Source organism: Oceanisphaera sp. W20_SRM_FM3 (assembly GCF_052119705.1).
Taxonomy (GTDB): domain Bacteria; phylum Pseudomonadota; class Gammaproteobacteria; order Enterobacterales; family Aeromonadaceae; genus Oceanimonas.
The window spans coordinates 115344-171862 of record NZ_JBGQOP010000002.1; the positions used below are offsets into that span (position 1 = coordinate 115344).

Annotated in this window: 56 protein-coding genes, 1 pseudogene and 1 riboswitch (2 of these 58 cut by a window edge); of the genes and pseudogenes, 40 read left to right on the forward strand and 17 right to left on the reverse strand. The window is 49.9% G+C overall.

Annotation, left to right across the window (positions count from 1 at the left end; genetic code table 11):
* The 9 genes in view from phrB to ACEN2G_RS01885 are tightly spaced (at most 24 nt apart) and all read left to right on the forward strand, a layout consistent with a single transcriptional unit that may run on beyond the window.
* A protein-coding gene (phrB, locus tag ACEN2G_RS01845; protein ID WP_442019894.1) for a deoxyribodipyrimidine photo-lyase crosses the window boundary here: on the forward strand, positions 1–124 show its final stretch. It extends 1373 nt beyond the left edge of the window; 124 of the gene's 1497 nt are visible here — the last part of the coding sequence; its start codon lies off the left edge, out of view; the stop codon is at positions 122–124.
* On the forward strand, positions 121–543 hold the full coding sequence (locus ACEN2G_RS01850; protein ID WP_442019761.1) for a nuclear transport factor 2 family protein: 423 nt from the start codon (positions 121–123) through the stop codon (positions 541–543). Before phrB ends, ACEN2G_RS01850 begins: the two co-directional genes overlap by 4 nt.
* A complete protein-coding gene (locus ACEN2G_RS01855) occupies positions 540–1265 on the forward strand; it encodes an SDR family NAD(P)-dependent oxidoreductase (RefSeq protein WP_442019762.1) in 726 nt (241 codons plus the stop codon). Before ACEN2G_RS01850 ends, ACEN2G_RS01855 begins: the two co-directional genes overlap by 4 nt.
* The gene (locus tag ACEN2G_RS01860) at positions 1262–2512 is read left to right on the forward strand and encodes an NAD(P)/FAD-dependent oxidoreductase (RefSeq protein WP_442019895.1); all 1251 of its coding nucleotides are present in this window, start codon (positions 1262–1264) and stop codon (positions 2510–2512) included. Before ACEN2G_RS01855 ends, ACEN2G_RS01860 begins: the two co-directional genes overlap by 4 nt.
* Positions 2513–2536: 24 nt before the next feature.
* Complete coding sequence (locus ACEN2G_RS01865; RefSeq protein WP_442019763.1) at positions 2537–3280, forward strand: DUF1365 domain-containing protein; 744 nt, start codon at positions 2537–2539, stop codon at positions 3278–3280.
* A gap of 11 nt (positions 3281–3291) precedes the next feature.
* Positions 3292–4542 carry a class I SAM-dependent methyltransferase gene (locus tag ACEN2G_RS01870; protein ID WP_442019764.1) on the forward strand — a complete coding sequence of 417 codons (1251 nt, stop codon included), beginning with the start codon at positions 3292–3294 and terminating at the stop codon, positions 4540–4542.
* Positions 4515–5018, forward strand: a complete 504-nt coding sequence (locus ACEN2G_RS01875) for a DUF2878 domain-containing protein (RefSeq protein ID WP_442019765.1) — start codon at positions 4515–4517, stop codon at positions 5016–5018. The genes ACEN2G_RS01870 and ACEN2G_RS01875 overlap by 28 nt, the downstream gene beginning before the upstream one ends.
* Entirely contained in the window at positions 4999–5529 is a 531-nt protein-coding gene (locus tag ACEN2G_RS01880; RefSeq protein WP_442019766.1) for a chalcone isomerase family protein, read from the forward strand. The genes ACEN2G_RS01875 and ACEN2G_RS01880 overlap by 20 nt, the downstream gene beginning before the upstream one ends.
* 1 nt (position 5530) lies before the next feature.
* Positions 5531–6091: a DUF3833 domain-containing protein gene (locus ACEN2G_RS01885; protein WP_442019767.1), complete on the forward strand. Its 561-nt coding sequence runs from the start codon at positions 5531–5533 to the stop codon at positions 6089–6091.
* 82 nt (positions 6092–6173) lie between these two features.
* Here the strand turns inward: ACEN2G_RS01885 and yfbR are convergent, their stop codons facing one another.
* Positions 6174–6782 (reverse strand): 5'-deoxynucleotidase, encoded by a 609-nt coding sequence (gene yfbR / locus ACEN2G_RS01890; RefSeq protein ID WP_442019768.1) that lies wholly within the window; start codon positions 6780–6782, stop codon positions 6174–6176.
* A gap of 165 nt (positions 6783–6947) precedes the next feature.
* On the opposite strand from yfbR, the gene ACEN2G_RS01895 reads away from it, so the two are divergent.
* A complete protein-coding gene (locus ACEN2G_RS01895; protein ID WP_442019769.1) occupies positions 6948–7238 on the forward strand; it encodes a DUF1244 domain-containing protein in 291 nt (96 codons plus the stop codon).
* Positions 7239–7318: 80 nt separating this feature from the next.
* Here the strand turns inward: ACEN2G_RS01895 and purU are convergent, their stop codons facing one another.
* From purU to ACEN2G_RS01910, 3 genes are all read right to left on the reverse strand, one after another.
* Complete coding sequence (purU, locus tag ACEN2G_RS01900) at positions 7319–8155, reverse strand: formyltetrahydrofolate deformylase (RefSeq protein ID WP_442019770.1); 837 nt, start codon at positions 8153–8155, stop codon at positions 7319–7321.
* A 43-nt stretch (positions 8156–8198) separates the two neighbouring features.
* A complete protein-coding gene (locus tag ACEN2G_RS01905) occupies positions 8199–8684 on the reverse strand; it encodes a YchJ family protein (RefSeq protein WP_442019771.1) in 486 nt (161 codons plus the stop codon).
* A 155-nt stretch (positions 8685–8839) separates the two neighbouring features.
* Positions 8840–9790, reverse strand: coding sequence for an OmpA family protein (locus ACEN2G_RS01910; protein ID WP_442019772.1), 951 nt, complete (start codon positions 9788–9790; stop codon positions 8840–8842).
* Positions 9791–10204: 414 nt separating this feature from the next.
* On the opposite strand from ACEN2G_RS01910, the gene ACEN2G_RS01915 reads away from it, so the two are divergent.
* From ACEN2G_RS01915 to ACEN2G_RS01945, 7 genes are all read left to right on the forward strand, one after another.
* On the forward strand, positions 10205–10465 hold the full coding sequence (locus ACEN2G_RS01915) for a helix-turn-helix domain-containing protein (RefSeq protein ID WP_442019773.1): 261 nt from the start codon (positions 10205–10207) through the stop codon (positions 10463–10465).
* Positions 10466–10754: 289 nt separating this feature from the next.
* Entirely contained in the window at positions 10755–11681 is a 927-nt protein-coding gene (locus tag ACEN2G_RS01920; RefSeq protein ID WP_442019774.1) for an ROK family protein, read from the forward strand.
* Positions 11682–11745: 64 nt separating this feature from the next.
* A complete protein-coding gene (locus ACEN2G_RS01925; protein WP_442019775.1) occupies positions 11746–12357 on the forward strand; it encodes an FKBP-type peptidyl-prolyl cis-trans isomerase in 612 nt (203 codons plus the stop codon).
* Positions 12358–12487: 130 nt separating this feature from the next.
* Positions 12488–13300, forward strand: a complete 813-nt coding sequence (gene dapB / locus ACEN2G_RS01930) for a 4-hydroxy-tetrahydrodipicolinate reductase (protein WP_442019776.1) — start codon at positions 12488–12490, stop codon at positions 13298–13300.
* A 398-nt stretch (positions 13301–13698) separates the two neighbouring features.
* Positions 13699–14835, forward strand: coding sequence for a glutamine-hydrolyzing carbamoyl-phosphate synthase small subunit (carA, locus tag ACEN2G_RS01935; RefSeq protein ID WP_442019777.1), 1137 nt, complete (start codon positions 13699–13701; stop codon positions 14833–14835).
* A 13-nt stretch (positions 14836–14848) separates the two neighbouring features.
* A complete protein-coding gene (gene carB / locus ACEN2G_RS01940; RefSeq protein WP_442019778.1) occupies positions 14849–18112 on the forward strand; it encodes a carbamoyl-phosphate synthase large subunit in 3264 nt (1087 codons plus the stop codon).
* Positions 18113–18490: 378 nt separating this feature from the next.
* On the forward strand, positions 18491–18694 hold the full coding sequence (locus ACEN2G_RS01945; protein WP_087038242.1) for a cold-shock protein: 204 nt from the start codon (positions 18491–18493) through the stop codon (positions 18692–18694).
* Positions 18695–18930: 236 nt separating this feature from the next.
* On the opposite strand, the gene ruvX is transcribed toward ACEN2G_RS01945, so the two are convergent.
* The 7 genes from ruvX to metK form a co-directional block, all read right to left on the reverse strand.
* Positions 18931–19359, reverse strand: a complete 429-nt coding sequence (gene ruvX, locus ACEN2G_RS01950; RefSeq protein WP_442019779.1) for a Holliday junction resolvase RuvX — start codon at positions 19357–19359, stop codon at positions 18931–18933.
* Positions 19356–19913 (reverse strand): YqgE/AlgH family protein, encoded by a 558-nt coding sequence (locus ACEN2G_RS01955; RefSeq protein WP_442019780.1) that lies wholly within the window; start codon positions 19911–19913, stop codon positions 19356–19358. Before ACEN2G_RS01955 ends, ruvX begins: the two co-directional genes overlap by 4 nt.
* Positions 19914–19976: 63 nt before the next feature.
* On the reverse strand, positions 19977–20927 hold the full coding sequence (gshB, locus tag ACEN2G_RS01960) for a glutathione synthase (protein WP_442019781.1): 951 nt from the start codon (positions 20925–20927) through the stop codon (positions 19977–19979).
* Entirely contained in the window at positions 20924–21655 is a 732-nt protein-coding gene (gene rsmE / locus ACEN2G_RS01965; RefSeq protein WP_442019782.1) for a 16S rRNA (uracil(1498)-N(3))-methyltransferase, read from the reverse strand. The genes gshB and rsmE overlap by 4 nt, the downstream gene beginning before the upstream one ends.
* Positions 21656–21864: 209 nt before the next feature.
* Positions 21865–22974 carry a sunset domain-containing protein gene (locus tag ACEN2G_RS01970; RefSeq protein ID WP_442019783.1) on the reverse strand — a complete coding sequence of 370 codons (1110 nt, stop codon included), beginning with the start codon at positions 22972–22974 and terminating at the stop codon, positions 21865–21867.
* A gap of 490 nt (positions 22975–23464) precedes the next feature.
* Positions 23465–23944, reverse strand: coding sequence for a SprT family zinc-dependent metalloprotease (locus ACEN2G_RS01975; protein WP_442019784.1), 480 nt, complete (start codon positions 23942–23944; stop codon positions 23465–23467).
* 127 nt (positions 23945–24071) lie between these two features.
* Positions 24072–25232, reverse strand: coding sequence for a methionine adenosyltransferase (gene metK / locus ACEN2G_RS01980; RefSeq protein WP_442019785.1), 1161 nt, complete (start codon positions 25230–25232; stop codon positions 24072–24074).
* A gap of 306 nt (positions 25233–25538) precedes the next feature.
* On the opposite strand from metK, the gene tkt reads away from it, so the two are divergent.
* The 8 genes and pseudogenes from tkt to ACEN2G_RS02020 all read left to right on the forward strand — a co-directional run bounded on the left by tkt (position 25539) and on the right by ACEN2G_RS02020 (position 34128).
* Positions 25539–27539 carry a transketolase gene (gene tkt / locus ACEN2G_RS01985; protein WP_442019786.1) on the forward strand — a complete coding sequence of 667 codons (2001 nt, stop codon included), beginning with the start codon at positions 25539–25541 and terminating at the stop codon, positions 27537–27539.
* A gap of 703 nt (positions 27540–28242) precedes the next feature.
* Positions 28243–28776 (forward strand): hypothetical protein, encoded by a 534-nt coding sequence (locus tag ACEN2G_RS01990; RefSeq protein WP_442019787.1) that lies wholly within the window; start codon positions 28243–28245, stop codon positions 28774–28776.
* A gap of 77 nt (positions 28777–28853) precedes the next feature.
* A complete protein-coding gene (locus ACEN2G_RS01995; protein ID WP_442019788.1) occupies positions 28854–29822 on the forward strand; it encodes an RCC1 domain-containing protein in 969 nt (322 codons plus the stop codon).
* Between the two features lie 184 nt (positions 29823–30006).
* On the forward strand, positions 30007–30897 hold the full coding sequence (locus ACEN2G_RS02000) for a dienelactone hydrolase family protein (RefSeq protein WP_442019789.1): 891 nt from the start codon (positions 30007–30009) through the stop codon (positions 30895–30897).
* 286 nt (positions 30898–31183) lie between these two features.
* Positions 31184–32422 (forward strand): annotated as a pseudogene (gene yedE, locus ACEN2G_RS02005) (selenium metabolism membrane protein YedE/FdhT); the annotation flags it as partial.
* The gene (gene yedF, locus ACEN2G_RS02010) at positions 32412–32651 is read left to right on the forward strand and encodes a sulfurtransferase-like selenium metabolism protein YedF (protein ID WP_442019790.1); all 240 of its coding nucleotides are present in this window, start codon (positions 32412–32414) and stop codon (positions 32649–32651) included. The pseudogene yedE and the gene yedF, both read left to right, overlap by 11 nt.
* A gap of 604 nt (positions 32652–33255) precedes the next feature.
* Complete coding sequence (locus ACEN2G_RS02015) at positions 33256–33630, forward strand: DUF805 domain-containing protein (RefSeq protein WP_442019791.1); 375 nt, start codon at positions 33256–33258, stop codon at positions 33628–33630.
* A gap of 90 nt (positions 33631–33720) precedes the next feature.
* Entirely contained in the window at positions 33721–34128 is a 408-nt protein-coding gene (locus ACEN2G_RS02020) for a lysozyme inhibitor LprI family protein (RefSeq protein ID WP_442019792.1), read from the forward strand.
* A gap of 160 nt (positions 34129–34288) precedes the next feature.
* Here the strand turns inward: ACEN2G_RS02020 and ACEN2G_RS02025 are convergent, their stop codons facing one another.
* A complete protein-coding gene (locus ACEN2G_RS02025) occupies positions 34289–37261 on the reverse strand; it encodes a sensor domain-containing phosphodiesterase (RefSeq protein ID WP_442019793.1) in 2973 nt (990 codons plus the stop codon).
* Between the two features lie 234 nt (positions 37262–37495).
* Here ACEN2G_RS02025 and ACEN2G_RS02030 point away from each other — a divergent pair, with 234 nt between their 5' ends.
* Both ACEN2G_RS02030 and ACEN2G_RS02035 read left to right on the forward strand, forming a co-directional pair.
* Positions 37496–37930 carry a YeeE/YedE family protein gene (locus ACEN2G_RS02030; protein WP_442019794.1) on the forward strand — a complete coding sequence of 145 codons (435 nt, stop codon included), beginning with the start codon at positions 37496–37498 and terminating at the stop codon, positions 37928–37930.
* 20 nt (positions 37931–37950) lie between these two features.
* Positions 37951–38382: a DUF6691 family protein gene (locus ACEN2G_RS02035; protein WP_442019795.1), complete on the forward strand. Its 432-nt coding sequence runs from the start codon at positions 37951–37953 to the stop codon at positions 38380–38382.
* A 224-nt stretch (positions 38383–38606) separates the two neighbouring features.
* Here the strand turns inward: ACEN2G_RS02035 and bcp are convergent, their stop codons facing one another.
* Positions 38607–39074, reverse strand: coding sequence for a thioredoxin-dependent thiol peroxidase (gene bcp / locus ACEN2G_RS02040; protein WP_442019796.1), 468 nt, complete (start codon positions 39072–39074; stop codon positions 38607–38609).
* A 508-nt stretch (positions 39075–39582) separates the two neighbouring features.
* On the opposite strand from bcp, the gene bamC reads away from it, so the two are divergent.
* Positions 39583–40596, forward strand: a complete 1014-nt coding sequence (gene bamC, locus ACEN2G_RS02045; RefSeq protein WP_442019797.1) for an outer membrane protein assembly factor BamC — start codon at positions 39583–39585, stop codon at positions 40594–40596.
* A gap of 307 nt (positions 40597–40903) precedes the next feature.
* Entirely contained in the window at positions 40904–43318 is a 2415-nt protein-coding gene (locus tag ACEN2G_RS02050) for a DNA polymerase II (protein WP_442019798.1), read from the forward strand.
* A 96-nt stretch (positions 43319–43414) separates the two neighbouring features.
* On the opposite strand, the gene ACEN2G_RS02055 is transcribed toward ACEN2G_RS02050, so the two are convergent.
* From ACEN2G_RS02055 to ACEN2G_RS02065, 3 genes are all read right to left on the reverse strand, one after another.
* Complete coding sequence (locus tag ACEN2G_RS02055; RefSeq protein ID WP_442019799.1) at positions 43415–43786, reverse strand: MGMT family protein; 372 nt, start codon at positions 43784–43786, stop codon at positions 43415–43417.
* A gap of 10 nt (positions 43787–43796) precedes the next feature.
* Complete coding sequence (locus tag ACEN2G_RS02060) at positions 43797–45350, reverse strand: methyl-accepting chemotaxis protein (RefSeq protein WP_442019896.1); 1554 nt, start codon at positions 45348–45350, stop codon at positions 43797–43799.
* Positions 45351–45582: 232 nt separating this feature from the next.
* Positions 45583–46401, reverse strand: a complete 819-nt coding sequence (locus ACEN2G_RS02065) for a DUF1853 family protein (RefSeq protein WP_442019800.1) — start codon at positions 46399–46401, stop codon at positions 45583–45585.
* Positions 46402–46497: 96 nt separating this feature from the next.
* On the opposite strand from ACEN2G_RS02065, the gene ACEN2G_RS02070 reads away from it, so the two are divergent.
* The 10 genes from ACEN2G_RS02070 (at position 46498) to ACEN2G_RS02115 (ending at position 54812) form a co-directional block, all read left to right on the forward strand.
* Entirely contained in the window at positions 46498–47256 is a 759-nt protein-coding gene (locus ACEN2G_RS02070; protein ID WP_442019801.1) for a Nif3-like dinuclear metal center hexameric protein, read from the forward strand.
* 352 nt (positions 47257–47608) lie between these two features.
* Complete coding sequence (locus tag ACEN2G_RS02075; RefSeq protein ID WP_442019802.1) at positions 47609–48991, forward strand: sigma-54-dependent transcriptional regulator; 1383 nt, start codon at positions 47609–47611, stop codon at positions 48989–48991.
* Complete coding sequence (locus ACEN2G_RS02080) at positions 48981–49361, forward strand: Hpt domain-containing protein (protein WP_442019803.1); 381 nt, start codon at positions 48981–48983, stop codon at positions 49359–49361. The genes ACEN2G_RS02075 and ACEN2G_RS02080 overlap by 11 nt, the downstream gene beginning before the upstream one ends.
* Positions 49362–49719: 358 nt before the next feature.
* Positions 49720–49871, forward strand: a riboswitch (molybdenum cofactor riboswitch).
* Positions 49860–50840, forward strand: a complete 981-nt coding sequence (gene moaA / locus ACEN2G_RS02085) for a GTP 3',8-cyclase MoaA (protein ID WP_442019804.1) — start codon at positions 49860–49862, stop codon at positions 50838–50840. (Overlaps the previous riboswitch by 12 nt.)
* A 333-nt stretch (positions 50841–51173) precedes the next feature.
* Positions 51174–51683, forward strand: a complete 510-nt coding sequence (gene moaB, locus ACEN2G_RS02090; protein WP_442019805.1) for a molybdenum cofactor biosynthesis protein B — start codon at positions 51174–51176, stop codon at positions 51681–51683.
* Between the two features lie 11 nt (positions 51684–51694).
* Complete coding sequence (moaC, locus tag ACEN2G_RS02095; protein ID WP_442019806.1) at positions 51695–52180, forward strand: cyclic pyranopterin monophosphate synthase MoaC; 486 nt, start codon at positions 51695–51697, stop codon at positions 52178–52180.
* Positions 52177–52425 (forward strand): molybdopterin synthase sulfur carrier subunit, encoded by a 249-nt coding sequence (moaD, locus tag ACEN2G_RS02100; protein WP_442019807.1) that lies wholly within the window; start codon positions 52177–52179, stop codon positions 52423–52425. The genes moaC and moaD overlap by 4 nt, the downstream gene beginning before the upstream one ends.
* A 1-nt stretch (position 52426) precedes the next feature.
* Complete coding sequence (gene moaE / locus ACEN2G_RS02105) at positions 52427–52900, forward strand: molybdopterin synthase catalytic subunit MoaE (protein WP_442019808.1); 474 nt, start codon at positions 52427–52429, stop codon at positions 52898–52900.
* A gap of 206 nt (positions 52901–53106) precedes the next feature.
* Entirely contained in the window at positions 53107–53925 is an 819-nt protein-coding gene (locus ACEN2G_RS02110; protein ID WP_442019809.1) for a MetQ/NlpA family ABC transporter substrate-binding protein, read from the forward strand.
* On the forward strand, positions 53922–54812 hold the full coding sequence (locus tag ACEN2G_RS02115) for an alpha/beta fold hydrolase (RefSeq protein WP_442019810.1): 891 nt from the start codon (positions 53922–53924) through the stop codon (positions 54810–54812). Before ACEN2G_RS02110 ends, ACEN2G_RS02115 begins: the two co-directional genes overlap by 4 nt.
* Positions 54813–54839: 27 nt before the next feature.
* On the opposite strand, the gene ACEN2G_RS02120 is transcribed toward ACEN2G_RS02115, so the two are convergent.
* Positions 54840–55100 carry a DUF1289 domain-containing protein gene (locus tag ACEN2G_RS02120; RefSeq protein WP_442019811.1) on the reverse strand — a complete coding sequence of 87 codons (261 nt, stop codon included), beginning with the start codon at positions 55098–55100 and terminating at the stop codon, positions 54840–54842.
* Positions 55101–55450: 350 nt separating this feature from the next.
* Here ACEN2G_RS02120 and ald point away from each other — a divergent pair, with 350 nt between their 5' ends.
* Positions 55451–56519 carry the 5' portion of an alanine dehydrogenase gene (ald, locus tag ACEN2G_RS02125; RefSeq protein ID WP_442019812.1) on the forward strand. The gene runs 53 nt beyond the window's last position, so only the first 1069 of its 1122 coding nucleotides appear in the window; the start codon lies at positions 55451–55453; the stop codon falls past the right edge of the window.

The following is a 56519-nucleotide window of genomic DNA, read 5'->3' on the forward strand; positions in this document are numbered from 1 at the left end:
TGCCATGTTTAATGCACTAAAAGAGACCCCTAGCGCTGCAGATAGCCAGCCTTACCTGACCGATGCACTCGCCGATAAACAAAGCGAATTGTGGTTATCGCACCTCGAGCAGGAGGACTTATGAGCCCTGCATTAGCGGTGTTTTGCCGAGAATATCAGAGTTTGTCTGCCGACAACTTAAGCGTGTTGCGCGAAATTTATGCGCCTAATATTCAGTTTCAAGACCCTAGCCATGTGCTAAGCGGTATCGATGATTTAGTAAGCTACTTTGAAAACCTGTTCAGTAATGTGCAGTCTTGCCAGTTTGAAATAGAGCAGGTGATGGAGCAAGAGGGCGAGGCGTTTGTGCGCTGGCAGATGCGTTTTGCCCATCCCAAACTCAATGGCGGGGCTGAGATCTGCGTGCCGGGCGTAAGCCAATTACGCTTTAGTGAGCAAATAGACTTTCATCGTGATTACTTCGATCTTGGTGCCATGCTCTATGAGCATATTCCGATTATGGGCGCCTTGGTTAAAACCCTTAAGCGGAGACTAAGCCAATGAAACGCGTATTAATCACCGGAGCAAATTCTGGGATGGGGCTGCAACTGGCCAAAGATTACGCCGCCGATGGCTGGCAGGTGGTGGCCTGCGCCAGAGATCTCAGCAAGCTACAGCAAGCATTAGCAGGCATCGCCTTTGAAGCCTGTATTTTTGATATGCAGCAGGTGGATGAAATTAACGCTGTGGTGAGCACGCTGGCGCCGCTGGATCTGGTGCTGCTTAATGCCGGAAACTGTGAATATATCGAAGATGTACGCCACTTTGACGCGGCACTGTTTAAGCGTGTGATAAACGTAAACTTGATTGGCACCGCCAACTGCGTGTCGGCGTTAATACCGCATATTAAACACGGCGGTCGTTTAGCAGTCGTCAGTTCATCGGTGAGCTTTTTACCCCTGACCCGCGCCGAAGCCTACGGCGCCTCTAAGGCGGGACTGGATTATTTAGTGCGCACCTTAGCCATAGATCTGGCGCCGCACAATATTGCGGTAAGCCTGATACGCCCAGGCTTTGTCGATACGCCACTGACCCAAAAAAATGACTTTGCTATGCCCGGCCAAGTTAGCCCTGAATTTGCCAGTCGCGCCATTCGCAATGGGCTGGCCAAGGGCAAGTCTGAGATAAGTTTTCCCTTTGGTTTAATCAGTCTGCTACGTGTCTTGTCTTGGTTGCCCCATGGTCTGTGGCGGCGCCTCAGTCAGCGCATGGTAAGGAAAGCATAATGAAGAAAATTGCCATAGTAGGCAGCGGTATTGCCGGACTAACCTCGGCTTGGCTGTTGAGCCAGCAGCATGAGGTCACCCTTTTTGAAGCCAACGATTATTTGGGCGGGCACACGGCCACGGTTGATATTCAGTTAAACGGTAAAACCCTTGCCGTCGATACTGGCTTTATCGTATTTAACGACCGCACCTACCCTAACTTTCAGCGCTTGCTGGCACGCATTGGTGTGGGTGCCAAGCCCACCGAGATGAGCTTTAGCGTCCAGCAACAGCAAACGGGGCTGGAATATAATGGCCATACGCTGGGCTCACTGTTTGCCCAGCGCTCAAACCTCTATAGCTTAAAATTTTACGGATTTTTAGCCCAAATAGTGCGCTTTAATCTGTTGTGTAAGAAGGTGTTGAAAGAGCAGTCGCTGAATAATACGGACAGCTTGGGAGACTTTCTCGACCAATATGGCTTTTCTGAGTTCTTTACTAGCCATTATATTTTGCCCATGGTAGCGGCCATTTGGTCGTCGTCCTTGGCAGACAGCCGCGACTTTCCGTTGGCTTTTTTCCTGCGCTTTTTTAACCATCATGGTCTGCTAAATCTGATAGATAGGCCCCAGTGGTACGTGGTGCAAGGCGGCTCGCGCAGCTATATTCCGGCGCTAACCGCACCGCTCAACGACATCCGCATGAACACGCCCGTATTAGGCATTACTCGTCATGCACAAGGCGTCACCCTCACCACGGCCGCCGGCAGTGAAGAGTTTGATGAGGTGGTGCTGGCCTGCCATTCGGATCAAGCGCTGGGTATGTTAACCGATGCTTCTGAGCGTGAGCGCGCCGTATTAGGCGGGCTGGAGTATCGTGATAACGAGGTCATCTTACACACAGATATCCGCTTGCTGCCTACAGAGCCGCGCGCCTGGGCCAGTTGGAATTACTGGCTAGATGGCAGCGAAGACGCGCTACCCGCCGTCACTTACAACATGAATATCTTGCAGGGCATAACCTCTGAGCAAACGCTGTGCGTGACACTTAATCGCGGCTATGCCATCGCACCCGATAAGATTTTACGCCGCTTTAGTTATGCCCATCCGGTTTACAACCACGCCGCCATTGCCGCCCAAGCCCGCCGCAATGAGATTTGTGGCCAGCAGCACACCCATTTTTGTGGCGCCTACTGGTACAACGGCTTTCATGAAGACGGCGTGAACAGCGCGCTCGATGTGTGCGCCCGATTTGGCATCAGCTTATGAAGGGCCTGATATGACGAGGCACATATGACGAATAATAGCGCCATTTACCAAGGCCAAGTGCGCCATCGGCGTTTTGCGACAGAGGGGCAGAAGGCCCATCACTTTAGCTATGGCCTATATATGCTGGCGCTGGACTTGGACGAGCTTGATGATTTAGCTGCAAGCAGCCGGCTGTTTGCGGTGGAGCGCTTTGCCCCTTTAAGCTTTCGCCGTCGTGATTACTTAGGCTGCCCGCAATTGCCTTTGAAAGCGGCTGTGCTGCAAGAAGTGACGCGCTTAGGCGGTGAAGCTGATGCCATAGACAGCGTCGTGATGCTCGGCCAAGTGCGCTGCTTTGGGCTGTATTTTAGCCCCATTAATGTGTTTTTTTGCTACCAAGGTGAACAGCCGCGCTTCGCCTTAATGGAAGTGCATAACACCCCGTGGAACCAGCGCCATTGCTATTTGGTGGACTTAGCCAAGCAAGATCCTACAGAGAAAGAATTTCACGTATCGCCCTTTATGGGCATGAATATGCAATATCACTGGCGCATTAGCCCGCCCAGCCTAGCTCAATCAGGAAAACGCGTGCTGGTACACATCGAAAACCGTAACCCCGACTTGCTGTTTGATGCCACCTTGAGCTTGCGCCGCCACGTGTTTGAGCGCTCTGTGCTAAAAGCGGCCTTACTGCAATGGCCCTTGATGACGCTAACCATAGTGCGCGGCATTTACTGGCAAGCGCTGCGATTATTTTTAAAACGCATTCCTTACCATTCACCATCTTAAAGGGACTTCTTATGGAAACGACGCTAACCCGCTCGCAACCGCGGCATTTAGACCGTTGGGCTCGCCGCTTGGCTTTTTCGCTACTCAATAGCTTAACCGGTGCCGGTTTGACCATTAAAGAAGGTCAACAGATCTTTGCCTTTGGTGATCGCAATGCCGCCTTACAAGCGCACATTCAAGTGCATGAGCCACGTTTTTATCGCCAACTTATGCTGGGCGGCAGCATAGGCGCGGCCGAAGCTTGGGTAGAAGGTAACTGGCACAGCAGCGATTTATCGGCGGTGGTGCAATTATTTGCCCGCAACATGGCCACCTTAGACAGATTTGAGCGCCGCTTAGCGTGGCTAACGACACCTTGGCATAAGCTGAAGCATAAATTTAATCGCAACTCACTGAGCGGCAGTCGCGCCAATATTGCCGCCCATTACGACTTGGGCAATGAGATGTATCAGCTGTTTCTCGACCCACTAATGCAATATTCATCGGCGGTGTTTCCGAGTGCCGACAGCACCTTAGATGCGGCTCAAACCCATAAGCTGCATTTGATTTGCCAGCAACTGGAGCTAACGCCTGACGATCACTTGCTGGAAATCGGCACAGGTTGGGGCGGTTTGGCCTGTTTCGCCGCCGAGCATTATGGCTGCCAAGTCACCACTACTACCTTGTCGGCGGAGCAGCTTAAACATGCAAAAGTGCGTGTGGAGGCGGCGGGTTTAAGCGATAAGGTGACGCTATTGCTGGAGGATTATCGCGATCTCAAAGGCCAATACGACAAAGTGGTGTCGGTGGAAATGATTGAAGCCGTGGGTCATGAGTATTTGCCGGTCTACTTTAAGGCGCTCAATCGGCTGCTTAAGCCAGAAGGTAAGCTGTTTATTCAAGCCATTACCATAGCGGATCAGCGCTACGACAGTTATCGCAGCGGCGTAGACTTTATTCAGCGCTATATTTTCCCGGGCGGCTGTTTGCCCTCGGTCAGTGAAATGTGTCGGCACTTAAAAGAGCAAACCGACATGACGCTCACCGCACTGCAAGATTATGGCCAGCACTATGCACAGACCTTAAATGTGTGGGCGGCGCGTTTTCAGCAGCTAGAGCCGGCACTCAAAGACTTAGGTTATAGCCGTGACTTTCATCGGCTGTGGGCCTTTTATTTTGCCTACTGCGAGGGCGGATTTCGCGAAGGCAGCATAGGCTTGGCGCACTTCACGGCGGCTAAACCAGGAGCGCGCAGATGTCTAAGTGGCAATGGACGCAACTAGTCGGCTTTTACGGCTTTTGGTTTGTGGCGGTCATGGGTCAAAACAGCCTAGCTTGGGTTTTAGGCTTATTAATTTTGGTGCATTTTATTTTTACCCTGAGCCGAGCGGATGACTTTAAGGTATTAAGCCTAGGCTTGGTGGGCATAGCCGTTGATGCTGTGCTGACTTGGGGTGAGGTGTTCGCCTTTGAACAGTGGCCAATATGGTTGGCGCTATTGTGGCTTGGTTTTGTGCTCACCTTGGGGCACAGCCTGCGCTGGCTAGCGGCGCGGCCCGTTTGGCAACAAGCACTGTTAGGTGCCATCTCAGGACCCAGCTCTTACCTAGGTGGTTGGCGGCTAGGTGCGGTTGATTTACCGTTCGGACCTTGGCTGACGCTCGCTATCTTGGCACCGGTGTGGGCACTATTACTGGTGGCGTTAGTGCGTTTAGATACCTTAATAAGGAGCAAGTCTTATGGCGAAGAAAATAGTTAAGTGCGTGTTTAAGTCGGTTTTTTTAAAACAAGCTTGTCTCTTGCTGCTGTCGAGCTTATTGGCTTTTCAGGTACACGCCAGTGCTCATGCTGGATTACAGCTAGTGGGCAAAGGGCAGATGCGCTGGATGTTGTTCGACTTGTATCAGGCACAACTTTACAGCACAGATGGTCGCTATCAGGCGGGGCGCTATCCCCAAGCGCTGCGCTTGCTTTACCAAAAAAATATCAGCCGCGATGCCTTAATTGAAGCCACGGAGACGGAGTGGCAGCGCTTAGACATTAAAGCGCAGCCCAGCTGGTCCGCACAATTGCGCGCCCTCTGGCCGAATGTCAAAAAAGGCAATGAGCTGGCCATTCGTGTGGAAACTTCAGGTATCAGCCGTTTTTACTTTAACCAAGTGCCCTTGGGGGAGATTACAGATCCCGCCTTTGGACCTGCATTTCTCGCGATTTGGCTATCAAAGAATAGCCTTAACCCGAGTCTCACTCGCCAATTAAAAGGAAATTAATATGCGAAGCTCTCATTCAAGCCAAATTAAACGCTTACTTTTATCCGTGCTCGCCACCCTGACATTGGGCCTAGGTTTAATGTCGTGCAGCACTGATATTAACGACTATGCCAATACCAGCCCGCAGTTTGCGCTCGATGAATACTTTAATGGCGAGCTGAGCGCCCACGGTATAGTGCAAGACAGATCCGGTAAGGTCTTGCGCCGCTTTACGGTGGCCATGGTCGGCACTTGGCAGGGCAATAAAGGCACATTAGAAGAAGACTTCGTCTATGACGATGGCGAGCAACAACGCCGAGTATGGCACCTCGAAAAAACCGCAGACGGCCATTACACGGGTACCGCCAGTGATGTGGTGGTAGCAGCCAAGGGCCAAACCCAAGGTTTTGCGCTGAATTGGCGCTACACCTTAGCTGTGCCGGTAGATGGCAAGGTGTGGAACATTAACTTTAATGACTGGATGTATCTGCTCGACGATAAACGCGTGCTAAATCGAGCCGAAATGACTAAGTTCGGTTTTAAAGTGGGTGAAGTGACGCTGTGGATAGAGCGTAAAAGCTAGCGCCAAGCGCCAAGCGCCGAGCACCAAGCGTAATAACAGCGGTTTTGGGTTAGCTGGGCACTGGTTGCTTGGCGCTCATCAATTAAAACTTAGCGCTGGATATTTCATCCAACGACAGTGAAAAGCTGGGCACAAACACTTCGAGAAAATAACGAATTTCTTGGTTCATGCGCCCATCAAGCATATTGGTTAGGCGCTGCTTGGCGGCGGCAAATTCTTGATTACCGGCGCTCAGCTCTTCGACACACTTTAAATAGGCGCACAGTAAGTCGGCAGACTTTACTAAATGTGTATATTCATCATCGGCGTGAGCACTGAGTAGTGGCGCGTACACAGCTTGCAGGTCATTGGGTAGCATCTTCACTAAGCTTTGCTCGGCGTTAGCCTCTATCTCTTTGTAGGCGCGAGCCATTTGCTCGTTATAGTATTTAACGGGGGTGGGTAAATCGCCGGTCAGCACCTCACTGGCATCATGAAACAGCGCCTGCATGGCGGCTTTAGCGGGGTCAAGTTGCCCCTTATAAAAGGTGTTTTTGATCACTGCCAAGGCGTGGGCTACCATGGCCACTTGTAGACTGTGCTCGGCTACATTTTCTTGTTCTGTGCTGCGCATTAAAGGCCAGCGTTGGATGAGCTTCATGCGCGCCATGTGCGCGAAAAAATGGCTGCGATCGAATGTTGCGTCTTTCATCTGCACCTACCTAACTCAAGGTTCATAAATTATTTACTGCAAACATAGGCTTATCTATTTATCGGCCAACTCATCGCCCAAGCAAGAGAGATTGGTCATCGATAATAGGATGTCGATATAATGGCATCAATTGCCCTTACGTAAACCTCTATCTGGAGAATAATCATGGATAAGCAAACGCAGACCGAATTAGAAGCTGCGGCCTTTCGTGCCTTAGTCGCGCATCTGGATGCCCGCAAAGACGTGCAAAACATCGATCTGATGAACTTGGCAGGCTTTTGCCGCAATTGTTTGAGTAAATGGTATTTAGCGGCGGCCACCGAGCAGGGGGTGGCGCTGGATTACGATCAAGCTCGCGAGCAGGTGTACGGCATGCCCTACGAAGAGTGGAAGACTAAGTATCAACCAGCCGCTAGCCCAGAACAGCTAGCGACCTTTGCGGCAGGTAAAAAATAACTCGCGTAAGACGTAAATAGTGATGAGTGAGGCGCAATACACCTCACTCCTTACGCTTCACCCCTCACACATCACGAGTGTTATTTAAACACTACCGTCTTATTGCCGTACATGAATACTTTTTCTTCCAGCACCAGCGCCAGCGCGCGGCTCAATACCGATCTTTCCACATCGCGGCCGGCTTTGGCCATGTCTTCGGCACTAAACACGTGATTCACGTGGATCACGTCTTGCTCAATGATGGGGCCTTCATCTAGTTCATTGGTCACAAAGTGCGCCGTGGCACCTATCATCTTCACGCCGCGCTCATAGGCTTGGCGATAGGGGCTGGCGCCAATAAAGGCCGGCAAAAATGAGTGATGAATATTGATCAAGCGCTGTTCATAGCGGGCCACGAACTCGGGGCTTAAGATGCGCATATATTTGGCTAAAATCACGTAATCGGGCTGATATTCATCGATAATCTCAGCCATCTTCTGTTCATGCTCAAGACGATTTAAACCTTCGTGAGACACGCAATGAAACGGGATGTCGAACTTGCCGGTTAAGTCCGCTAAAGCCTCGTAGTTACCCACTACGGCGGCAATATCTAGCGTCATAGCACCGGAAAACTGCTTGATCAAAATATCACCCAAACAATGGGCTTCTTTGGTCACCATGATCACCACCCGCTTGTTACCTGCAGGCACCAAACGGCGTTCACTACCCAAAGGCAGGGCATCGTCCAGATCTGCTAGCAAGGTGTGATCGTTAAAGTAGCCTTCCAGCTCGGTGCGCATAAAGAAGTGGCCATTTTCGTAGTCCACAAACTCATCGTTACGCATGATATTTAGCTGATGCTTATAACAGATATTGGTGATTTTAGAGATCAGCCCTTTGGCATCTGGGCAGTGAGTCAGCAGTATTTTTCGTTCCATTATGATGTTCTATCAGCTAGTTAAAGAAGTGGGTGAAAGCGCATTAGCGCTTGGCGCAGCAGTGTTTGTATTTTTTAGGTATATGGTGTTGCGTCACGCCGCAAGGGCAGGGCTGATTAGCGCCAATTTTGGGCGGGTTAATCAGGCCATCACGATACAGCCAGCGGCCGGCCACACGCTCAAAATACGATTGTTCGTGCAATAGTACCACGCGGCCTTGTTCTCGATAACGGACTTTAAACTCTACCACGCCGTGTATGCCATCAGCCTCGATGCGGGTAAAAATAATGTTCAGGCCTAGCCATTGGCAGTTAAGCCCATGCTCGGTGAGCTCCTCACTGGTTAAACTGCCTTGGGTATCTGGATGCCAAGTGGCTAACAGATAATCACCGTTACCCAGCACAAAGGCGCTGTAGCGAGAGCGCATTAAGGCGAGCGGAGTGGGGGCAAGCTGTCCGCTTAACTCTCTGTTTAAATAAGGGGCGCAGCAAGCAGCGAAGGGCTGCAAACTTTGGCAATGGCAAAGCATGAAATATCCTGAGGGCTCTAAAGTGACAAACGTTAGAGTATGCCACTAATAGACGAAATGCAGAACCAAAGACGAGCTATAGAACAAGAGATAAAATAAAAGATGCAATAAAAAACGGCCCCGCAGGGCCGTTGTGATATTTACCTGAGTAAATATTATTCTACGATTTCAACTTCGATGGTCGCTTGTGCTTTGGCATCAACACGACGGTCGCGCTGGCGCTCTTCTTCGGTGATACCTTCGGCTAACTCACTACCATACCAAGCGGTCTGGATGTTTTGAGCTGCAACACCGCGCTGTACCAAGTAGTCTTTCGCAGCCAGTGCACGGCGCTCAGACAACTTACGGTTGTATTCAGCAGTACCTAAACGGTCAGCGTAGCCGGCCAGCTCAACTTGGTAGTTTGGATTCTCTTGTGAGAAACGGGCAACTTCATCTAACGTGGCGCGTGATTCGCCTGACAAGTCAGACTTATCGAACGCAAAGTAGATAGAACCATCAGCGGTTACGCTGCGCGTTTCGTAGGTGGTTTCAGCTTGTGGCTGTTGAACAACAGGAGCCACTGGTGGTGGCGTGCTTTCGCCACGGTTAGGGTGCAGTACCACTTCTAACATGTAGTTGTTCACGTCGGTTTCAAAACCGTTTTTGTTGATATCGCCCATGTCTTCGACACGGCGATAGCGAGCTTGTACATCCACTAAGTCAGACGCTCTATAGGTAATACCACCGCCATAAATAGGTGCAACACCATCGTCGCCTGCACCCGCTTTAATGTCATAACCCAAAGCACCCAGCTCACCGAACAGGCTCACGCGCTCGCTTAATGGCATGCGACCAATGACTGATAAGTTCAGTGCATTAGTGTCTACATCTTGACCAAAACGGTTTAAGCCCAGCTCGGCACCGAAGTAGTCATTAAAGTTATAACCGGTGAACAAGCTAATGGCTTCGCCATCACCGTCCAAGCCGGTATTATTGCGCTCTATGTCGCTAGAATCTGCGTAGCCTGCACCGGCACCTAAGTACCAATCAGCTTGTGCGGTTGCAGACATACCTGCGGCGGCGATCGCCAATGCAATTAAAGTAGGAGCCACTGTCTTTTTCATGTTGTCTTCCTCATTTTATGAGCTTTCGAGTCGAGTCGAAAGGAATGTATCACGGTCGTCAAACTGTAAAAGCACAGCTTATGGCCGTGATGTGTGGGTGTCCCTTGTTGTTGTTTGTCCAAGAAGGAGACCTTAACGGCACTCTCAGTCCTGTTTGAGTATTCCCACACCGATTTAGACTAGCGTTTTTTAAACGTAGTCACAAGATGGAGGCTAGTCTAAAGGGCTAATATTGTCGCAGCTTTTACAATAACCTCCTAGTCTTAAGCCGCTATGTAGCGTTAGTTGAGTCTTTTTGAGATTATTTTGTTTAAAATGAGGCAAGAGCACAACGAGTCTATTTTGTGGTGTTAAACTTAGGTAACCAAGGATGGGTTTTTTGTTATCGATGCATTCGATAGGAGTATAAAAGCTATGAATCCAGATACCAGTTTAGTCGGAAAAAAGATCCGGCAGATACGCGAGTCTTTAGGCCTAAGTCGGCCGAAATTTGCGGAGCTGCTACAAGTCCCTCCCACTACCCTAAAGAACTATGAGTTGGGTTATCGGGAAGTGGGTGGGGCTTTTTTAGTTGCCTTGGCTCAGCATCCTGACTTACATAAGTTTACTCTGTGGTTATTGTCTGACAACACCATAGAAAGCGTTGGGCAAGTTGCACCGGCGCAAGAGCACTGAACCAGATAATAGAGATGCAATAAGTCAAACATAATGGACAAAGTACCAGCAAGCTACCATCGCTTCCTTCCTTGGTGTTAGCAGAGTGAGAGTTTGCTAAGGCTTTGCTCTATGAACGGTTGTCACTCACATGGCCTCGATAAGAGACACCTTATGCCTAAATGGCTAAGGTGCCTTAGTCGTGATTAACGGTAGCTATTACGGCAGGTTAGGGCCGATCAGCAACAGATCGCGGCCACTAACCCTATTTATTTCCCACGATTAAGATAAATACCTGAGAGGCGGGACTATGTATTACGGCATTGATATGGGTGGCAGTAACATGGTGTGGGCGGTGTTTGATGAGCAAGGCTGTGAAGTCACGCGGCGCGTGAGTGCTACGCCCGCTTCTTATACGGACGTTCGCCGGCTTATTCATGCTTGGGTGCAAGAGGCAGACGCTCATTGGCAAGTTAAAGGAAAATTGGGCATCGGCTTTCCCGGTGTGCGTGATGCTAGCGGACGAGTGCTCGCCGCGAATGTGCCCGCTATTCACGGTCAGTATTTAACGCAAGATCTCACTCAAGACTTAAACCGAGCCGTATTCGCAGACAATGATGCCAATTGTTTCTTGCTCTCGGAGGCCTTGGGCGGGGCGGCGGATGGCGCCGAGTTGGCGCTGGCCTTGACCTTAGGCACAGGCGTGGGGGGGGCCTTAATCCATCAAGGCCGCTTGGTGAATAGTCGGCGCGGCAGTGGTAGCGAATTTGGCCACGGCAGCATTCAGGCCAGCCTACTAGCCCGATATCCGAGCTTGCCGCTGTTTAGCTGCGGTTGTGGCCGCGTTGGCTGCGTAGAAACCTATGTCTCGGGTACCGGTTTAGCCAATCTTTATCGGCATCTGGCGAGTCATGACCCGTCAGCCGCTAACCAGCAGCTGATTGGGCCCGCTATTATTGCCGCTTGGCAGCAGGGTGAGGCGCTGGCAAAGCAGTGTGTCGACCTATATGTGGACATCTTAGCCTCGGCACTCGCAAACTTAATGACACAGCTGGATCCAGATGTAGTGGTGCTGGGCGGCGGAGTGAGCGAGCAGCCATGGTTATATGAGCGACTAGCCATACGCATCCCGCATTATTTAATTCGTCAAGTCAGTGCTGCCCCCGTGCTAGCGAGCCATTTTGGCGGCAGTGGTGGGGTACGCGGTGCTGCATTATTGGCCAAGTGCGGTGCTTGACCATTTAGCTGGCCGCCGTAATTTGTTAGCATGCCTTTTTTAGCCAACTATTATGGGAAGTGTTATGTCGTCATATGAGACAGTAGAACAAAAAGCCAGCTACGGTGTGGGTCGTCAAATTGGTGATCAACTGACCCAGCAGTCATTTGATGGCCTTGAAGTGTCTGCCGTTCAACAAGGCTTGGCTGATGCCATTGCTGGTGTAGAATTCGCCGTGTCTCGCGAAGACATCAACAGCGCCTTTCAGGTGATCACCGAGCGCATGCAAGAAAAGCAAGCTGCCGAGTCTTCTAAAGCGAAAGAAGCCGAAGCCGAATTTTTGAACGCCAACGGTGCCCGTGCCGAAATTTCTCAAACTGACTCTGGTCTGCAGTACGAAGTCATGACTAAGGGCGAGGGTACTATTCCTGCGGCCACCGATACCGTACGCGTGCACTACCACGGTACTTTTATCGACGGTTCTGTATTTGACAGCTCTGTGATGCGCGGCGATCCGGCTGAGTTCCCAGTAACAGGCGTGATCAAGGGGTGGGTTGAAGCACTGCAACTGATGCCGGTAGGCTCTAAGTGGAAGCTGTATATCCCGCATAACCTGGCTTACGGCGAGCAGGGTGCCGGTGCCATTCCTCCGTGTGCCACTCTGGTATTCGAAGTTGAGCTACTAGAAATTCTGTAAGTTATTAACAATGATTAAAAACCGGCACTCGCCGGTTTTTTTATGCCTGTAAATTTCGTGTTAAAACACCCACTTATCTGGCAAACTTTAGCCTTATCTGTGACGAATATTGAGAGAAAGGAAGAACAGCATGACAAATCCGGTTCGCATTGCCGTAGCAGGTTGTAATGGCCGTATGGGTAAGGTGTTGATTGAGTCAGTAAGCCAAACGGCCGGCGTGGTGTTAACCGCCGCCATCGAGCACGCCGGCTCTTCAGTATTAGGTGCCGATGCGGGTGAGTTGGCAAACGTCGGTCGCTTAGGCGTCTTAGTCAGCGCTGATCTTGCTGGCGTGATTGATAACGTGGATGTGATCATCGACTTCACGCGCCCAGACGTCACCTTGGCCAATATTGCCCTTGCGCAATTACACGGCAAACGACTGGTGATAGGTACCACCGGCTTTGATGAGGCAGAAAAAGCTCAAATTCAAGCCGCCATCAGTAATACCGGCATCGTCATGGCCTCAAATTTCAGTGTGGGTGTGAACTTAGTGTTTAAGTTGCTCGAACAAGCCGCCAAGGTGATGGGCGATTACACCGACATCGAAATTATCGAAGCGCATCATCGTCATAAGGTTGATGCACCGTCCGGCACGGCGTTGAGCATGGGCGAAGTGATCGCCAACACCCTAGGTCGCGATCTAAAAACTTGTGCCGTGTATGGCCGCGAAGGCATTACCGGTGAGCGCGACCCTAACACCATCGGCTTTGCCACAGTGCGTGCCGGCGATATTGTGGGTGAGCATACGGTGATGTTTGCCGATATTGGCGAGCGGGTCGAGATCACCCATAAAGCTTCTAACCGCCTGACCTTTGCCAACGGTGCCGTACGTGCCGCCGCTTGGGTAGCCCACAAAGACTCTGGCTTATACGACATGCAGGATGTATTGGGTCTTAAGTAACGCTAACGCCTAATAAAGAGACCTAAAGTTGATTTGTTATACGCTTTAGGTCTTTTTTATGTTTTTAACTTTTTGCTCTATTTGTTTTTTTATCGTTGATCAGGCTTTGTATCTAGTCCATGAGTCGTTCTGATCCAAATGGGTATTTTTACCTAACGGTGGTTTTCAACCCAGCCGCCATAGTCTTTTTTCTCTCTTGTATCTTAATTATTGCACTTTTTGTGAGCTAAAACCCAGTCGAACGCATTTCTTATAAAACAGTTTGTCGAAAATGGCGCTGCTATATATGGTAATGAGAATTTGCCCCGTATTTGCGAGAAGACATGACTGTTTTATGGTTAGCTTCTCGGGACAACCAGGTAAATTGTTGATTTATAATAATTAACTCGGAGGTTGTCTTGACTCACTCAGCACTACTCGTACTCGAAGACGGTTCAGTCTTTCCGGGAACCGCCATAGGGGCCCAGGGTTGCACCGTGGGCGAAGTGGTATTCAATACCGCCATGACGGGCTATCAAGAAATTTTGACCGATCCGTCTTATTCCCAGCAACTCGTCACCCTTACTTATCCTCATATTGGCAATACCGGCACCAATACCGAAGATGAAGAATCTGACCGCATTCATGCCCAAGGTCTGATTGTTCGCGACATGCCACTTAGCACCTCAAACTTTCGCAGCCAGCAATCCTTATCTGACTACCTCAAAGCCCAACATATAGTGGCCATTGCCGACATAGATACCCGTAAGCTCACCCGTATGTTGCGGGAAAAAGGCGCCCAAGCCGGCTGTATTATGGCAGGTACCGATCTAGATGCTGCGCAAGCCTTGGCTAAAGCTCAGGCATTTCCTGGACTAAAAGGCATGGACTTAGCCAAAGTGGTGTCTACCAAAACGCCTTATCCCTGGCAGCAGGGCAGCTGGCACTTAGGCACGGTTTTCTATGAGCCGGACATTAGCGATTTGCCTTATCACGTGGTCGCCTATGACTATGGCGTGAAGCGCAATATTTTGCGCATGTTGGTCGATAGAGGCTGTCGTGTGACGGTCGTGCCTGCCCAAACTAGCGCGGCTGAGGTATTAGCGCTGCAGCCCGACGGCATCTTCTTGTCTAACGGCCCCGGCGACCCTGAACCCTGTGATTATGCTATCAGCGCCATTAACACCCTGCTCCACAGTAACATTCCCATCTTTGGTATCTGTTTAGGTCATCAGTTACTGGGCTTAGCCAGTGGCGCTAACACCATCAAGATGAAGTTTGGTCATCACGGTGCCAACCATCCGGTGAAAGACCTCGCACAAAATCGGGTGCTGATCACCAGCCAAAATCACGGTTTTGCGGTGGATGAAGCCAGCTTGCCGACAAACGTACAAGTGACCCATAGATCCTTGTTTGATGGCACAGTGCAGGGCTTTAAGCGCACCGACAAACCGGCGTTCAGCTTTCAGGGGCATCCCGAGGCCAGCCCAGGTCCGGGAGAAGCGGCGAGCTTATTCGACGATTTCATCGACTTGATTAAACAGTACCGCGTGTAGGAGTAGGCGAGTCATGGCAAAACGGACAGACATAAACAGCATACTAATCTTGGGCGCTGGGCCCATCGTTATCGGACAGGCTTGTGAATTTGACTACTCAGGTGCCCAAGCCTGTAAGGCACTGCGCGAAGAGGGTTATCGGGTTATTTTGGTGAACTCTAATCCCGCCACCATAATGACAGACCCCGATATGGCCGATGCCACTTATATCGAACCCATTCACTGGGAAGTGGTGCGCGAGATCATTAAAAAAGAACGCCCCGATGCGGTATTGCCGACCATGGGCGGCCAAACGGCGCTGAACTGCGCCCTGGATCTAGAAAAACACGGCGTGTTAGCAGAATTTAACGTCGAGATGATAGGCGCCAGTGCCGATGCCATCGATAAAGCTGAAGATCGCAGCCGCTTCGATAAAGCCATGAGAAATATCGGTCTGGAATGTCCGCGCGCCGGTTTTGCCCACACCTTAGATGAAGCGTACCAAGTTCAAGCCGAAGTGGGCTTCCCCTGTATTATTCGCCCTTCATTTACCATGGGCGGCTCAGGTGGTGGTATTGCCTATAACCGCGAAGAGTTTGAAGAGATTTGTACCCGCGGTTTAGACTTATCACCGACCAATGAGCTGATGATTGATGAGTCTTTGATTGGCTGGAAAGAATATGAAATGGAAGTGGTGCGGGATAAAAACGATAACTGCATTATCGTCTGCGCCATCGAAAACTTTGACGCCATGGGCGTGCACACCGGTGACTCCATCACCGTCGCTCCCGCCCAAACCCTGACCGACAAAGAATATCAAATCATGCGCAGCGCCTCCTTGGCGATTTTACGGGAGATTGGCGTCGAAACTGGCGGCTCTAACGTGCAGTTTGGTATCGAGCCCAAAACGGGGCGCATGGTGGTGATTGAGATGAACCCTAGGGTGTCTCGTTCATCCGCCTTGGCCTCTAAAGCCACCGGCTTTCCGATTGCCAAAATCGCCGCCAAACTGGCGGTGGGTTATACGCTGGATGAGCTGCAAAACGAGATTACGGGGGGGCGCACGCCTGCCTCGTTTGAGCCAGCTATCGATTATGTGGTCACTAAGGTGCCGCGCTTTAACTTTGAAAAATTCGCCGGCGCCAACGACCGCTTAACCACCCAGATGAAGTCGGTAGGGGAGGCGATGTCGATTGGCCGTAACTTTCAAGAGTCCTTACAAAAAGCCTTACGCAGCCTAGAAACCGGCCAACACGGCTTAGACCCTATTATTGATCTGACCGACGTCGGCGTGTTTGATGCCGACGGCTTATTGAATGCTGAGAGCCAAGCGCGTATCCGCCACGAGCTGAAAGAGCCTGGTCCTGCGCGTATCTGGTACATAGGCGACGCCTTTCGTGCCGGCATGAGCTTGGACGAAATATTCGGGCTTACCAACGTCGACCCTTGGTTCTTGGTGCAAATTGCAGAGCTTATCCAGTTGGAAGGGCGGGTGAGCGCGTTGGCCGTTGCTGACCTAACGCCTGAGCTGCTGCGTAGCCTAAAGCGCAAAGGCTTTGCCGACATTCGTTTGGGTAAGTTGTTGGGCCTGCCTGAAGAGGAAATGCGCAAATTACGCCATCGTTTCGAGATTTTTCCGGTCTATAAGCGCGTCGATACTTGCGCCGCCGAGTTTGCGAGTGACACCGCCTATTTGTACTCCACCTATGATGAAGAGTGCGAAGCCAAGCCGTCGAACAAAGACAAAATAATGATCCTAGGCGGTGGCCCTAACCGCATCGGCCAAGGTATCGAATTTGACTACTGCTGTGTGCACGCAGCCCTCGCGCTGCGCGAAGACGGTTATGAAACCATAATGGTGAACTGTAATCCTGAAACCGTTTCTACCGACTACGACACCTCAGACCGTCTCTACTTTGAACCGGTCACATTAGAAGATGTGCTGGAAATTGTGCGTATCGAACAACCCAAAGGCGTGATAGTGCAATACGGTGGCCAAACGCCATTGAAATTGGCCCGCGCGCTGGAAGCTGCCGGTGTGCCCATTATCGGCACCAGCCCAGATGCTATCGACCGTGCCGAAGACCGTGCGCGTTTTCAGCAAGCGGTGGAGCGACTGGGACTCAAGCAGCCAGAAAACGGCACAGTCACCAATCTGGAGCAAGCCGTGGTGGCGGCCGAGCGTATCGGTTATCCGCTGGTGGTGCGTCCTTCTTATGTGTTGGGTGGCCGGGCCATGGAAATCGTCTACGACGAGCAAGACTTACGCCGTTACTTTAAAGAAGCCGTGACAGTGTCTAACGAAGCGCCTGTATTGCTGGATCGCTTTTTAGATGATGCCATCGAGGTAGACGTGGATGCCATCTGTGATGGCCAAGACGTGCTTATCGGCGGCATTATGGAGCATATAGAACAAGCGGGCGTGCACTCCGGTGACTCAGGCTGTTCATTGCCAGCCTATACCTTAAGCCAGGCCGTACAAGATGAGATGCGCGTGCAAACCCGTAAGCTGGCGCTGGAGCTTGGCGTGATGGGTTTAATGAACATTCAGTTTGCCGTAAAAGGCAGCGACATTTACCTGATTGAAGTGAACCCAAGGGCGGCGCGTACCGTACCCTTTGTGTCTAAAGCCACCGGCGTGCCACTGGCGAAAGTGGCGGCCCGGGTGATGGCTGGCAAGACCTTAGTTGAACTGGGGATGACCGTTGAGGTGATACCACCTTACTTTTCCGTTAAAGAAGTGGTATTGCCGTTCAACAAGTTCCTCGGTGTGGATCCGCTGTTAGGGCCAGAAATGCGCTCCACCGGCGAAGTGATGGGCGTGGGCAAAACCTTCGGCGAAGCATTTGGTAAGGCGCATTTAGGTGCGGGCAAGGCTGTGCCGACCAGTGGCCGTGCGCTGTTATCGGTACGCGATAGCGATAAAAAGAAGGTCGTTGCGCTGGCGAAGGCCTTGCTGGCCGTCGGTTTTGAGCTGGATGCTACGCACGGTACGGCCGTGGTGTTGGGTGAAGCCAATATAAAGGTGCGCTTGGTGAACAAGGTGCACGAAGGTCGCCCGCATATTTTGGATCGCATCAAGAACAATGAGTACAGCTACATAGTGAATACCGTAGAAGGGCGTCAGGCCATCGAAGACTCGCGGCAATTACGGCGCGGAGCGCTGAATCAAAAGCTGGCCTATACCACCACGCTTAACGGCGGCATTGCTACCAGCATGGCCATGGCTTTTGATGCCACTGCGTCTGTGATCTCGGTTCAAGAAATGCACGCCCGTATTGCCGGTAGCCTAAGCTGAGCTTAAGCCGAGTTTAAGGTAAGAGAGGCAAGTAAGCGTTAAACGTGCGATAGCGTTAGCTATTGAGCTATTGAGTAATAGAGAGGTGCTTAAGAGCACCTTTTTTGTTTTCTAAATCCCATCTGTTATCGCCACTGTTGCAGATGAGCAGCACGATTTCAGAGCTGGTTATAAAGTAATCACATTTAATCTGCATTAAAGTTTGACCTCATCCACCGAGTGCCGTAGAGTGCACTCCAGCAAAAGATTCAAGTTAGCGCGGCCGTTGTACATTGTTCGTTCCTTATTGGCACCACAGTCTCCAAGCTTCCCTTATTTGATATTTGTTGCATTTTCCGAGCATACGCTCGTCACACTAAAATAAAGGTAAGATTTATTATGGCTACTGGTACCGTAAAATGGTTTAACGAAGCAAAAGGTTTTGGTTTCATCACTCCTGCTGATGGCAGCAAAGATTTGTTCGCACATTTCTCTGAAATCACTGGTAGTGGCTTCAAAACTTTGGCCGAAGGCCAACAGGTATCTTACACCGCTACTGAAGGTGCTAAAGGTCCTCAAGCTTCTCAAATCGAAGCTATCTAATTACCCCTTGGGTAAACAGATACTAAAAAAACCCGCTTCGGCGGGTTTTTTGTTGGTAAAAATGTAAGGCGTGAGGGGTAAATAGTGAGGAGAAAAAGCCACATCTAAACCCACTGCCGTAGAGCTATGTTTTGTATGCGAACACTTGCTCTCGCATTTTACCGCAGGCAAAAAATCTTGGTCTTGAAGTGTTTGGTACTGTGCACGGTTTACTTTATTTTTCTACGCTTCACGCTTTACTCTTCACGAGCCGAAGGCGCTTCCATCCATGACTCTAAGATCAACTGCGCCGACACCGCATCTACCGCATCTTTACCTAAAGCCTTGTAACCACCCGCATCAAACAAGCGCGCGCGGGCATCTGTGGTAGTCAGGCGTTCATCTTGCAGCTCTACGGCTAAGCCAAAACGGCCGTGCAAGCGGTTGGCAAACTTGCGGGCACGGCGGCTAATGTCTTGCTCGGTACCGTCCATGTTCAGCGGTAATCCCACCACCAATAACGCCGGCTGCCATTCTTTAATCAGCGCCTCAATTTGCTCCCAGTTGGGCACGCCATCATTAGCTTTTAGAGCCAATAAGGGGCGGGCGGAGCCGGTGAGCTCTTGGCCCACGGCCACACCTATGCTTTTAGTGCCGTAATCAAAACCGAACAGGGTACGGCTCATGCATGACCTACTTGTGAGGATAAATGGCGAGAGTCTATGCCCAAACGTCCTATGGCTTGATGCCAACGCTGGGTCAAAGGCGTGTCAAATATTAGCGCGGTATCGGCAGACACGGTCAGCCAGCTGTTCTCGCTGAGCTCTTGTTCTAACTGGCCGGGCGTCCAACCGGCATAACCCAGTGCGACTATATATTGCTCCGGCGCCATTTCCGTGCCTAAGGTTTCGAGCACATCTGGCGAGGTGGTGATCATCAAGTCCGGGGCCAACATTTGACTGGAGCTAAAACCGGCCATGGGGCTGTGCAACACAAAACCTCGGTCGGCAGCCACAGGGCCACCTTGTAATACGGGCTGTTCTAGCTCAGGTACAGCGTGTTCGGCTGGCATGTCTAGTTGCGCTAATAATTCATACAAAGGCATATCGATGGGTATATTAATTACCAATCCCATGGCGCCCTCGTCATTATGTTCACAGACATAGGTGACGGAACCGCCAAAGAAAGGGTCTTTGAGGTTGGGCATAGCAATCAGAAAATGGTGTTGCAAAGAATCCATGTCATCTCGTTTTGATTCAGAAATGGCCCCACCGTGGGTGCGGTGGGGGCTATGGTCTTACCGTTAGGATAGACGTTTTTCGATGGCGTCCATAAGCATGCCAGAAATATTAACCGGGAATGCGGCTTCAATCTCGCGCACGCAAGTTGGGCTGGTCACGTTAATTTCGGTGAGTTTATCACCAATAATATCCAGTCCCACAAAGATCAACCCTTTTGCTTTTAAGGTAGGGCCGATAGCTTCGGCGATGCGGCGATCACTGTCGCTTAAGGGTTGTGCCACGCCTAAGCCGCCGGCGGCTAAGTTGCCGCGGGTTTCACCACCTTGCGGAATACGTGCCAAGCAATAAGGCACCACTTCGCCATCGACCACTAATACCCGCTTATCGCCGGCGCTAATGGCAGCAATATAGGCTTGTACCATGCAATAACGGCTACCGTGCTCGGTAAGGGTTTCGATGATCACGCCTAAGTTTGAATCGCCTTGTTTGACGCGAAAAATCGACGCGCCGCCCATGCCATCTAAGGGCTTTAAGATAATGTCGCCATGCTCTTGGTAAAATTCACGAATATCGGCACTGTTGCGTGTGACTAAGGTAATGGGCGTGAATTCAGAAAACCAAGCGGTAAACAGTTTTTCGTTGGCATCGCGCAAGCTTTGCGGCTTGTTCACGATCAGCGTACCTTTTTCTTCGGCGCGCTCTAACAAATAGGTGGCGTAAATGTATTCGGTATCAAAGGGTGGGTCTTTGCGCATTAAAATGACGTCAAGATCACTTAACGGCTGCAACTGCGGCTCGTCTAAGGTGAACCATTGGTTGGCGTCTTCTTTAACCGTGAGCTTAGCCATGCGGCCAAAGGAGTCACCGCCGCGCAGGCTAAGGTCGCCCATTTCCATATACCAAAGCTCGTAGCCACGGCGCTGCGCTTCTAGCAACATGGCGAAGCTGGTGTCTTTTTTGATGTTGATGGACTGAATAGGATCCATCACTATCCCTAATTTAATGGCGGTCATGCAAGATCTCCAAATCGGCATTGCAAAGCGGTAATGGCGGTTAACGCCGCGGTTTCGGTTCTCAGTACCCGAGGGCCAAGCAGAATATCAATAAAATCATGCTCACCGGCTTGGCTGATTTCTTCATCAGACAGCCCGCCTTCTGGGCCGATTAACAAGCGTACGCCCGCTTTGGGTGCTGGCAGGGTATTCACGCTGAACTCGGCCTTAGGGTGCAAATTCAGTTTAAGATCAGAAGTTTGCTCGGCGAGCCATTCGCTTAACTGCATGGCGGGGCGAATTTCTGGTACTCGATTACGGCCACACTGCTCACAAGCGGCGATGGCGATGCTTTGCCATTGTTGAATTTTTTTCTCTAATCGCTCGCCGGCGAGCTTAACGCCACCGCGGCGAGAAAACAGCGGCGTAATCACATTCACGCCCAGCTCCACCGACTTTTGAATGGTAAATTCCATTTTCTCGCCGCGGCTGATCACCTGACCTAAATGAAAGGTCAAAGGCGACTCGCAATCTTGGTCGTCAAATTCACCCACCAATACCTGCACCGTTTTCTTATCGGCATGGGTGATGTCGGCAGCGTATTGGCCACCTTGGCCATTGAAGAGCACTAAGGCTTGACCCACTTGCATGCGCAAGACGCGGCCCACATGATTGGCGGCGTCATCCGACAAGTTCAGTGCTAAGCCTGGGCTTAAGTCCACGGCTTCATAAATTCGGGGTATACGCATAAATTTGCACACTTCTTTTACAAAGTAGGTGATGGCTCAGTAGGAGTGAGTTTGAGAGCACCCGTAAATAAGCCATATTGTACCGCTAGAAACAGCAGGCTGTCATGCCGTTAGGCGTAAAGGGTAAAGTGTAAAGAGTGAAGGGAACAAGTGGGCAGATTTTATCTCTTCCGCTTCACCCTTCACCCAGTACTATTCACGCTCGAATGCTAAGGGCAATTTTTTGCGATGCGATAGCCGGCATTAATCGCGGCTTGGGCACTGTTAAAGCTCACGCGATTTTTCTCGCTAACGCTGTGGTAGCTGGGGCAATCGGGACGATGAAAAATCTGCGAATTACGATTGCCGCGAATGTTTAGGTTCACTTGTGTTTGGCGGTTGGCTACAGCTTGTGGCTTGGCTGTCGGGGTGCTCACGTTGGCACGCATGTCCGCAGAGAAGGGCGCTAGGCTGACGGTGGCGTTATCAAATTGGCGATTACCGAGCGCCATGTAAATAGGCGCATGATCAGACACCTGCTTGCGGCTTTTACTGTGATCCCAACCGATAAGCTTGGGATAATCTATAACGCCCGCTTGCTGCACTTTCAAGTGGCTATCGCGCTCCACCCAGATGTTATCGTAGAGATTGGCGTATTTCCCCTGTGTTTCTGACAGCGTTGAAGCTCCTTGCGTGAGCAAAGGTTTGGCATACTGCTTCAACGGCGCCCAAGCGTCGTGTGCTTGATCAAGATTAAAATCACCCACTAATACCAGTGGCGTATTGGGATACACCTCTTTCATCCATAACCAATACTCGGCCAGCGCTTTTATCTCGGGCGTGCGGTCTTTCACACTCTTGCCATACAAAATATGCACGGTTCCTATAGCCAGATCGCTATTGTCTTTTTTAGATTTAAATCTGGCCGAGAAGGGCTCACGAATAAAGCGATCTTGCTTATCTAAATACACCACGGCGCCGTCTTGGTAACTTATTGCCGACTCGCGCCACACAAAGGCATACATTTCTTTATAACTTTTTGACCCCACGCCGTGCGACACTAAATGACGCCAAGGCTCGCCAGTTTGTTTTTCTAATGCCTGCTCCAAGGTGGCGATACCCGCTTCTGTCATCACTTCTTGCACCGCTAATAAATCAACTTTACTGGCAATGGTTGCTAATGCCGCAAAGCTCTTATGCTCGCCATGACCGAGGCGTTGAATGTTCCAAGAGCCCACCACAATATCACTGGCAAACACACTTAAGGCGGGCAGCAAGACCCCGCAGACAGCAAAAATAGCCGCGATACTATAGCGACTCAGGGTACGTAAAATAATCATATCAATCGTTATGTTCCTGAAGATGAAAGTGAGTAATAAAGCCTGGCGTTGAGACGTTAATTGTCTTGCTGACGCAGGTCAGGATCTGTTTTATCGGTTGTTTTTTTAGCTGAACGCTGACGACCTGTCTCTTAGTCACCTCTTTTTGTTGTGCTTAATGGCGATGTCAGGCAGAGCGCACCGCTCCTCCGACTCGCCGTAAACCCATCCATGGGGGCTCAAGCCGCGCCATCCTTGGCGCGGATGGTCGGCTGAGCCGACGCCCTCTACCTTCCCACTTGGCTCAAAGCTAGGTGTTGGTACTCTCTGCTGGCTCAATATCACCGGAAGAGGCGGTGGGCATTGTCGGAGTCAACCGTCAAATGCCATGGACGGCATTTGCCGAGCGCCGCATGGAGGCAGCTTAAGCGAGTTGACGGAGGCAAACCACGGCATCTTCGTGCTTTACTGACTTGTGACTAAGGGAAGGCTGACGGCTTAAAACTGACCGCTATTGCCGCTTCAATACCCCATTGCAGTGCAGGCACAGGTAGCGCTGTTGGGCGCGCAGTATCTTGTTGTGGCGGCGCAGCGTCAATTGATGACTACGACACGCGCACTGGTAGCTGAAAGTAGGGGAGACCTTAGTGGTGTCTAACCGATGGCGGGTACGCGGCGTGAGTTTAAATACCGACTGCATAATATGCTGCCACTCGCGCCCGTGGGGTTTAACCTTGCCATAGCAGGCGAAGGCCACGAGGTGCGCCACTTCATGAGGCACAATTTCCGCCATAAACTCCGCTTCATTATCGGCCAACAGTACCGGATTAAAGCGCAGCTCCCAGCGCTCCAGCCACGCCGATCCGGCAATGCGGCCGCCTTGATTAAAGCGCACCAAAGGTTGAGCAAATTCCCGCGCGAGTTCTGCTGATGCCAACTGCATGCAGTCTTGTACACGGGTAATGATCCGTTGTTGTAAATCAGAGGTCATATGCACATATTTATTCAGCGTAAGGCGTGAGGAGATAGGGGGTAAGCACTTCTCACCTCATGCCTCACTTTTTCCACATTAAAAAAGGGAAGCGTTAGCTTCCCTTTTGATCTGGCGTTTGGCTGGCTTATTTTAAGCCGGCGGCATCGCGCAGTAAGTCGGCTTTGTCGGTTGCTTCCCACGAGAACTCTTCACGACCAAAGTGACCGTAGGCGGCGGTAGACTGATAAATCGGGCGATTCAAGTCCAGCATTTGGATAAGGCCATACGGGCGCAGATCAAAATACTCACGCACTAAGGCATCAATCAAATCTTCTGCCACTTTGCCGGTGCCAAAGGTTTCTACGCTGATTGAGGTAGGCTCAGCCACACCAATGGCGTAAGACACTTGAATTTCACAGCGATCCGCAAGGCCGGCAGCAACTATGTTTTTCGCGACATAACGAGCGGCGTAGGCGGCAGAGCGGTCAACTTTAGACGGATCTTTACCAGAGAAAGCACCGCCACCGTGGCGAGCCATGCCGCCGTAGGTATCAACGATTATCTTACGACCGGTCAAACCACAGTCACCCACAGGGCCGCCAATAATAAACTGACCCGTGGGGTTGATGAAATACTTGGTGTTCTTGGTCAACCATTCGGCCGGTAATACCGGTTTAATAATGGTGTCCATCACGGCTTCGCGCAGCGTGGCTTGATCAATCTCAGGGGAATGTTGGGTAGACAATACGACCGCATCAATCGCCGTCGGCTTGCCCGCCTCATCATACACAAAGGTGATTTGTGCCTTGGCATCGGGGCGCAACCAAGTTAACTCTTTGGACTTGCGCACTTCTGCTTGGCGCTTCATCAACTTATGTGCATAAGTAATGGGAGCTGGCATCAATACGTCGGTTTCGTTGGAGGCATAACCAAACATCAAGCCTTGGTCACCGGCACCTTGAGCGTAAGGGTCTACGTCTTCACGATCCACGCCCATGGCGATATCGGGAGATTGCTTACCGATAGCGTTTAATACCGCACAGCTGGCGCCGTCAAAACCCATGTCTGAGCTGGTATAACCAATGTCGCTCACGGTTTTGCGTACTAAGTCTTCGATATCTACCCAAGCGCTGGTAGTCACTTCACCGCCAACAATGACCATGCCGGTTTTAACGAAACTTTCGCACGCCACGCGCGCTTTAGGGTCTTGCTCGATAATGGCGTCCAGTACCGTATCAGAGATCTGGTCGGCAATTTTATCCGGATGACCTTCGGAAACGGACTCGGAGGTAAATAGTTTGGCCATGATGACTTCCTAACTTAACAAAAAATTTAAGTGCGTTATACGCGCTTTCCTTCAATCCAATCACAGCAAGACTGGCGTTTGGTGTGGCGGTATTAACATCTAGACGGCCATTCTAAAGAGGCGAGCCGTCGATTACCAGTAAAATGTCGTAGCCCTCTGCATTATTGGCGACGGCTATGGCGCTTATTCGCCTGCGTAATCCACAGATGCAGTGCGCATGAGATTAAATTTGCGCCGCCTAGCAGTCTTTGGGACAATACCGCCGTTTTACACCCTCAAATTACCTAACTGTCTCAGGAGATGTTGATGCCTTCTCGTCAAGTGCTGGCTAATGCCGTGCGCGCACTCAGTATGGATGCGGTACAAAAAGCCAATTCCGGTCACCCCGGCGCCCCTATGGGCATGGCGGATATTGCCGAGGTGTTGTGGCGCCATTACCTTAAGCACAACCCCAGTAATCCAAACTGGGCCGATCGGGACCGCTTTATCTTGTCCAACGGTCACGGCTCCATGTTGTTGTACTCCTTGCTGCACCTGACGGGCTATGAGTTATCCATTGAAGATCTGAAACAGTTCCGCCAACTGCATTCTAAAACCCCAGGTCATCCGGAATACGGTTATGCGCCGGGTATAGAAACCACCACAGGCCCCTTAGGCCAAGGCATCACCAATGCCGTGGGCATGGCGATTGCAGAAAAATCTCTGGCCGCGCAGTTTAACCGCCCGGGTCATGATGTAGTCGATCACCACACCTACACCTTTTTAGGTGATGGCTGCTTAATGGAAGGTATTTCTCACGAAGCCTGTTCATTGGCCGGCACTTTAGGTTTAGGCAAGTTGATCGCCTTTTGGGATGACAACGGCATCTCTATCGATGGCGAAGTGGATGGCTGGTTTAGTGACGATACCCCTAAGCGTTTTGAAGCTTACGGCTGGCAGGTGATTGCCGACGTTGACGGCCACGATAGCGCAGCACTCACTGCCGCCATCGATGCCGCCCGCGCCGACACCTCTCGCCCAACCCTAATTTGCTGCAAAACCGTCATCGGTTTTGGCTCGCCTAACAAAGGTGGCACCCATGACTGTCACGGTGCTCCTCTGGGAGAGGCCGAAATCGTTGCTACTCGCGCGCAGTTAGGTTGGGAACACGCTCCTTTTGACATTCCTGCCGATATTTATGCCGAGTGGGATGCCAAAGAAAAAGGTGCGGCTGCTGAAAGTAAGTGGAATAAAGCGTTTGCTGCTTATCAAGCAGCTCACCCTGAATTAGCCGCCGAGTTTAGTCGTCGTGTGAGCGGCGAGCTGCCAGCAGATTGGGCACAAACCAGTAGCGACTTTATTAAAAATCTGCAAGCTAATCCCGCAAACATCGCCACCCGTAAAGCGTCACAAAACTCACTCGATGCCTTTGGTACTATTTTGCCTGAGCTGTTGGGCGGCAGTGCCGATTTAGCCCCATCTAACCTGACCATACACAAAGCGTCTCAGGCGATAAGTGCGGAAGATTTCAGCGGTAACTACCTGCACTATGGCGTGCGTGAATTTGGCATGAGTGCCATCATGAACGGCGTGGCCTTGCACGGCGGTTTTATCCCCTACGGCGGCACTTTTTTGATGTTTGTGGAATATGCGCGTAATGCCTTGCGCATGGCCGCCCTCATGAAGCAACGCGCCATTTTCGTTTACACCCACGACTCTATCGGTTTGGGTGAAGACGGCCCAACCCATCAGCCGGTTGAGCAAATTGCCTCATTGCGCTTAACGCCGAACATGAGCACTTGGCGCCCATGCGATCAGGTAGAATCTGCCGTCGCGTGGAAGTCCGCTATTGAGCGTAAAGATGGCCCTACGTCTTTGATTTTCTCTCGTCAGAACTTAGGCCAAATTGAGCGTAACGAGCAGCAATTGAGTGATGTGGCCAAGGGCGGCTATGTGCTTAAAGACTGCGCGGGCCAGCCTGAGCTAATCATTATCGCCACCGGTTCAGAAGTTGAACTGGCCGTCGCGGGTTATGAGCAACTGACCGCACAAGGCAAGCAAGTGCGCGTAGTTTCACTGCCGTGTACTGACTTATTTGATGCGCAATCAGCTGCATATAAAGAGAGCGTATTGCCAGCAGCCGTATCTAAGCGTTTGGCCGTAGAAGCGGGCATCGCCGATTACTGGTTTAAGTATGTCGGCCTAAATGGCGACATCATCGGCATGCACACTTTCGGTGAGTCAGCACCTGCGGGTGAGCTGTTCAAGCTGTTTGGTTTTACCGTTGACAACGTAGTCGAAAAAGCGAATGCGCTGTTAGCTAAATAAAAGTAGCTGGCTAAGTAAGTAAATTAGCTAAGCGTATTAATAAAAACCGGCCTTTAGGCCGGTTTTTTTATGGGCGAAGGGCAGGGCTGAATTATATTTTTATGTATCCTGCCGCTTTCCCATCTCAGCGGGATTTTTTGATGGAGGTATTCGCTTAGAGGCAACAGAGTCACCTCCCGCGACACGCCATAAACCCATCCATGGGGGCTCGGGAAATGCCATCCCTGGCATTACACGGTCGTGGGAGGCTGATCTCTGTTGCCTCTCCTTAGGCACTGAGTTGACTGTAGAGCTCTCACAGAGAAATAAGTCTGGCGGATAATGCGATCCCTGCCGTTTCTCGGTTCATCTTGGATCAGACTGTAAGTGTAATCGCAGTGTGCATGGTTATTTTTATCGGCAACATTTAATTGAACTTTATCCTAATCCCGTCCAAAATGGCCTCATTTGAAAAACCATGCTAGATGTGTGTGAATAGGTTTTAAATTATGGTGCGGAGCGCCTAGTTTATTTTTCGGCACAAGTGCCTGTTTTACTGCAAGCCGTTACTTACATGTGCTCATATTTTTTTTTGAAAGAACTTAATAATCAGATGCTTGTAGTTGTTGTGTTTGTTGATAACGAGCACAACCAAAGAGCAATACGAGCATGAATGTATACGCGCATGCGCAGTATTAAAATGTTATAGCGATAGGGGGTAAAAATGATTTGGGAGTCCTCCTGTTGGAAAGAGCCCTTACTTGAAAGTGCATTTCGATTAGAGAAATTCAGTACTTCGACTGAAGTTGATGAAGCAGAGTTTGTAGAAGTTGAAAAAGATGTATTTATCGGGTTCTATGCGATCAGGAAGCTTATGGATACGGCAAAAATTTCAGACTCAACTAAAAATATTGATATAGCGCTAGGATGTTTTCCCAATTTAAAACCCGTCGATTATATGAACTGGCACAAAGTCGATGAGTTATACGATCTTAGCAGTAAACAGCGCGAAACCAAAACCCTCAGAGCTCTTTGTAATTTTATTGTACACAGTTATGTCTTCATGCCAGAGCTATCGGATGATGGCCGTCTGGCAAGTTTTTATGTGACTTCTGATAAAGATAGAAATAAAAAGCTATATTCAATTTTAATTACGCAAATTGTTGAGATATTCAAGTTGGTTGGAAACGACTATCCAAGTAGCACTAAGATTACAAGAAACTCTAAAACGGGTGACTGGATTATAGAGTCGTGGTAAAAGTTGCTATAACAAGGCGCTCAAGCTTTGGGCGCAGCGAGCTGCGCCGCTTAGTTTAGCGTTACACGGTACATAAAATGAACAAATTTTTGAACAATGGTTATCACAAGGTCTTTACTCGTTGGTCGGTTGCTATTTTGCTGCTGGCAACATTCAACATATATGCACCACCTGTGTCGGCCGATAGCTCCTCTCCGTTGCTAGCGGCTTACTATGACAATTTTCTCGCTATATGCGGAACCAAGGTCTACGCATGGAGTGACTTTAATGCGCCACAGGAGAGCTTTTCAGGCGTTATTCAGGTCGGTGTGGGTAAACGAAATCGATATGCACTGACAGATCAGCACAAGCTACTCGTCTGGGAAGAAGACCCAACGAGAAGCAAAGTTTTGATGGAAAATGTGAAATCTTTTTACGCAGGGAAATCGGGTCTATTTGTGATTCGCAATGATGACTCTTTGTGGAATATTCAGACGAAAGACCTGCTAGGTTTTGGTGAAAACCTTTCTATGGACTTTCTGCCTATTGCTCGCAACGTGATTACAGCGTCCATAGGAGATAGCGCCAATTATTATGTTACTCGAGGAGGGGCTTTGTTGGTGCAAGGCTTGGCACACCGAGGGCAATACGGTGATGGTAAGCTCACTTCAACAGATGACTACATCCAAACCTCAGAATATGTGGTTCAGGTTGCATCACATACAGGACACGCCCTCGTTCTAAAGCAAGACGGCAGTGTTTGGGGAACGGGTGGTAATATCTATGGGCCTTTGGGCCATCACGGTTATGGTGATAAAGCCACTCAATGGGGGCGTATTATGGATGGAGCCAACGCTATCGCTACAGGTAGTAGCCATTCGCTTGCGATAACACCGGATGGCAGTCTTTGGGTTTGGGGGCGCAATGAAAGTCTTGAGCCGAGAAAAGTCATGTCTGAAGTCATCGCGGTGGCGGCAGGTAGCCGAAGTACCATTGCGCTCGCTAAAAACGCCCTATGGCAATGGAACACTGGTGGAAACCCAAAAAGAATCATGAGTTGCAGATGATGTGCATTAATGGCTTATAGGCGTATAACAAGGCATTTAAAGCGGGGAACTACCTTTAATCGAGTGGTATTGTTAGACGAAGCTGAAAAAGTTAGCAGGGTAGATAAACGTGCAAAACTGCTCGTTTTACTGATATTAGGTTATGCTTTAAACCTGTGATTATTTAAAAGCTAAGGATTCAGCTATGAATACGCCACAATCAGATCATATCCCTCAAGAAGCATTCGATTGGTACGATGAATATGCACATGGTTTAATGGATAGACGGACTTTTATGAATAAACTCGGTGGATTAGCGGCTCTTGGCTTTTCTATGAGTGTTTTAACCTCAGCTTTATTACCTAATTATGCGCTCGCAGAGCAAGTATCCTTTAATGATGAAGATATAAAATCCACCTATGAAGAATTTGACTCGCCTGATGGTCACGGCACAGGCAGAGGTTATCTAGTGGTGCCTAAAAACCGAGACGCTAAGCTGCCTGTGGTGTTGGTCATACACGAAAATCGTGGCTTAAACCCCTATATTGAAGATGTGGCAAGACGACTCGCTAAAGTGGGCTTTATCGCCTTTGCACCTGATGCGTTATTTCCTTTAGGCGGCTACCCAGGTAACGACGATGAAGGGCGTGCCATGCAAGAAACTATGGATAGAGCTAAAATTCAAAATGATTTTTTAGCCGCCGCATACTTTTTAAAGTCGCACGACAATAGTAACGGTAAATTAGGCGCGGTTGGTTTTTGTTTTGGTGGCTATATTGTAAATTATTTAGCTGCGGTTGATGCCTCTCTTCTGAGTGCGGGTGTGCCGTTTTATGGAACGCCTGCAAGCAAAAACTTACGTAAAAATATTAAAGCACCGCTTATTATCCAATTGGCTGAACTCGATAAACGCGTTAATGATACCTGGCCTGAGTACGAGCAAGACTTAAAAGAAAATGGTGTGGAATATACAATGCACATGTATAAAGGTGCTAACCATGGTTTTCATAATGACTCAACAGCTCGATATGATGAAGTAAATGCAGAGCTTGCATGGCAACGCACCATTGAATTTTTTAATGAAAAATTAACTTAATATTTTTTGTGGCGTATTGGCTGTGCTTATCCCGTTGTGCATTCTTAAAGTGGTATTAATGACGCAGCTTCAACGCGGCCTCTTGAGAGAATAGGGCCGCAGTTATAATAGCGAAAAACTAACAAAAGCGGGCTATTCGTTTTGCTCTATTTCAGCCTGTTTTTTAGCCTTTAATGTAGTATTAATATTTTTGTTGTATGGTGCTGAACGGCTATTAGCGTTTTATAATGCTGATGTCTTCTTAATATTCGCAGTTTAATGATATTATCGTCGCCGTTTTTCCTCACCTAAGTCTTACCATGAGAAGCAACCATTAATGAAAACCCTGATCCAACCACTCTTCCAGCGTCACTGGAATCCTTATCTCGTGCTGTTTATGGCCGGTTTACTCAGCGCCTTGTACTTCGGCCTTACGTCCACTGTATGGGCCGTGACCGGTGAGTTCACGCGTCTTGGCGGCGATGTGTTACTGCTGCTCGGCGTCGATGTTTCCGATTGGCAATATTTCGGCATGGTGAAATTACAAGGCTCAACATGGAGCCGACCCGATGGCTGGATTGTGTGGGGCATGTTTATCGGTGCGCTGATCATGGTGCTACTGAGCAATAGTTTTAAAATTCGCCTGCCACAGCAAAAGCGCCGTTATGTGCAAGGGCTGCTTGGCGGCATTATTGCCGGCTTTGGTGCGCGTTTAGCGCTGGGCTGCAACTTGGCGGCGTTTTTCACCGGTGTACCGCAATTCTCACTGCACTCGTGGATTTTTATTGTCGCGACCGGCATAGGTACTTTTTTTGGTGCCAAACTGACCAAAACGCGTTGGTGGAAAGGCCGCCCCTCGTTAACGCGCGGGGCGGCACAGCCCTCTCAAGTTAACACGCGGATTATCCAACCTTATATAGGTGGAGTTATCGCCATTGCCTACCTAGGTTTGATGGTTTACTTCTTTGCTTCTGGGCAAAAACTGCTCGGGTTGGGTGCGCTGTTTGGTTTGGCGTTTGGCATCTTGATTGAACGCGGGCAAATCTGCTTTACTGCCGCCTTTCGCGATCTGTTTTTGGTGGGTCGCAGCTTAATGGCCAAGGCGATTATTGTCGGCATGGCAGTTAGCTCTGTGCTCACCTTCATCGTTATTGCTGTTTACGGCTTAACACCGATCACCCAAATTGCGGCACTCAGCACACTGGTGGGCGGCGCCTTGTTTGGCTTTGGCATTGTGATGGCATCAGGTTGCGAAACCGGCATGATGTATCGACTAATGGAAGGGCAGGTGCTGTTCTTACCTGTGTTCATTGGCAATATTATTGGCGCTACTTTTCTGGCTTATGCTTGGGATCATCTTGGCGTTTATGATGTGTTGGTGAGTAATGGTGCCAAAATTAACTTGATGAATACCATAGGTCCCGTTGGTGCCATTCTCGCCACGCTATTCATGTTAGGCGGACTGTATGCGTTAACTGTGTATAGAGAGCGCAGCTATCATCGCAATTTGGAATTGAAAAGAGGTACTGAACAATATGCAAACTAACAAAGAAGCAGATTTCACACTGGATTTGCGCGGTGAGTCTTGTCCTTATCCCGTTATCTATACCCTAGAAGCACTGGCAGACATGAACAAAGGCGAGCTGTTACAGGTGATCACCGATTGCCCTGGCTCTTTTCGTAATGTACCTGAAGAAGCGCTGGCTCACGGCTATACCTTTGCCCAAGAGCCAGTGAAAAACGGCCAAGAATATCTTTTTTATATTTATGCTTAAAATTTACGCATAACTGTTTACGGATAACTGTTTACACATAGCTGTATAGCCGCAAAGAATGACTATGAAGCCGCTTCTTTCATGCCAAGAGGTGGCTTTCGACAACCATCAGTATTAAGCCGTCAGTTAAAGAATTAGCGCTAACGTCGAGTTGGCTTTAGAGATTGATGACTAATAATGATGTTGTAAAAAATATGGCCATATTTTTTAGCAGCAGCTGTGCTTGGTAAGAAATACGCCCTGCATTTCATTTATGAACTCTCTAAGCAGAATATTCTGCACATTTCAATATTTCAATATTTCATTGTGCACAGCTTTCTTTAGAATTCTTATCGAGCCGCGCTTTTACTGCGATGCTAATCCTGTGGTTATGGATTTTTCACTCTGATTTTTTAGATAAACAGCTTCTAGTGGTAAAGTGGTTGTCGGGAACCATAATAATTTAAAAATTTTAAATGTACGAAATACTTGAATGTATGCGATCTAATGCGTATATATGTCTCGCATATAAAGGTGCGGGTTAATCCGAGTATAGGATAACGTTAGATGGCATATACCCCGGCGCTATCTAAAAAATAATGGGGCTATATAGAAAGGAAAAAACATGAATTGGTATCTTGATGTATTGAAAAACTACGCCACATTTGGTGGTCGCGCGCGCAGAAAAGAATACTGGATGTTCATTTTATTTAATATCATCATCAGTATAGTTCTTGGTTTTATCGATGGTCTTATCGGTACGTACAACATAGAATCGGGTTTTGGTTTACTCAGTGGACTTTACTCATTAGCGATTTTGATCCCGAGCTTAGCCGTATCTATACGTAGACTGCATGATACCGATCGCAGTGGTTGGTGGTTGCTAATTGGATTCATTCCTTTGATTGGTGCTATTGTGCTGTTGGTGTTTATGCTGTTAGACAGCACTCCTGAGCAAAATAAGTTCGGTGCTAACCCCAAAGAAAGTTTCGCTTACTAAATTTTATTCAGCGGGTAGCGTTCAGTTGCTACCCGTTTTTTCATGCGCGCTGTGTAGTTATTTTTCTCTCATTAATTAAAGAGCCAATATATGACATTAAATAATTCGGTTATCAAATCCTTGTGTGTATCAGCACTCTTGTTACCTTTTACTCACGCATTTGCCGAGTCTAGTATCTCTGCCCATTATCAAACGTGCATGGATGCGGTAGATTTTGGTAGTTTTAAAAACTCCCAATGGGCAGCGTGCGCCGAACAAGAATTGCAGCGTCAAGATGTCATCTTAAATGCTGAATACAATAAATTAAGAAAAACGCTTTCTGCCGAGCAAAAGCAGTCGTTAACTACCGCGCAAAAATCTTGGCTAACGTTCAGAGAAAATTGGTGTAAGTTCGAAGAGGTGGGCCCAGGTGCACCCGGCGGTATCGCGAGCTATGGTTTTTGTATGGTTGAGTTAACAGATAAACAGATTGAGGCCATTAAAGGCTTTCAATTCTAAAGGTGCCCGCTACTAACGGGGGATTCGAGATTTATGTTGCAGGCTTCTGGCATGCTCACCATCAGTAAGGCAAGGGCGCTTAATTAGACAGCTCTTGCTCGTTACCGTTAGAGGAAAACAAATACAGGGCTAATGCGCCCTGTATTTTACTGACGCCGTTTTATTGCTTTTCGCTTTGTTTCTCGTTTTGCTTCAGCCAAGTAATCAAGTTGTCTTCAGACATGGGGCGGGCGCGTAAGTAACCTTGATAAGTATCGCAGTTAAGCTCGGCCAAGGCGGCCAGCTGTGCAGGTGTTTCTACGCCTTCGGCGACCACCACCATGTTTAAAGTGCGGGCTAACTCCAGTAGGCAGGTAATAATGGCTTTGTCTTGTGGGCGTTCGGCCACGTACTGAATAAAGGCGCGATCTAATTTAAGTTCATCTACTGGTAATTCTCGTAAATACGCGAACGAGGAATAACCGGTGCCAAAATCATCAATCGAGATATTCACGCCCAGCGATTTAATGCGCGCCATGCGACTGCGGCTCTCGGGCAAGTTTTCTAAAAAAACGCCCTCGGTGACTTCCAACGTTAAATGATGGCGACAGCTGGGATATTGGTGCATAAGCAGCGACAGCTGAGAAATAAAGTCTGGGCTATTAAAGTGTCGGGCACTGATATTAACGGACAAGCGCTCGGGGCGATTGGCTAAGGCTTGCCAAGCGTCAAAACGTACGCAGGCTTGCTGTAAGACCCAGCTGCCAATATCGCAAATTAATGAGGTTTCTTCGGCAATGGGAATAAACACAGAGGGCGGTATTGGCAGCCGACCTTCGGGTAACCAGCGCAATAATACTTCGACGCCAGATAGCTGATTATCCACGACCCGCTGCTGCGGTTGAAAATACAGCTCCAGCTCGTTGTTGATCAGTGCTTGCTGTAACGCATTAGCCAGCGCCAAGCGTTCTTGAATTTCATCGGCCATTTCTTGGCTAAAAAATACATGGCTACCCGGTGCCACTTGCTTGGCGATATGATTGGCGGTGTCTGCTTGGCGCAAGTATTCCTCTAAACCCAGCCCCGCTACCGGAAATAAGCTGATGCCAATACTGGTGCTCACATGCAAACGTAGGCTTTCAAACTGAAACGGCAGTAAAAACTGCTCGCCTAAACTGTGCGCCAATTGCTCGGCGCGCGTTTTAGCTTGGGTGTAGCCATGGCCTAACCGGGGGCAAAGCAGCACAAACTCATCGCTGCCAATGCGCGCTAAGCTAACACCGTCAATTCGTGCGCTAAATTGCCTTAAACGCTCGGCCACCTGAATTAATAAACTGTCGCCAATGCGATAACCGAGCGAGTCATTAATGCTTTTAAAACCATCCAAATCGAGCAGTAATAAGGCGCCGCGGCTGGATTCTTCTTCTGCTTGCGCTATGGTGTGGCTGATGTGGTCAACCATATAATGACGATTGTGCAAACCGGTGAGCTTATCGAAATAGGCCATGGTTTCTATACGTTGCTGAGTCAGCTTTTGCTCGGATAAATCCTCTACATCACACACATAATGCACAACGCCAAGTTTATCTTTCACCTGTGACATACGCAGTGCTACGGGTACTGTTTGACCGTCGGCTCGCGTGAGCTGTTGCTCGCCGTACCAGGTCTGGTGCTGCTCTAAGCTGTGCGTAATGGTGTCTATACCGGCGTGAAAAGGGGTGTCGGTGCGCAAGCTTAAGGCCGAGCGGCCCAGTAAATTATTACATAAATAGCCACTGAGTTTTATAAACGCTTGATTGGCGCGCTGAATATGCAGCTCGCTGTCGGTAATAAATTGGCCTTGTTGGGCATCAAATGCCACCGCCGCTACCATGAGTGTTTCTTGATCGCGCCGGCGTAATAATTCCGCGGCCACTCGGTATTCTAACTGCTCTAATACGGATTGCAGCTGGCTGGACGCAGGTAAGGCTTGTTTAAAAAATAAGGCTAATTTACCTACCGTATTGTGATCCGAGTCTTTGACTGACAGCCCCACATAGGCCTGAATGTTGTGTTTTTTCAGTAGGGGCGCATGCGGGAAGATAGCGGTTACATTTTGGTGATAGATAACAACGTTTTGTGTTTGATTCGCATTTTCTTGGCAGGGAGTGCCCGCCAAGGTTGAGCTAAAGGGCGGCTGCAGTTCGCCATTGATGGCACAAGACACCACCCGCACTTTTTCTTGAGAGGCAGAGATCAAGCCCACCATCGCAATATCTGCCTGAAACATGCGGCTTAATTGCAACATCAATTGATTAAAAAAATCTTGCCCGGTGTGGCGTAATAAAATGGGCGCAAGCTCTGCTAACTGCTGGTCTAGGGTGCTTGATAGCTCAGGTTTAACCGGCTGGCTGATAAGCTCGGCGAGTTGCGCGGCTAGGCTGGCCACAAACTGCATATCTGAGGGAGTGACCGCCGCGCGCGGGCGGGCGTATTCTAAGCTCAGTACGCCGATTAATCTTCTCTCCAGCAGCAGCGGCACATCGAGGCGATGCACTATGCCGTCGGTTGCTAAGTAATTGAAGGCACTCAGCAGCGGCTGTTCGGCACAGTGGCTGTAACTCAAGGCGCCTCTTTGTTGCAAGGTGCGCAAATAATGGCGCTCGGCCTTTACGGGCTGAAAATTAAAGGTCATGCCTTGGCTATAGAGCGGGCGCAGCACTTCGTCATCATGATAGTGGCGCCACAAGATCACCCGATCCGCATGTTGCTCATCCAACAAGCTATCCATTAACTCCGGCATGCTAAACCCCGGGCGTTGCGGGTCTTGCCACTGCTGGGCTAATTGCCACTCGGTCAGGCCCAGTTGGTCGCATTGCTGATGGGCGGCCATATCGGCACTGAGCAACCAGTGATGGTTGTCCACTGGGGCTAAATGGCAGATCCAGCGCCGCTCCTTAATGGTGAGCGCTAAGCGGGTGGCGGCGCCGGTGGCGCACACTTGCTCAAGTTGGCGTCTATCGTTTTCAGACAACTGACTTAACAGTGACTGTGTTGCATCGGGTAGGTGTAATGGATCGCTAGGTTCTGCTGTTAATGGCGTCAGATAAAACTGTGCGTCTAAACGGAAAAAACAGAGCTGATGCAACGGACGATATAATGCAGGTAACTGCATATTATGGCGATTCCTTGTGAGTTCGCACAGCTTAAGGCGAGATATGCGGCGATATGAGTTAACAGGCTGCGCCATTGTAAGTAATACGCCTTAAGTTGGCCATGCTGAGCGTGTAATAAGTACAAATAACTCAAATAGTTAAACAAACAGGCTAGCTTGGCTCCATAAATAAGATGTTGCTAATGTATGGGTGGCTAGTATGATTAGGATCATCTAATTTAGTGAGGTGTATTTATGACGATTATCAATTTCACGCCTTGGTCTGCTTTATTGGGCGGAGTCAGCATTGGGCTGGGCGCCTTATTGCTGTTACTGGGTGCGGGAAAAGTGGCTGGTATCAGCGGCATTATTGCGGGCTTAGGTCGTGCAAACAGGGATCAGCACGCCGATAAGAGCTGGCGCTTGGCTTTTTTACTGGGGTTGGTATTGGTACCGACAGTTTTGTTTGCTAGCCAACAAATTGCCGTGCCCAATTTGGCGGAGTTTTCGGTCATTAAGTTGGTATTAGCCGGCTTGTTGGTGGGCATAGGTACGCGCCTTGGCAATGGCTGCACCAGTGGTCATGGTATTTGTGGTATGGGGCGTTTTTCTAGGCGCTCTCTCGTCGCGACCTTAGTGTTTATGGCGGCTGGCATGGTGACGGTGACCTTGCTTGGTCCAGGGGCATGAAAAAGAGGGAGGTTAGCGCCATGAAGACGAAGAACACAGCTTTGTTATTGATATCCTTAGTAGCGGGCGCCTTATTTGGGCTAGGCATAGCCGTATCCGGCATGATAAATCCGGCTAAGGTGCAGGGGTTTTTAAATATCACCGGCAACTGGGATCCCAGCCTTGCCTTGGTGATGGGCGGTGCGCTTGGTGTGTTTGCCACCGGTTATGGGTGGTGGACGCGCACAGGCCGTGTGCAGTGTGCCATAGGCTGCGACTTGCCTAAGGTGCCAGCGCCAATAATTGATAAGCGCTTAATCATAGGTGCAGCCACGTTTGGCGTGGGCTGGGGCTTGGTGGGCATTTGTCCTGGGCCGGCCATCGGCTTGCTCGGCAGTTTGCAGTGGCAGGCGGGCGTGTTTGTGCTCGCCATGCTGGCTGGATTTTGGTTGGTGGGGAAGTTCAGCAAGTAGCGCCAAGCTCCAAGCTAAGAAAATATAAGTGCTGTTTTTGCCACGGAATACACGGAATTACACAGAAAAAAGCAACAACAGATAATGCTTATATGGTAAGAGCTTACCGTTAATCATTGTTACTTGGTTACTGTTTTTTCGTCCGTGTTGTTCCGTGTATTCCGTGGCGAGAGAGTCTTTAGTTACTGGTTTTAGCTTGGCGCCTGGTGCTAGGCGCTCGGTGCTTATTTTTCAGTTAAATAATTCAATACTACTTCGTGGTGGTCTTTGGTTTTAAACTTGTCGAACACGTGTGCCACTGTGCCAGACTCATCAATCAAGAAACTAATGCGGTGAATACCGTCGTACTCTTTACCCATAAACTTCTTGAGTCCCCATACACCAAAGGCGTCGGCCACGGCGTGGTCTTCGTCAGAAAGTAGCATGAAGTTTAGCGCCTCTTTTTCTTCAAATTTCTTTAGGCGCGCCACCGGATCAGGGCTAATGCCCAACACGACAGTATTAAGTGCGGCCAGCTCAGCTTGGCTATCGCGAAGGCTGCAGGCTTGCACTTTACAGCCTGGGGTCATGGCTTTAGGATAAAAATAAACCAAGACTTTTTGACCACTAAAGTCACTTAAGCTCACGGCCCGACCATTTTGGTCGTGTAGGGTAAAGGCGGGGGCAGGGCTGCCAGCAGGTAAATAAGTCATGATATTTATCCAATTGATGAGAAAGAGATGAGGTTGATCCTAGCATAAATTGCGTTGGTCTCCAGCGGCTCTCTTGTATTCATCCCTTGCCACCACTACCATAACCCCTCATTTTAGCCTTACTGTTTAAGCTGGCCACAGACCTGCGCTATTTAAGGTGCTAGCCCCGATTGCTATGGCTCACTCTGTAGTCATGGTTTTATAGCATTGTTTAATGGCATGGTTTCTTAGCGTGATTTTTTGAGTGCAGTTTTCTGGATAAGGTAAAGTGTTAGGCGCTGGATGAAGCTTGCGTTTATCATGGCCGCTTATCGTAAGACTCAGTACGCCAAGCACATAAGCTGAGTTAAACAAGATCAAGCATAACGAATAACCGCGTTTACCTTTGCCTAAATGGGAAATGTCTAACCGAGAAATGGATTTAAGCAAGTTGCCCCTGAACAATCAGGGTGTTAACCGGCAACGTAAGCGTTAATTAAAGCGGAGTGAATAGGGCGTGGACAAACTTTTGAATACAAACAAGATGATAATCAGCCTGCTGGCCGTCAGTGTGTTGGCTGGCTGTAGTAATCCCGAAAAGCGTGCGCAGGCGAATCGGGGGTTTGAATATGAAGATGCCAGCCTCAGAACCGCGGCGCTTATGATTCCCGCAGGGCTAGAAGCCCCCACGTTTAACAATGACTATGTGATCCCCAAAGCCAGCGCCCTCGAAAGTCAGGGTGTGACGGGCAAGGACGTAGACGTGCGTCCTCCGACTCAGGTGCTGCCCTTAGTGCGCGGCTCGCAAATACTCGAAAGCGGTACTGGGTTGTGGTTTTATCAACAGCGCCTAGATCAGCCCTTACAGCAAGAGCTCAACACGGCGCTGGCTGCTTTCTTTAAGGATAAAAAAGCCGATGCCAGTGAAACCGCCTTGGGTTGGAGCACGAATGGCAACCCCATTGGTAGCCCTAAACAACGCTTTAACTGGCAGCTGAGCGCCGATGAGGTACGTCGCGCGGTTTCGCTGCAGGTGACCCTAGTCGAGTCTGATGCGGCATCGAAGCAAAAGCCAGTGCTCGCTCAAACCAAGCAAAGAGACGAAGCCAGCATGATCAACGCCTTCTCGTTGGCCTATCAGCGTGAGCTTACCAAGCAGCAAGAACTGCTCGACAGAAGCCCGATCCAGTTAACGCTAGAGTCTACCCAAGGCCGTTTGTTAGTGAGTGAAGGCTATGACCGTAGCTGGAAACGCCTAGTGACCTTATTGCCGAAATTGGGCTTTGAACTCACCAATCGCCAGCAAGCCTTGGGCTATGTGGACGTTGAGTTTGACGGCATGAGAAAGGGCAAGTGGGAAGACTTAAAATTGCCTGCTTTAGATATTCCTGAGCAAGCCTACCGCGTGCAACTGGGTGACTTAGGCAGCCAAAGCAGCATTACTTTTAGTGATAAGAATAAAGTGCCGGTATCGAACGAGGTATTACGTAAATTGAGTAATACCTTAGTGCCCGCCTTTGAGCGCACCGACTTACTGCGTTAATGCGTTAATGCGTTAATGCGCTAATATGGCCAAGTACTCTGCACACAGCCCCGTTTTTCGGGGCTGTGTTGTTTGTGCGCTTAGCGCAATGTTGAATGCTTAATTTTTAATGTAGGCCAGAGCAGATCTCATCGCAGTCACATGGCTACTACTCGTGTTATTTTTTGTAGGCACCCGTCTCTTCGTTGAAGAGGACTTCGCCACTGTGTTGGGTTGGGCTCACCATTTACCAGTCATCATTCACCAATAAAAACTCAACCTTGTCTTTCAAGGCTCGGCGCTGGCCTGAATTTGGTACAATCCCGCTATGACCAATATAGAACAGGGCTTCCTGTTAACCCGCCACAGCCGCGATCGCCATGGTCGCAGTGAGATTATCTATTGGCTGAGCACCAATAAGGGGCCGGTGCGCCTGCAATTGTCTGGCGAGCGGCCGTTATTGATGGTGCCCATTAGTCAGCGTGCGCAGGCCGAGCACAACTTAACTCAGGCCAAATTAGTCTATCAGTGGGCGGAGCCGGGTTTGCAAACCCTAGAACTGGCCTCCGTGGCTGTGCTCTATTTTACCTGCATTGCCCAACACAAATCTGCCGCCGAAGCCTTGCGCGCAGCCGGCGTGAGTGTGTTTGAAGATGATATTCGCCTGCATGAGCGCTTCTTACTGAGCCGCTTTATTCGCGGCGGCGTGGCCTTTGTGGGTAAAGAACAAATTGGACACAGACAAATCAACCCAGCACCGAGCTTTCGCCACTTTACGCAAGCGCGTTTAAAACCCAGTGACTATGAGCCGCAATTTCGGGTGCTGTCTTTAGACATTGAATGCTCGGGCCAAGGTGAGCTGTATTCGATTGGCCTGTTTGGCGAAAATCTAGCCAGTGGTGGCTTAGGTGGTAACAACTTACATGAAGATAAGCTGGCGCGGGTATTGATGATAGGGCAGCCCGAGCCTGCAGAGACCGATATTCAGTGGCTGGCCAATGAAGCGGCGTTACTCACAGCACTCGAGCACACCTTAAGCCAATACGATCCAGACATCATTATCGGTTGGAACGTGGTGGGCTTTGATTTTAAGTTATTGCTACGTCGCGCCGCCTTGCACGGGCTGACGTTGCGTTTGGGGCGCGGCGGTGAGCCGGCTTTTATGCGCGAGTCGAGCTTTACCGGCCAAACCTTTATTAGCTTGGCGGGCCGGGTGGTGATAGACGGCATAGATGCATTAAAAACTGCCTGTTATCAGTTTGACAGTTTCAGCCTAGAAAACGTAGCACAACAGCTATTAGGGCGTGGCAAGCACACCGAAGACGTAGCCAATCGCTTAGCCACTATTACCCGCGATTTCTGGCAAAATAAGCCTAAACTGGCCGCCTATAACTTAGAAGATTGTCGCTTGGTGTGGGATATTTTCACCCGCACCCGCTTGCTGGATTTTCTGCGGTTACGCAGTCAACTCACGGGGCTGGAGCTGGATCGCATTGGTGGCTCTGTGGCGGCCTTTACGCAGGTATATTTACCGCATTTGCATCGTGCCGGCTACGTGGCGCCCAATTTGCCTGCCGGTGGTGACTTAGCCAGCCCAGGTGGCTATGTAATGGACTCACGACCAGGTTTGTATCGCCATGTCTTGGTCTTGGATTTTAAAAGCCTGTATCCGGCCATTATTCGCACCTTTCATATCGACCCGTTGGGTTTGGTGCTGGGGCTTCAAGAAGTGGATGCCATTCCGGGGTTTAGGGGCGCGCAATTTTCTCGCCACCAGCATTTTTTGCCGGCCATTATCAAACACTTATGGCAGGAGCGAGATCAAGCTAAACGCGACCAAGATCAAGCGCGTTCCCAAGCCATTAAGATCTTAATGAACTCCTTTTATGGCGTGCTGGGCTCGGGAGGTTGTCGTTTTTACGATACCCGTTTGGCCTCGTCCATTACCTTGCGTGGCCATGAAATCATGCAGCAAAGTGCCCGCTGGATAGGCGAGCAGGGGCACGAGGTGATTTACGGCGACACCGACTCCTTATTTGTGTTGCTTAAAGGTGAGCAAGACGAGCACAGCGGCAGTGCAGAAGGGCAACGCTTAGCCGCGCTGCTTACTCAGCAATGGCAACAAAAGTTAGCCACAGAGTTGCAATTAGACAGCCAACTAGAGCTGCAATTTGAGTGTTACTTTGCGCGCTTTTTAATGCCGACCATTCGCGGCCAAGAGCAAGGCTCAAAAAAGCGCTACGCCGGATTAAGCTGCCATAACGGAAACCACCAGCTGGTATTTAAAGGGCTAGAAACCGTGCGCTCCGACTGGACACAGCTGGCTAAGTATTTTCAAATGGAGCTATATCGGTTGGTGTTTAACGATGAGGATCCCAGCGATTTCGTGCGCACCACCTTGGAGAAAACCTTAAGCGGCGAGTTTGATGCGGATTTAGTGTATCGCAAGCGGCTGCGCAGGCCGCTGGCGCAATACGTGAAATCGCAACCCCCACAAGTGCGTGCCGCCCGCCAAGCCGACGAGCATAACGCTCGCCTCGGATTGCCGCTGCGCTATCAAAATAAAGGCATAATTTGTTATCTGATGACGGTGAATGGCCCAGAGCCCCAAGAATATGTGCAATCCGCCTTGGATTATCAGCATTACGTGGATAAGCAACTTAAGCCCGTGGCCGAGGCCATCTTGCCTTTTATCGGCTTAAATTTTGATGCCATCAGCGGCCAGCAGTTGGGGTTGTTTTAGGATTGGTAAAGAGTGAGGTAATGGGTAAAGAGCTAAACCGCGAGTCATCAGGCTCGCTCGCTACACCTCACGCCTCCCCCTTCACTCCTTACATAATTAAAAATCAAACAGCATCAGCATTTCGCCAAGATCGGGCCGCCATTGAAATTCGCGCATGTTAACGCACTGGCCACTAATGGCATTGCCTCTAAAGCTAATGCCTTCAGCCAGTAGCAACTGTCTTTGCTCAAGCCAAGCGGGGCTGCCTTTGGGTAAACTGATGCGGCCATTGGCACCCACCACGCGGTGCCAAGGCTGCTCAGTCATTTCTAATGTGCGCAATGTATGGCCCACTAAGCGGGCGCGGCCGGGCAAACCGGCTAAGTCGGCCAGTTGGCCGTACGTCACCACGCGACCATAGGGGACCAAAGCCAACAGCTTAAGGATCTTGGCTTGGCTTGCAGTGACCTGACTTGCAGTGACGGCCATAAATGGTGGCTTAGGAGAAAGTCCGAGTTAAGTCATTCAGCCCTTGGGAGCGGTTGAGCAGCTCTTTACTGGAGTCTTCAACCTGCGTTATTTTGCTTAAGTTAGCTGAAGAGGTGGTCGAAATCTGGTGTACGTTCTCACCGATTTCTTCCGCTACTTGTTGCTGCTGCTCGGCGGCGGACGATATTTCTACCGTAATGGCCACGATTTGATCTATTTCACCCAACACGCAGCTTAAGCTATTACTGCCGGCCTCGGCCGCCGCCACGCACTCTTGGCTGTGCGCCATATTGGTGTCCATCATCACATGCCACTTGGCCAGCGTTTGCTGAATGTGATTGATACTGGTTTGAATTTGTTCGGTGGCACCATGGGTACGCGTAGACAGCGCGCGTACTTCTTCGGCCACCACCGCAAAGCCACGACCATGCTCACCGGCGCGCGCCGCTTCAATGGCGGCATTTAAGGCTAACAAGTTGGTTTGATCGGCAATGCCCTGTATCTCACCCATTAAGGTACCAATGCGATTAGACTCTTCGGTTAATGCCAAGGTGGCAGCGGCGGCTTGTTTCGCTTCATCGGCCAAACCGACGATGCGCACTCGAGTTTGCTCAAGTTGCTCTTGCGTTAACTGGCATTGATGTTGAGCTTCTTCGGCATTGCTGGCCGCTTGCTGACTATTGCGTGTGATCTCATGGGCGGTAGCGGACATTTCAGTAATAGCCGCGGCAATTTGCTGGGTGTCACTGTCTTGCTGGCTTAAATCTTGGCGCGCCCCCGTCATGGCTGCGAGCATAGAGCTGGCCAGCCCTTTGAGGGAGCCGGTGGCATCATCCACGCGGCCCAAAATGGTGCGGGTGCGAGCTTGCCACATCTTTAAGTGATAATCGGCAATGGCATGGGGCGCATCACCGGAATACACCAAGCGCGAGATGCTGTCGTATTCCTTGGTTAAGTCATTTAAAAATTGACGAGTGCCTAACAATGACTTGCGATAGCAAACCGCCAGCCAAGCCATTGGCAATAAGCTCCAACCAAGGGTGCTCAGGTCGCCCATAGTGCCAATCACCGCCAACAAGGCCAGCAATCCCACCAGCGGCAAGCCAGATTTAACGGCGGCCAGCATGGGAGATGCGCTGCGTTTTTGTTGCTCTTGTTTAAGGAGTTGTCGATAGGCTTGGCTGGCAATGTCGCGCGTCTTGTCATTCAGCTTGGTGCGCACCGATTGATAACCGATAATTTTACCGCCTTCATAAATGGGCGTCACATACGCATCTACCCAATAATAGCGGCCGTCTTTACAACGGTTTTTTACGGCCCCGCGCCACGGGCGGCCAGCTTTGGCGTGCACCCATAAATCATGAAACGCGGCCTTGGGCATATCGGGATGGCGAATAATATTATGGTTCTTGCCCAGTAACTCTTCGGGTAAATATCCGGCAACTCGGCAAAAGATGTCATTGGTATAGGTGATCACACCACGTAAATCAGTGGTCGATACCAATTGCTCTTGGCTACTGTAGGTGACTTCTTCGTTTACTGTATGCTCATTACGTCTGTTCATAAGTTGCCGCTCTGCCATTAATGCCATTAATATCCTCCGATTATATCGACATTGAGATAATAAACTTGAATAAGTTCCTGTTTTATCTGATAGGCGTGCTGTCGGTGGGGGTAGCTGCACAACCGCTAATTAAAACGCGCTAAAAATAAGCAAGTTATTGTAAATTAAGGTCAATAATATTGATTTTTAACATTGCTGATGCCATCAAAGCGCCGCAGGCATTAAATTAAACTTAATTTTTAGCCTGGGTACTGGCTAGCCAGTCTTCATCTACTTGTATGTACCAGTTACCCTGCGAGTCGATAAAGTTTTGTCGGCGATCGTGACTGGCTCGGCTGCCTGTCATCCAACCCAGTTTGTGCTGAGGGCTAAAGTCACTACTGGGTGGCGCCGTGCCCCATTGGCCGCGCTCGCCACTGTTAGAGATAAAGTGCTGAGCGTGGGGCGGATAATAAAGACGGCCTTTTAGGATCAAACGCTTGTGCTGAGGCAATAAACCCAGTGCGGTCAGTTTGAGTGCTACCTGGGGATGATTACCCAACATCAGCTGGCCGTTAAGCATATGTTGGTGTTTACGCCGCAGTTTGTCGCGAGTGTTAATGCCAAAGGCATGATCGAAGGCATCTTCTTGCTGGCTGATCAGATAGAATTTAACGGCTAATTCCCAGTGCTCGACACGTTGGCTTTGTTGATCCCAAACTAAAAAATCGAAGGCGCCCACTGTGGTACCATCTACCACCTGTTGCCAGTTATGGGCCAACACTTGAAAGCGTGGGCTGTCGAGTAAGAAAAAATGCCACAAGGCTTCAAAATATAAACCGAGCCGCCGCTGGGGCGCACAATGTAAGTGCAGCACTTCAGGGTTTTGGTCGAGCGCCAATAATCGGGGCTGGTAGTCATTAAGTAGCCCTTGATACCAAGCATCACTGGGGGCGAGTGTGGAATCACGCACAGTGCCGGACAATAAATTAGGACTGGCCAAGGCCCAAGCCAAGTCACGAACGGTCGCGTCTGTGAGCTGCGCAAGTAAAGAAGATAAAGCAGTACTCATTTATGGGAACCTTTTGTTTTACAATGTATTTCTATTTTGCAGCAAACATGCGCGAGTAAGAAATCACAACTAATAATTAAGCACATTGGGGGCAATATGAATAATTTAGAACTTGAGCAGCACCTAAATGCTTTGCTCAACGTACAGGCTATCAAGGATTATTGCCCTAATGGCCTGCAAGTGGAAGGCAAAGCCGAGATCCACACCGTTATCACGGGGGTCACCGCCAGCCAAGCGCTGATTGACCACGCCATTGCCGCCAACGCCGATGCCATACTGGTGCACCACGGTTATTTTTGGAAAGGTGAGAATGAGCAGGTGCGCGGCATGAAACGCCGACGCCTCAAAGCTTTGCTTAGCCATGATATTAATTTGTATGCCTATCACTTGCCGCTCGATGTTGCGCCTGTGTTGGGTAACAACGCTCAGTTGGCGGCGCTGTTGGGCATTAATCAGCTGCGGCCACTGGAAGTGGGTAATGCACAGTCAATCCCCATGTGGGGCGAGTTGAGCGAGCCGCTGACCGGCCTGCAGCTGAGTGCGCGCTTAAGCGAGCAATTAGGTAGCACCATAGTGCAAGTTAGCGACACCGGCCCTGAGTTTATCCGCCGAGTGGGGCTGTGCACAGGTGGCGGCCAAGGTTATATAGAGTTAGCGGCACAGCAGGGTATGGATGCTTTTATTAGCGGCGAAATCTCTGAGCAAACCGTGCACGTGGCCCGTGAATATGGGGTGCACTTTTTTGCCGCCGGCCACCATGCGACCGAGCGCTATGGCGTGAAGGCGTTGGGTGAGTGGCTGGCAAGCAACCATGGTTTAGCGGTCGAATTTATTGATATCGACAGCCCTGCTTAAGGCCCTTGGCTGCCTGATTTGGTGTACTAGCAAAGACAAAAAAAACCAGAGTCACAAGTACTCTGGCTTCGCAGCAGCCACAAGGCTAAACAGTTGTCGTTACTAACACACTTACAGGAAAAATATAAACCAGCAGGAAAAATCTAAACCAGCAGCAAAAACCTAAACCAAGAAAAAGGCATAACCCAGTGCAAAGCTTAATATCACAGATAGGCAGTGCAGATGATTACATAGGTAACAAATGAGTCACATACTGTGTTGGTGTGATGTTAACACTGGGTTAATTTACTGCAAGCATTTTTTCGTATCTGTTTAAAAATAGCAGTCGAATAGTTAAAAGTGAGAAATCAAGATGGGTGATGAAAGGCTAAATGTTTTACTGGTAGAGGATACGGCGTCATTGGCTGCGCTTTACCAAGCCTATCTGCAAGATGAACCGCTGTCGTTGACGGTAGTGAATAATGGCCAAGCGGCCATTGAGCACATACAGCAACATGCGCCTGATATTTTATTGTTGGATTTGATCCTGCCCGATATGCCGGGCATGGACATATTACAGTGGCTGCATCGTGAAAAATTAAACATCACTACCATAGTGATCACCGCCCACGGCTCAGTGGATGTGGCGGTAGAAGCGATGCGTTTTGGTGCCCATGACTTTATTAATAAACCGATAGAAATTGAACGGCTTAAAGTCACCTTGCATAACACCATGAAGTTTCGCCAACTCAACCAACTGCTCGACAGCTATCGTCATGATATTGAAGGCGAACCGTTTCAGGGCTTCATTGGTGCCAGCTTGCCGATGCAAAAAGTCTATCGTTTGATTGAGAATGCCGCACCCAGTAGCGCCACGGTATTCATTACCGGTGAAAGTGGTACCGGTAAAGAAGTGTGTGCCGAAGCGCTGCATCAGCGTAGTGGCCGACAAGACGGGCCTTTTATTGCACTAAATTGCGCGGCTATTCCCAAAGACTTGATGGAAAGCGAGCTGTTTGGTCATATCAAAGGTGCCTTTACCGGCGCGCTGCAAGACCGAGATGGTGCCGTGATCCGCGCCAATGGCGGTACCTTGTTCATGGATGAAATTTGCGAAATGGACTTGGAGCTGCAAAGTAAGTTATTGCGCTTCTTGCAATCAGGTCAAATTCAGCCGGTGGGTAGCTCGCAACAAATTCAGGTGGATGTACGCATTATTTGTGCCACCAACCGTGATCCCCTAGTGGAAGTAGAGCAAGGCCGCTTTCGTGAGGACTTATATTATCGCTTGCACGTGATCCCGATCGATTTGCCGCCACTGCGTGAGCGCGGCGGCGATGTGCTCAGCATAGCTACCGCCTTAGTGCGCCAAGCGGCTCGCGAAGAGGGTAAGTCGTTTGTGGGCTTATCGGAAGCCACCAAAGACAGATTGCAGGGCTATCACTGGCCGGGCAACGTGCGCCAATTACAAAACGTGATCCGTAATGCGGTGGTGTTGCATCAAGGGGAATGGATAGAGCTGGACATGTTACCGGCGCCACTAGACAGACCCACGGCGCAAGCCATTTCTGGCGAATGGTTAGCACAAGATACCTTGCCAGCACCCATAGTGCCGCTGGCGGTATTAGAGCGTAAGGCGATAGAAAGAGCGATTAGTCACTGCCAAGGAAACGTGTCACGAGCGGCGGCGCTGTTGGAAGTCAGCCCTTCGACTATTTATCGCAAATTACAAAGCTGGGATGAGCATGATGCTTAATTGGCAAAGTTTACAACACCAATTACCGCTTCTGGATGACGAGCAGGTAAGCCGCATGGAGCAGGAGCTGAGCAAGCCGGTTATGGCGCGCTTGTTGGCGCTGTTTTTAGAGGATGGCCAAACCCAAGGTGAGGCTTTACGTCAGGCGTTTATCGAGCAAAATGCGCAGCAGATGGCACTCTTGTGCCACAGCCTGACCTCGGCGTGCGGCAGTTATGGTGCGCTGCGCTGCCAGTATTTAAGTGAAAAGCTGGAGCAGACTTGTAAGCAGGGCGATACGGCATTAATCGCCGCGCAATATACGGCTTGGCAAGCGGCGCTGGATGAAACCTTATTGTTGGTTGCCGATAGCATAAATGAGACGCGTTAGTAATTACGCGTAAAAAAATGGCCAACCCAAGCAGGTTGGCCGAACTTCAGCATAAGCTGAAGAGAGCACGGGATAAAAAACAACTGCCTTAACATATGAAATATTCATGCCAACTTGCGAAAGCCCGTGTCTATTGAGTATTACGCTTTTTTGATAGTGCAGAGCCATTGCATAACGCAAAAAAAACCGCGTTTTAAGAGGCGGTTTGCTTTAGCTGCTGCTTATTGATTCTTGGTTGCTTTGTGTATTTTAATGCTCAGCAAGCGAGCCAGATCCCATAATGACGAAGGCGCTTATGTTTATCTTGATCTAAAGCTAACATTGTCTTTAAGGTGAGAGTGTAAGCTTGCTTAAGTAAGCCGTATCAAAACTCCGAGTCTGAACCGCCTACGTTGCCTACGTGAAAGAAACAGGCAATAAGGTGGCCAGACCGCTCAGCCAAGTGCTGTAAGGGTAGGGGGAGAAATGCCCCGGCCTCCCATATTGGAAAGGTGTTTTATGTTGGAATTAGAAGATGCGTTCGCGCGTAAGTTTCAGTATCTGCGACTGTCGGTCACGGATGTCTGTAACTTTAAGTGTCAATATTGCCTGCCTGACGGTTATCAACCCGAGGGCCGAAAGTCCTTTCTTACCGTGGCGGAAATCGCCCGTTTGACCCGAGCCTTTGCCAGTATGGGCACCAGTAAGGTGCGGCTCACCGGCGGCGAGCCCTCACTGCGTAAAGATTTTACCCAGATCATCGAAACCGTGGCCAATACTCCAGGTATTGAAAAAGTCGCCATGACCACTAACGGTTATCGCATGGCCAAGTTAGCCCATGAGTGGCGCCAAGCCGGCTTGACCGCCATCAACGTCAGTGTGGACAGCCTAGATCCGCGCATGTTTCACCAAATCACCGGGCAAAACCGTTTTCATGAGGTAATGGCCGGCATAGATGCGGCCTTAACGGCAGGTTTTTCACAAGTAAAAGTGAATGCCGTCTTGATGCGTGGCCTTAACGATAATGATTTGGAGCAATTCTTAAGCTGGATTAAACACAATCCCATCCAATTGCGCTTTATTGAGTTAATGAAAACCGGTGAAATGGACGAGTTGTTCGATCGCCATCATGTGCGCGGTGCGCTCATTAAAACGCAGCTGCTCCACCTTGGCTGGCAGCAAAAGATGCGAGCTTTTAACGATGGCCCCGCCGAGGTGTTTTATCACCCCGATTATCAAGGGGAAATCGGCCTGATTATGCCCTATGCCAAAGACTTTTGTGCCAGCTGCAATCGCTTGCGCGTGTCTTCACTTGGCAAGCTGCATTTGTGCTTATTTGGTGATTACGGCGTGGATCTGCGCGACTTGCTGACAGACGACAGCCAGATTGGCAGCTTGCAACAGCGCTTGAGTGATGCCTTAGTCGATAAAAAAGCCACCCATTTTTTGCATGAAGGCCACAGCGGCATGACGCCAAATTTAGCGTCGATTGGCGGGTAAGCGCTTCGAGCAATGTTGAATGGTTAATTTTTAATGTTGAATGAAGAGCGCTGTAGCCGCGCGTCTCTTTGGTAAAGAGGACTTCGGCGGGCCAGCGTAGCAGGATGAGTTTAGAGGTTTACGCCTGCGGCGTAATGCGAGAACAAGTGTTCGCCTACAAAAGCCGATAGATCCTACAGCCGTCAATTTATTCGGTGGTCCTGCGCAGCAGGATGTTTTAGCCCAACATTCAGACTAAGACCACAAAGCGGCGAATGGGGTAGCTGTGCAGTTCAATTCTTACCGCCAGCGCTCGGCGCCGTACGTAAATAATAATAAATAAGTGAGGATGTAATGAGTCATGCCGCCTTGGCTTTTGTGCCATTAAAGATTGCCGTGTTGACCGTATCGGATACCCGAGATGAAAGTACCGATACTTCGGGTCAGTATTTAGTAAAGGCCATTACTGACGCCGGTCATCAGTTGGCCGAGAAAGTCATTCTTAAAGACGATAAGTATCAAATGCGTGCCTTAGTTTCCCGCTGGATAGCCAGTAACGAGGTGCAAGTGGTGCTTATTACCGGTGGCACCGGCTTTACCGGCCGAGACACTACGCCTGAGGCGATAGCGCCGCTATTTGACAGCTCCATAGATGGTTTTGGTGAATTGTTTCGCCACCTCACTTATCAAGAGCTCGGCACCTCCACAGTGCAAAGCCGCGCGGTGGGCGGCTTGGCGAATCACACGGCGATTTTTTGTTTACCTGGCTCGACAGGTGCGTGCCGTACCGGCTGGACCGGCATCTTGGCCGAGCAGTTGGACGCTCGTCATAAGCCTTGCAACTTTGTGCAGCATCTAGTGTGAGCGAGTCAATTATGAGCGAAAACACCACTCAATTAACGCACATTAATGCCTCAGGTGAGGCCAACATGGTGGACGTGAGTGACAAAGCCGTGACCGTGCGTGAAGCCCGTGCCGAGGCGTGGGTATTGATGAATGAGTCCACTTTGGCATTGATCGTCACGGGTCAACATCATAAGGGCGACGTATTTGCCACCGCGCGCATTGCCGGCATTATGGCAGCCAAAAAAACCGCCGAGCTGATCCCGCTATGTCATCCGCTGGCGCTGTCTAAGGTGGAAGTACAACTCACCCCCAATGCAGCGCAGGGCGGCGTACACATTCAAAGTTATTGTAAATTAGCCGGTCAAACCGGCGTCGAGATGGAAGCGCTTACCGCAGCCTCCGTTGCGGCCTTAACTATTTATGACATGTGCAAGGCGGTGCAAAAAGACATGGTGATTGACGGCGTGCGTTTGCTAGAAAAGCGCGGCGGTAAGTCAGGAGACTTTAACGCATGAGTATTCAAGTGCTGTTTTTTGCCAAAATTCGCGAGCAAGTCGGCCAAGCGCAGCTCACCCTGCCCGCCGACTTTGCCACCGTAGAGGCACTGCGCCAACATTTAACGGCCCAAGGTGAGCCATGGGCCAGCGCCTTAGCCACCCATAAGCTGTTAGTGGGGGTGAATCACACCATAGTTCCGCTTGGCACCGCTATTAAAGCCGGAGATGAAGTCGCCTTCTTCCCGCCCGTGACCGGGGGCTAACATGAGCCAAGTTCAAGTTCAGGTGCAAACTCAAGTTCAGATACAAACAGCAGACTTTGATATGGCCGCAGAATACGCCGCCTTAAGTGCGTCACACCAAACCGGTGCCGTGGTGACCTTTGTCGGTAAGGTACGGGAGATGAATGATGGCAATCAGGTGAGCGGTTTAACGCTTGAGCATTATCCGGGCATGACCGAAAAAGCGCTGCACGCTATTGTTGAACAAGCTCAAGCGCGCTGGCCATTATTGGGCTGCACTGTGATCCACCGTGTTGGTGCGTTGGCATTAGGTGACCAAATCGTGTTGGTGGCCGTGGCCAGCCAGCATAGAGACGCCGCCTTCGCCGCATGCCAATTTATTATGGATTACTTAAAAACCCAGGCACCGTTTTGGAAGAAAGAGCAAACTACTCACGGAGCCGTTTGGATAGAAGCTAAAGACAGCGACGCTCAAGCGGCAAAGAGTTGGGATTGAATAGATAAGGCCAAGCTACTAGCTAAAGACTTCTTCGCCACGGAATCCACAGAAACCACTGAAGAAAAGCCAAATCAAGAGCCAGGCAAGAAACACTCTGCTATGTAAGACCTTCTGTTTAGGTCGGTATAGCGCTTAATCTTTGGCTGATAGCTTACGGCTTCAAGCTTACCGCTGCCCGAAGGGCTTCATTTAAAGGAATCATAATGTCTTCATCTCTATTTTGTGGCTCGTTCTTGGCGCTCGCTTTGGCGGCGTTTTCTGGATCTGTTTTGGCGGTGGATGCGGATAAAAAAGAAATTGTGATTGGCACCACAGTGGGTGATTTTGCCGACATGGTCACCGAATCGGTTAAGCCCTATTTAGAGCAGCAGGGTTATAAAGTGAAGTTGGTAGAGTTTACCGACTATGTGATCCCCAATATTGCCTTGGCCGAAGGCGCCATAGATGTAAACTGCTTTCAGCATCAACCCTACCTTAAGAGCTTTATCAAAGACCGCCAGCTGGAATTAAGCCCTATTACTCAGGTGCCGACCGGGCCTATGGGTGTGTATGCTGGAAAGCTACCAATGCTCGATAAGGTAAAAGTTGGTAGCACAGTGGCGATTCCGAATGATCCCAGTAATCAGGCCCGCGCGCTGTTAATGCTGGCGGATTTAGGCTGGATCACCTTAAAGGCCGGTATCGACCCGTTAAAGGCCAGCGAGTTTGATATTGTCGAAAATAACAAGGGCATTAAGTTGCTGATGTTGGAAGCGGCGCAATTGCCACGTGCCCGTGCTGACGTGGATTTTGCGGTGATCAATGGCAACTACGCAGCCTCCAGCGGCATTGCGTTCACCGAGGGCTTGTTTTTAGAGCGCAGTTATGAATTTATCAACTGGGTGGTGGTACGCAGCGCCGATAAAGACGCGCCCTTTGTACAAGATGTCATCGATGCCTATAACTCAGCTGCTTTTAAAGATTACGCGGTTAAGCGCTTCGAGGGCTATAAATACCCTGAATCTTGGCAGCTGAAGCCGTGATCGTCGCTCATAAAAATTGGCAATTTGCGCGCCACGGCCGCAAGTTAGCTGTGATGGAGTGGGGGCCTGCCGAAAGCGTGCCAGAAAGTGCCACAATAGTTGCGCTGCATGGCTGGTTGGATAATGCCGCCAGTTTTAGCTTATTGGCTACGCTGTTGTCAGCATTAAAGCCAGAGCTGCGCATTATCGCCTTAGACTTTGCCGGTCACGGCTTTTCCGATCACTTGGGCGGCGGCCAGAGTTATTACAGCTGGGATCACGTGGCGGACGTTTATGCTTTGCTAGAGGAGCTTAAGCTCAAGCAAGTGGCGCTGCTCGGTCACTCACTCGGGGCGGGCGTGGCGACCTTATTCGCGGGGGCCTTTCCTGAACGTATCAGTCAGTTGTTTTTAATTGATGGCTTAGTGCCCTTAGCTTATCCAGTTGAAGAATTACCGCAATTAATGGCCAAAGCGGTGCGCCGTAGTGCCCGCTTAAGTGCCCGCAGCCTCAAACCATACGCCAGTTTTGAACAAGCGGTCGCAGCGCGGGTGAACAGCCGTTGGCCGGTAAGCAAAAGTGCCGCCATAGCGTTATTAGAACGCGGTCTGCAGCAGACTGAACAAGGTTGGGTGTGGCGCTCAGACATGGCGCTCACGCAACCGTCTTTAGTGCGCTTGTGTGAAGCGCAATTGGTGGCGTTCGTGCAGCAATTGAGCATGCCCGTTTTATTAGTAATGGCCGAGGGCGGCGAAGAGTTGGCGCTTCTTGAACTCTTATTAGAAGAAGTGCCTGATTTAACCTTGCATACCTTAGTGGGCAGCCATCATCTGCATTTAGAAGATAAGCCGGCTCAGTTAATTAGCGGTTGGATAAGCGCGCGGTTAGCGGCAAAGGTGAATGCTTAATTTTTAAATCTACAGGCAAATAGAGTTCTAAAACCCCAGCGAGTCTTGCGGTGGAGAGGTCTGCTCCTCCAAGGCCAGCTCAAGCTGGCGTTTGCGTATTACCGCCAACACGCGACGTTTACGATCTTGGCAAAGGCGGATCACCTCGCGTTTTTGACTGCTGCTGAATTTTAGCCAGTCAAAGCGTTCATCTCGGCTACGAAAACACCCCTTACAATAGCCTCTGTTATTCACCTGACACACGCCAATGCAGGGGCTGGCTACGTCGAAAAACTCCAGTTGTTCCATTTTGCTCCCTCCGCGCTGTCATTACTCCAAGCATACGTTAAAACATGCATAAATTAACTGGAACCTAGATTTAATGGAGCATATTTTAATCGCACCAGCAAGACTCAGGCCCCGCATTTTTGAGCGTTATCACGCAGGCTAAGCGCAATGGACGCCAGCTTAAGGCACCGTCATGGCTGAGTAATACAATGAATGGTTCAGAATATGAGTAACTTATAGTTATTAGGCAGGTAAACAATTTATTAGACAGGTAAAAAAAGCCTTAAATGAGCCTTATTCTGTTACGACGGCTGCTTTGTGTCTGCGCTGCGCTATAATGGCACCATTCAGGTATGCTCACAGAGGCAAAGATGTTCATCGGGGTTCCACGAGAAATTAAAAATCATGAATATCGGGTAGGATTAACACCCGGTGGCGTAAAAGAGTTGGTGCTCGATGGCCATCAAGTATTAGTGGAGTGCGGTGCCGGCGCTGGCATTGGTTTGGCGGATGCCGATTATGCGACAGCTGGCGCCGAGTTGGTGGCGGACGCTCGGGAAATTTATGCCCGATGCGAATTAATTATTAAGGTAAAAGAGCCCCAAGCCCATGAATATGACCAGCTAAAGCCCGACCAAGTTATTTTTACTTATTTGCACTTGGCGCCAGATCTGGCACAAACTCAAGGCTTATTGGCCTCAGGATGCACGGCCATTGCCTATGAAACGGTGACCGATCATAAAGGCGGTTTGCCCTTGCTGGCACCCATGAGCGAAGTGGCGGGGCGTATGGCCATTCAAGCCGGTGCTCATTGTTTAGAAAAAGCCCAAGGCGGGCGCGGTGTCTTGTTAGGTGGCGTCCCCGGCGTTTCACCGGCGCGCGTATTAGTGTTGGGTGGGGGCGTGGTGGGCGTAAACGCGGCGCGCATGGCCATGGGCTTAGGGGCGGATGTCACTTTGGTGGACTCTTCGCTTACCCGCTTAAAGGAATTGGATGCGCTCTACGGGCCAAATCTTAAAACCTTGTATTCGACCGTGGATAACATAGAGCGAGAATTAGTGCGCAGCGAATTGGTGATTGGTGCCGTCTTGATTGCCGGCGCGGCGGCGCCCAAATTAGTCACCAAAGCACAATTGGCACTGATGCCCAGAGGCGCTGTGCTAGTGGATGTGGCCATCGACCAAGGTGGTTGTTTTGAAACCAGCCGCGTTACCACTCATCAAGATCCCACTTATGAAGTAGACGGCATAGTGCATTATTGTGTGGCTAATATGCCGGGTGCCGTGGCCTATACCTCCACCTTCGCCTTGATTAACGCCACTTTGCCTTACGTGAAAGCCTTAGCGAATTTGGGCTGGAAAACTGCAATGCAAAATGATCCGCTCTTTGCGCAAGGATTAAATGTGCACCAAGGACAAGTTATTTGCCCCGCGGTCGCCG

Bases quoted from the DNA above. Each gene is read 5' to 3' on its own strand.
- ACEN2G_RS02065 (WP_442019800.1), bottom strand. From the start codon at position 46,401: ATGAGTACTGCTTTATCTTCTTTACTTGCGCAGCTCACAGACGCGACC.
- ACEN2G_RS01865 (WP_442019763.1), top strand. From the start codon at position 2,537: ATGACGAATAATAGCGCCATTTACCAAGGCCAAGTGCGCCATCGGCGT.
- purU (WP_442019770.1), bottom strand. From the start codon at position 8,155: ATGGAACGAAAAATACTGCTGACTCACTGCCCAGATGCCAAAGGGCTG.
- ACEN2G_RS01990 (WP_442019787.1), top strand. From the start codon at position 28,243: ATGATTTGGGAGTCCTCCTGTTGGAAAGAGCCCTTACTTGAAAGTGCA.
- ACEN2G_RS01850 (WP_442019761.1), top strand. From the start codon at position 121: ATGAGCCCTGCATTAGCGGTGTTTTGCCGAGAATATCAGAGTTTGTCT.
- ACEN2G_RS02070 (WP_442019801.1), top strand. From the start codon at position 46,498: ATGAATAATTTAGAACTTGAGCAGCACCTAAATGCTTTGCTCAACGTA.
- tkt (WP_442019786.1), top strand. From the start codon at position 25,539: ATGCCTTCTCGTCAAGTGCTGGCTAATGCCGTGCGCGCACTCAGTATG.
- ACEN2G_RS01905 (WP_442019771.1), bottom strand. From the start codon at position 8,684: ATGCTTTGCCATTGCCAAAGTTTGCAGCCCTTCGCTGCTTGCTGCGCC.
- ACEN2G_RS01920 (WP_442019774.1), top strand. From the start codon at position 10,755: ATGTATTACGGCATTGATATGGGTGGCAGTAACATGGTGTGGGCGGTG.
- ACEN2G_RS02055 (WP_442019799.1), bottom strand. From the start codon at position 43,786: ATGGCCGTCACTGCAAGTCAGGTCACTGCAAGCCAAGCCAAGATCCTT.
- moaB (WP_442019805.1), top strand. From the start codon at position 51,174: ATGAGTCATGCCGCCTTGGCTTTTGTGCCATTAAAGATTGCCGTGTTG.
- ACEN2G_RS01885 (WP_442019767.1), top strand. From the start codon at position 5,531: ATGCGAAGCTCTCATTCAAGCCAAATTAAACGCTTACTTTTATCCGTG.
- moaA (WP_442019804.1), top strand. From the start codon at position 49,860: ATGTTGGAATTAGAAGATGCGTTCGCGCGTAAGTTTCAGTATCTGCGA.
- carB (WP_442019778.1), top strand. From the start codon at position 14,849: ATGGCAAAACGGACAGACATAAACAGCATACTAATCTTGGGCGCTGGG.
- ACEN2G_RS01875 (WP_442019765.1), top strand. From the start codon at position 4,515: ATGTCTAAGTGGCAATGGACGCAACTAGTCGGCTTTTACGGCTTTTGG.
- ACEN2G_RS02020 (WP_442019792.1), top strand. From the start codon at position 33,721: ATGACATTAAATAATTCGGTTATCAAATCCTTGTGTGTATCAGCACTC.
- ACEN2G_RS01970 (WP_442019783.1), bottom strand. From the start codon at position 22,974: ATGATTATTTTACGTACCCTGAGTCGCTATAGTATCGCGGCTATTTTT.
- ACEN2G_RS01910 (WP_442019772.1), bottom strand. From the start codon at position 9,790: ATGAAAAAGACAGTGGCTCCTACTTTAATTGCATTGGCGATCGCCGCC.
- ACEN2G_RS02120 (WP_442019811.1), bottom strand. From the start codon at position 55,100: ATGGAACAACTGGAGTTTTTCGACGTAGCCAGCCCCTGCATTGGCGTG.
- ACEN2G_RS01955 (WP_442019780.1), bottom strand. From the start codon at position 19,913: ATGGATTCTTTGCAACACCATTTTCTGATTGCTATGCCCAACCTCAAA.
- dapB (WP_442019776.1), top strand. From the start codon at position 12,488: ATGACAAATCCGGTTCGCATTGCCGTAGCAGGTTGTAATGGCCGTATG.
- ACEN2G_RS01870 (WP_442019764.1), top strand. From the start codon at position 3,292: ATGGAAACGACGCTAACCCGCTCGCAACCGCGGCATTTAGACCGTTGG.
- ACEN2G_RS01975 (WP_442019784.1), bottom strand. From the start codon at position 23,944: ATGACCTCTGATTTACAACAACGGATCATTACCCGTGTACAAGACTGC.
- ACEN2G_RS02030 (WP_442019794.1), top strand. From the start codon at position 37,496: ATGACGATTATCAATTTCACGCCTTGGTCTGCTTTATTGGGCGGAGTC.
- ACEN2G_RS01995 (WP_442019788.1), top strand. From the start codon at position 28,854: ATGAACAAATTTTTGAACAATGGTTATCACAAGGTCTTTACTCGTTGG.
- ACEN2G_RS01915 (WP_442019773.1), top strand. From the start codon at position 10,205: ATGAATCCAGATACCAGTTTAGTCGGAAAAAAGATCCGGCAGATACGC.
- ACEN2G_RS02035 (WP_442019795.1), top strand. From the start codon at position 37,951: ATGAAGACGAAGAACACAGCTTTGTTATTGATATCCTTAGTAGCGGGC.
- ACEN2G_RS02000 (WP_442019789.1), top strand. From the start codon at position 30,007: ATGAATACGCCACAATCAGATCATATCCCTCAAGAAGCATTCGATTGG.
- ACEN2G_RS02080 (WP_442019803.1), top strand. From the start codon at position 48,981: ATGATGCTTAATTGGCAAAGTTTACAACACCAATTACCGCTTCTGGAT.
- ACEN2G_RS01945 (WP_087038242.1), top strand. From the start codon at position 18,491: ATGGCTACTGGTACCGTAAAATGGTTTAACGAAGCAAAAGGTTTTGGT.
- gshB (WP_442019781.1), bottom strand. From the start codon at position 20,927: ATGACCGCCATTAAATTAGGGATAGTGATGGATCCTATTCAGTCCATC.
- yfbR (WP_442019768.1), bottom strand. From the start codon at position 6,782: ATGAAAGACGCAACATTCGATCGCAGCCATTTTTTCGCGCACATGGCG.
- yedF (WP_442019790.1), top strand. From the start codon at position 32,412: ATGCAAACTAACAAAGAAGCAGATTTCACACTGGATTTGCGCGGTGAG.
- moaD (WP_442019807.1), top strand. From the start codon at position 52,177: ATGAGTATTCAAGTGCTGTTTTTTGCCAAAATTCGCGAGCAAGTCGGC.
- ACEN2G_RS02025 (WP_442019793.1), bottom strand. From the start codon at position 37,261: ATGCAGTTACCTGCATTATATCGTCCGTTGCATCAGCTCTGTTTTTTC.
- bcp (WP_442019796.1), bottom strand. From the start codon at position 39,074: ATGACTTATTTACCTGCTGGCAGCCCTGCCCCCGCCTTTACCCTACAC.
- ruvX (WP_442019779.1), bottom strand. From the start codon at position 19,359: ATGAGCCGTACCCTGTTCGGTTTTGATTACGGCACTAAAAGCATAGGT.
- ACEN2G_RS01880 (WP_442019766.1), top strand. From the start codon at position 4,999: ATGGCGAAGAAAATAGTTAAGTGCGTGTTTAAGTCGGTTTTTTTAAAA.
- ACEN2G_RS02110 (WP_442019809.1), top strand. From the start codon at position 53,107: ATGTCTTCATCTCTATTTTGTGGCTCGTTCTTGGCGCTCGCTTTGGCG.
- ACEN2G_RS01855 (WP_442019762.1), top strand. From the start codon at position 540: ATGAAACGCGTATTAATCACCGGAGCAAATTCTGGGATGGGGCTGCAA.
- ACEN2G_RS02060 (WP_442019896.1), bottom strand. From the start codon at position 45,350: ATGAACAGACGTAATGAGCATACAGTAAACGAAGAAGTCACCTACAGT.
- moaE (WP_442019808.1), top strand. From the start codon at position 52,427: ATGAGCCAAGTTCAAGTTCAGGTGCAAACTCAAGTTCAGATACAAACA.
- ACEN2G_RS02050 (WP_442019798.1), top strand. From the start codon at position 40,904: ATGACCAATATAGAACAGGGCTTCCTGTTAACCCGCCACAGCCGCGAT.
- moaC (WP_442019806.1), top strand. From the start codon at position 51,695: ATGAGCGAAAACACCACTCAATTAACGCACATTAATGCCTCAGGTGAG.
- ACEN2G_RS02015 (WP_442019791.1), top strand. From the start codon at position 33,256: ATGAATTGGTATCTTGATGTATTGAAAAACTACGCCACATTTGGTGGT.
- ACEN2G_RS01895 (WP_442019769.1), top strand. From the start codon at position 6,948: ATGGATAAGCAAACGCAGACCGAATTAGAAGCTGCGGCCTTTCGTGCC.
- rsmE (WP_442019782.1), bottom strand. From the start codon at position 21,655: ATGCGTATACCCCGAATTTATGAAGCCGTGGACTTAAGCCCAGGCTTA.
- ACEN2G_RS02075 (WP_442019802.1), top strand. From the start codon at position 47,609: ATGGGTGATGAAAGGCTAAATGTTTTACTGGTAGAGGATACGGCGTCA.
- ACEN2G_RS01925 (WP_442019775.1), top strand. From the start codon at position 11,746: ATGTCGTCATATGAGACAGTAGAACAAAAAGCCAGCTACGGTGTGGGT.
- metK (WP_442019785.1), bottom strand. From the start codon at position 25,232: ATGGCCAAACTATTTACCTCCGAGTCCGTTTCCGAAGGTCATCCGGAT.